The sequence below is a fragment of the Azospirillum humicireducens genome (genome assembly GCF_001639105.2).
In the GTDB taxonomy this organism is placed as follows: Bacteria; Pseudomonadota; Alphaproteobacteria; order Azospirillales; family Azospirillaceae; genus Azospirillum; species Azospirillum humicireducens.
In genome coordinates this window covers 1,767,828-1,825,114 of record NZ_CP015285.1, presented here as the reverse complement: position 1 = coordinate 1,825,114, position 57,287 = coordinate 1,767,828, and the positions used below count along the sequence as shown (strand labels likewise).

General features: G+C 68.3%; 49 protein-coding genes, 1 tRNA gene and 1 other RNA gene (1 of these 51 only partly in view). 10 read left to right on the top strand and 41 right to left on the bottom strand.

What is annotated here, in order from left to right; translation table 11 throughout:
- The first annotated feature begins 146 nt into the window (after positions 1–146).
- From A6A40_RS08385 to guaB, 4 genes are all read left to right on the top strand, one after another.
- On the top strand, positions 147–1,274 hold the full coding sequence (locus A6A40_RS08385) for an ISAs1 family transposase (RefSeq protein ID WP_063634705.1): 1,128 nt from the start codon (positions 147–149) through the stop codon (positions 1,272–1,274).
- Between the two features lie 95 nt (positions 1,275–1,369).
- Positions 1,370–2,380, top strand: coding sequence for a Ppx/GppA phosphatase family protein (locus A6A40_RS08380; protein WP_236783612.1), 1,011 nt, complete (start codon positions 1,370–1,372; stop codon positions 2,378–2,380).
- Positions 2,381–2,473: 93 nt separating this feature from the next.
- Positions 2,474–3,181 carry an RlmE family RNA methyltransferase gene (locus A6A40_RS08375; protein ID WP_063634998.1) on the top strand — a complete coding sequence of 236 codons (708 nt, stop codon included), beginning with the start codon at positions 2,474–2,476 and terminating at the stop codon, positions 3,179–3,181.
- A gap of 108 nt (positions 3,182–3,289) precedes the next feature.
- On the top strand, positions 3,290–4,768 hold the full coding sequence (guaB, locus tag A6A40_RS08370; protein WP_063634997.1) for an IMP dehydrogenase: 1,479 nt from the start codon (positions 3,290–3,292) through the stop codon (positions 4,766–4,768).
- A 172-nt stretch (positions 4,769–4,940) separates the two neighbouring features.
- On the opposite strand, the gene A6A40_RS08365 is transcribed toward guaB, so the two are convergent.
- Positions 4,941–5,477 (bottom strand): hypothetical protein, encoded by a 537-nt coding sequence (locus tag A6A40_RS08365; RefSeq protein ID WP_063634996.1) that lies wholly within the window; start codon positions 5,475–5,477, stop codon positions 4,941–4,943.
- 191 nt (positions 5,478–5,668) lie between these two features.
- Between A6A40_RS08365 and ligA the strand changes: the two genes are divergently transcribed.
- Positions 5,669–8,035, top strand: coding sequence for an NAD-dependent DNA ligase LigA (gene ligA, locus A6A40_RS08360; protein ID WP_063634995.1), 2,367 nt, complete (start codon positions 5,669–5,671; stop codon positions 8,033–8,035).
- 214 nt (positions 8,036–8,249) lie between these two features.
- A complete protein-coding gene (locus tag A6A40_RS08355; protein ID WP_063634994.1) occupies positions 8,250–8,669 on the top strand; it encodes a bacteriohemerythrin in 420 nt (139 codons plus the stop codon).
- 266 nt (positions 8,670–8,935) lie between these two features.
- Here the strand turns inward: A6A40_RS08355 and lpxC are convergent, their stop codons facing one another.
- From lpxC to A6A40_RS08235, 24 genes are all read right to left on the bottom strand, one after another.
- Positions 8,936–9,871 carry a UDP-3-O-acyl-N-acetylglucosamine deacetylase gene (gene lpxC / locus A6A40_RS08350; protein ID WP_063634993.1) on the bottom strand — a complete coding sequence of 312 codons (936 nt, stop codon included), beginning with the start codon at positions 9,869–9,871 and terminating at the stop codon, positions 8,936–8,938.
- A 389-nt stretch (positions 9,872–10,260) separates the two neighbouring features.
- Positions 10,261–12,177, bottom strand: a complete 1,917-nt coding sequence (ftsZ, locus tag A6A40_RS08345) for a cell division protein FtsZ (protein WP_063634992.1) — start codon at positions 12,175–12,177, stop codon at positions 10,261–10,263.
- Positions 12,178–12,299: 122 nt separating this feature from the next.
- Positions 12,300–13,574 (bottom strand): cell division protein FtsA, encoded by a 1,275-nt coding sequence (gene ftsA, locus A6A40_RS08340; RefSeq protein WP_063636178.1) that lies wholly within the window; start codon positions 13,572–13,574, stop codon positions 12,300–12,302.
- A gap of 84 nt (positions 13,575–13,658) precedes the next feature.
- On the bottom strand, positions 13,659–14,621 hold the full coding sequence (locus tag A6A40_RS08335) for a cell division protein FtsQ/DivIB (RefSeq protein WP_063634991.1): 963 nt from the start codon (positions 14,619–14,621) through the stop codon (positions 13,659–13,661).
- Entirely contained in the window at positions 14,606–15,565 is a 960-nt protein-coding gene (locus A6A40_RS08330; RefSeq protein ID WP_063634990.1) for a D-alanine--D-alanine ligase, read from the bottom strand. The genes A6A40_RS08335 and A6A40_RS08330 overlap by 16 nt, the downstream gene beginning before the upstream one ends.
- Positions 15,562–16,512: a UDP-N-acetylmuramate dehydrogenase gene (gene murB, locus A6A40_RS08325; protein ID WP_063634989.1), complete on the bottom strand. Its 951-nt coding sequence runs from the start codon at positions 16,510–16,512 to the stop codon at positions 15,562–15,564. Before murB ends, A6A40_RS08330 begins: the two co-directional genes overlap by 4 nt.
- Positions 16,509–17,927, bottom strand: a complete 1,419-nt coding sequence (murC, locus tag A6A40_RS08320; protein WP_063634988.1) for a UDP-N-acetylmuramate--L-alanine ligase — start codon at positions 17,925–17,927, stop codon at positions 16,509–16,511. The genes murB and murC overlap by 4 nt, the downstream gene beginning before the upstream one ends.
- Positions 17,928–17,934: 7 nt before the next feature.
- The gene (locus tag A6A40_RS08315; protein ID WP_236783611.1) at positions 17,935–18,120 is read right to left on the bottom strand and encodes a hypothetical protein; all 186 of its coding nucleotides are present in this window, start codon (positions 18,118–18,120) and stop codon (positions 17,935–17,937) included.
- Between the two features lie 62 nt (positions 18,121–18,182).
- Positions 18,183–19,424, bottom strand: a complete 1,242-nt coding sequence (gene murG, locus A6A40_RS08310; RefSeq protein WP_063634987.1) for an undecaprenyldiphospho-muramoylpentapeptide beta-N-acetylglucosaminyltransferase — start codon at positions 19,422–19,424, stop codon at positions 18,183–18,185.
- A complete protein-coding gene (locus A6A40_RS08305) occupies positions 19,421–20,542 on the bottom strand; it encodes an FtsW/RodA/SpoVE family cell cycle protein (RefSeq protein ID WP_063634986.1) in 1,122 nt (373 codons plus the stop codon). The genes murG and A6A40_RS08305 overlap by 4 nt, the downstream gene beginning before the upstream one ends.
- Entirely contained in the window at positions 20,539–21,948 is a 1,410-nt protein-coding gene (gene murD, locus A6A40_RS08300) for a UDP-N-acetylmuramoyl-L-alanine--D-glutamate ligase (RefSeq protein WP_063634985.1), read from the bottom strand. The genes A6A40_RS08305 and murD overlap by 4 nt, the downstream gene beginning before the upstream one ends.
- 14 nt (positions 21,949–21,962) lie before the next feature.
- Positions 21,963–23,048, bottom strand: a complete 1,086-nt coding sequence (gene mraY / locus A6A40_RS08295; RefSeq protein WP_063634984.1) for a phospho-N-acetylmuramoyl-pentapeptide-transferase — start codon at positions 23,046–23,048, stop codon at positions 21,963–21,965.
- Between the two features lie 9 nt (positions 23,049–23,057).
- Positions 23,058–24,566 (bottom strand): UDP-N-acetylmuramoylalanyl-D-glutamyl-2,6-diaminopimelate--D-alanyl-D-alanine ligase, encoded by a 1,509-nt coding sequence (locus A6A40_RS08290; RefSeq protein ID WP_063634983.1) that lies wholly within the window; start codon positions 24,564–24,566, stop codon positions 23,058–23,060.
- Positions 24,563–26,038: a UDP-N-acetylmuramoyl-L-alanyl-D-glutamate--2,6-diaminopimelate ligase gene (locus tag A6A40_RS08285; RefSeq protein WP_063634982.1), complete on the bottom strand. Its 1,476-nt coding sequence runs from the start codon at positions 26,036–26,038 to the stop codon at positions 24,563–24,565. The genes A6A40_RS08290 and A6A40_RS08285 overlap by 4 nt, the downstream gene beginning before the upstream one ends.
- A complete protein-coding gene (locus A6A40_RS08280) occupies positions 26,004–27,899 on the bottom strand; it encodes a peptidoglycan D,D-transpeptidase FtsI family protein (protein WP_063634981.1) in 1,896 nt (631 codons plus the stop codon). The genes A6A40_RS08285 and A6A40_RS08280 overlap by 35 nt, the downstream gene beginning before the upstream one ends.
- Positions 27,896–28,711: a cell division protein FtsL gene (gene ftsL / locus A6A40_RS08275; protein ID WP_063634980.1), complete on the bottom strand. Its 816-nt coding sequence runs from the start codon at positions 28,709–28,711 to the stop codon at positions 27,896–27,898. The genes A6A40_RS08280 and ftsL overlap by 4 nt, the downstream gene beginning before the upstream one ends.
- Positions 28,708–29,685, bottom strand: coding sequence for a 16S rRNA (cytosine(1402)-N(4))-methyltransferase RsmH (gene rsmH, locus A6A40_RS08270; protein ID WP_063634979.1), 978 nt, complete (start codon positions 29,683–29,685; stop codon positions 28,708–28,710). Before rsmH ends, ftsL begins: the two co-directional genes overlap by 4 nt.
- On the bottom strand, positions 29,685–30,182 hold the full coding sequence (locus A6A40_RS08265) for a division/cell wall cluster transcriptional repressor MraZ (RefSeq protein WP_063634978.1): 498 nt from the start codon (positions 30,180–30,182) through the stop codon (positions 29,685–29,687). The genes rsmH and A6A40_RS08265 overlap by 1 nt, the downstream gene beginning before the upstream one ends.
- Before the next feature lie 740 nt (positions 30,183–30,922).
- Positions 30,923–31,324: RNase P RNA component class A (gene rnpB / locus A6A40_RS08260), an RNA gene on the bottom strand.
- Positions 31,325–31,410: 86 nt separating this feature from the next.
- Positions 31,411–32,118: an N-acetylmuramoyl-L-alanine amidase gene (locus A6A40_RS08255; protein WP_063634977.1), complete on the bottom strand. Its 708-nt coding sequence runs from the start codon at positions 32,116–32,118 to the stop codon at positions 31,411–31,413.
- Positions 32,115–32,993 carry a DMT family transporter gene (locus A6A40_RS08250; protein WP_063634976.1) on the bottom strand — a complete coding sequence of 293 codons (879 nt, stop codon included), beginning with the start codon at positions 32,991–32,993 and terminating at the stop codon, positions 32,115–32,117. Before A6A40_RS08250 ends, A6A40_RS08255 begins: the two co-directional genes overlap by 4 nt.
- On the bottom strand, positions 32,990–34,816 hold the full coding sequence (locus tag A6A40_RS08245) for an ATP-binding cassette domain-containing protein (protein WP_063634975.1): 1,827 nt from the start codon (positions 34,814–34,816) through the stop codon (positions 32,990–32,992). The genes A6A40_RS08250 and A6A40_RS08245 overlap by 4 nt, the downstream gene beginning before the upstream one ends.
- Before the next feature lie 122 nt (positions 34,817–34,938).
- The gene (locus A6A40_RS08240; protein ID WP_063634974.1) at positions 34,939–36,075 is read right to left on the bottom strand and encodes a hypothetical protein; all 1,137 of its coding nucleotides are present in this window, start codon (positions 36,073–36,075) and stop codon (positions 34,939–34,941) included.
- 130 nt (positions 36,076–36,205) lie between these two features.
- Entirely contained in the window at positions 36,206–36,985 is a 780-nt protein-coding gene (locus tag A6A40_RS08235; protein ID WP_063634973.1) for a J domain-containing protein, read from the bottom strand.
- 294 nt (positions 36,986–37,279) lie between these two features.
- Between A6A40_RS08235 and A6A40_RS08230 the strand changes: the two genes are divergently transcribed.
- The gene (locus tag A6A40_RS08230; protein ID WP_236783610.1) at positions 37,280–37,873 is read left to right on the top strand and encodes a GNAT family N-acetyltransferase; all 594 of its coding nucleotides are present in this window, start codon (positions 37,280–37,282) and stop codon (positions 37,871–37,873) included.
- A 200-nt stretch (positions 37,874–38,073) separates the two neighbouring features.
- A complete protein-coding gene (locus A6A40_RS08225) occupies positions 38,074–41,742 on the top strand; it encodes a hydantoinase B/oxoprolinase family protein (RefSeq protein WP_063634971.1) in 3,669 nt (1,222 codons plus the stop codon).
- A 175-nt stretch (positions 41,743–41,917) separates the two neighbouring features.
- On the opposite strand, the gene A6A40_RS08220 is transcribed toward A6A40_RS08225, so the two are convergent.
- On the bottom strand, positions 41,918–43,858 hold the full coding sequence (locus A6A40_RS08220) for a sigma-54-dependent Fis family transcriptional regulator (protein ID WP_063634970.1): 1,941 nt from the start codon (positions 43,856–43,858) through the stop codon (positions 41,918–41,920).
- Positions 43,859–44,116: 258 nt separating this feature from the next.
- Between A6A40_RS08220 and A6A40_RS08215 the strand changes: the two genes are divergently transcribed.
- A complete protein-coding gene (locus A6A40_RS08215) occupies positions 44,117–45,031 on the top strand; it encodes a GGDEF domain-containing protein (protein WP_063634969.1) in 915 nt (304 codons plus the stop codon).
- Between the two features lie 7 nt (positions 45,032–45,038).
- Here the strand turns inward: A6A40_RS08215 and A6A40_RS08210 are convergent, their stop codons facing one another.
- The 8 genes from A6A40_RS08210 to epsC all read right to left on the bottom strand — a co-directional run bounded on the left by A6A40_RS08210 (position 45,039) and on the right by epsC (position 51,688).
- Positions 45,039–46,301, bottom strand: coding sequence for a tetratricopeptide repeat protein (locus A6A40_RS08210; RefSeq protein WP_063634968.1), 1,263 nt, complete (start codon positions 46,299–46,301; stop codon positions 45,039–45,041).
- A gap of 125 nt (positions 46,302–46,426) precedes the next feature.
- Positions 46,427–46,501 (bottom strand) — tRNA-Met (locus A6A40_RS08205).
- A gap of 168 nt (positions 46,502–46,669) precedes the next feature.
- Entirely contained in the window at positions 46,670–47,833 is a 1,164-nt protein-coding gene (gene mnmA, locus A6A40_RS08200) for a tRNA 2-thiouridine(34) synthase MnmA (protein WP_063634967.1), read from the bottom strand.
- Positions 47,834–47,962: 129 nt separating this feature from the next.
- A complete protein-coding gene (locus A6A40_RS08195) occupies positions 47,963–48,292 on the bottom strand; it encodes a ferredoxin family 2Fe-2S iron-sulfur cluster binding protein (RefSeq protein WP_014248228.1) in 330 nt (109 codons plus the stop codon).
- A 53-nt stretch (positions 48,293–48,345) separates the two neighbouring features.
- Complete coding sequence (locus tag A6A40_RS08190; protein ID WP_063634966.1) at positions 48,346–49,035, bottom strand: hypothetical protein; 690 nt, start codon at positions 49,033–49,035, stop codon at positions 48,346–48,348.
- A 201-nt stretch (positions 49,036–49,236) separates the two neighbouring features.
- Positions 49,237–50,376 (bottom strand): cysteine desulfurase family protein, encoded by a 1,140-nt coding sequence (locus A6A40_RS08185; RefSeq protein ID WP_063634965.1) that lies wholly within the window; start codon positions 50,374–50,376, stop codon positions 49,237–49,239.
- Between the two features lie 35 nt (positions 50,377–50,411).
- The gene (locus A6A40_RS08180; RefSeq protein WP_063634964.1) at positions 50,412–50,897 is read right to left on the bottom strand and encodes an Rrf2 family transcriptional regulator; all 486 of its coding nucleotides are present in this window, start codon (positions 50,895–50,897) and stop codon (positions 50,412–50,414) included.
- Complete coding sequence (epsC, locus tag A6A40_RS08175) at positions 50,894–51,688, bottom strand: serine O-acetyltransferase EpsC (RefSeq protein ID WP_063634963.1); 795 nt, start codon at positions 51,686–51,688, stop codon at positions 50,894–50,896. Before epsC ends, A6A40_RS08180 begins: the two co-directional genes overlap by 4 nt.
- Positions 51,689–52,032: 344 nt before the next feature.
- On the opposite strand from epsC, the gene A6A40_RS08170 reads away from it, so the two are divergent.
- Complete coding sequence (locus A6A40_RS08170) at positions 52,033–52,695, top strand: alpha/beta hydrolase (RefSeq protein WP_063634962.1); 663 nt, start codon at positions 52,033–52,035, stop codon at positions 52,693–52,695.
- Positions 52,696–52,925: 230 nt separating this feature from the next.
- On the opposite strand, the gene A6A40_RS08165 is transcribed toward A6A40_RS08170, so the two are convergent.
- The 7 genes from A6A40_RS08165 to A6A40_RS08135 form a co-directional block, all read right to left on the bottom strand.
- Positions 52,926–53,330, bottom strand: coding sequence for a DUF2155 domain-containing protein (locus A6A40_RS08165; protein ID WP_236783609.1), 405 nt, complete (start codon positions 53,328–53,330; stop codon positions 52,926–52,928).
- 153 nt (positions 53,331–53,483) lie between these two features.
- Positions 53,484–53,753: a hypothetical protein gene (locus tag A6A40_RS08160; protein WP_108546643.1), complete on the bottom strand. Its 270-nt coding sequence runs from the start codon at positions 53,751–53,753 to the stop codon at positions 53,484–53,486.
- Positions 53,754–53,865: 112 nt separating this feature from the next.
- A complete protein-coding gene (gene mlaD, locus A6A40_RS08155; RefSeq protein WP_063634960.1) occupies positions 53,866–54,387 on the bottom strand; it encodes an outer membrane lipid asymmetry maintenance protein MlaD in 522 nt (173 codons plus the stop codon).
- 92 nt (positions 54,388–54,479) lie between these two features.
- A complete protein-coding gene (locus tag A6A40_RS08150) occupies positions 54,480–54,872 on the bottom strand; it encodes an NADH:ubiquinone oxidoreductase subunit NDUFA12 (protein ID WP_063634959.1) in 393 nt (130 codons plus the stop codon).
- A 134-nt stretch (positions 54,873–55,006) separates the two neighbouring features.
- The gene (locus A6A40_RS08145; RefSeq protein ID WP_063634958.1) at positions 55,007–55,414 is read right to left on the bottom strand and encodes a hypothetical protein; all 408 of its coding nucleotides are present in this window, start codon (positions 55,412–55,414) and stop codon (positions 55,007–55,009) included.
- Positions 55,415–55,424: 10 nt separating this feature from the next.
- Positions 55,425–56,675 (bottom strand): MFS transporter, encoded by a 1,251-nt coding sequence (locus A6A40_RS08140; protein WP_063634957.1) that lies wholly within the window; start codon positions 56,673–56,675, stop codon positions 55,425–55,427.
- A 138-nt stretch (positions 56,676–56,813) separates the two neighbouring features.
- Positions 56,814–57,287, bottom strand: partial view of a LysR family transcriptional regulator gene (locus A6A40_RS08135; protein WP_063634956.1) — the 3' portion only. It continues 468 nt past the right edge of the window; the window shows 474 of its 942 coding nt (coding positions 469–942); its start codon lies beyond the right edge, outside the window — the gene reads right to left on this strand; its stop codon occupies positions 56,814–56,816.

The following is a 57,287-nucleotide window of genomic DNA, read 5'->3' as shown; positions in this document are numbered from 1 at the left end:
TGGCCCGGCAACCGGCGCAGATGTGACCTGCGGGGCGTCGGCGGCAGGATCGGGGCCAGGGGAATCGCATTTGAGAAAAGAGGGTAGCGCGGCGAGCTGAAATGGATTCAGTAGGGAGGCTCTGTTGGTCAGAGAAGGAGCCCCCGATGTCGTGGTACGCCAAGGTGTTTGCCGCTTTACCGGACCCTCGCACGGGGAATGCCAAGCGGCACGACCTCCTGGAGGTTCTCACGATCGCGCTGACGGCGTCGATCTGCGGGGCTGAGAGCTGTTCGGACTTTGCCGATTTTGCGGTGGACCGGGAGGCTTTGTTCCGGGACTTCCTGCGTCTGGAGAACGGGATTCCGAGCCACGACACATTCTCGCGGATCTTCCGGCTTCTCGATCCGGCCGCCTTTGCGGCGTGCTTCGGGCGGTTTCTGGACGAGTTGGGGACGGCAGGCGCGGGCGTGCTCGCCATCGACGGCAAGACGCTACGCCGCTCCTTCGACGACGCGGCGCGCGCCAACCCGCTGGCAGTGGTCACGGCGTTCGCCTCGGCCACGCGCGTGGTGGTGGGCCAGCAGAGCTTCCGGGTGGCCGAGGGCGACAGCGAGATCGTGGCGGCGCGGGCCTTGCTGGGATGCATGGACCTGACGGGATGGCTGGTGACCGCCGACGCCATCCATTGCCAAATGGACACCGCGCGCATCATTCGCGACCAAGGGGGCGACTACCTTCTGCGGCTCAAGGCCAACCACCCCGCCCTGCATGGCATGGTGGTGGACTATTTCGCCGATCCGCTGACGCTGGCCGAATTGAATACGTACGAAACCACCGATGCCGATCACGGCCGTATCGAGACCCGCCGGGCTTGGGTCAGCCATGACCTGAGTTGGCTGCGCGGTCCCAAGTCGGCTTGCTCGGAACCGGCTCTGCTCCCCGACATGGCCTGCCTGGGCATGATCGAGGCCGCCGTCGAACGCAATGGCAAAACCACCGTCACCCGCCACTATCACCTCGCCTCGCGACCGCTTGGCGCCGAAGAGTACCTCAACGCCGCTCGGGCACACTGGTCGGTGGAGAACGGCCTCCACTGGGTTCTCGACGTTACCTTCGACGAGGACCGCGCCAGAAACCGCAAGGATCACGGCCCGGAAAACCTCGCTACCCTGCGCAAACTCGCCCTCAACGTCCTCAACCGCGCCCGCCCCGACGTCTCCGTCCGCCGCAAGCGCAAACGCTCAGGATGGTCCGACGACTTCGCCAGATCCATCCTTGGGCAAATGCGATAACCCTGGGATCGGGGCCGAGAGGGGTTCCCGCGGGACCGCGATCCGGGTTACACTCCGCTCTTTAGGCGCAGCGGGGACGGTACGTGGATCTACAGGTGCAAAGCGAACGGCAGAACGACACCGGACGGTTGCGTTCGTCGGCGCTGGCGCGCCCGGTCTTCGCCGCTCTGGACCTTGGCACCAACAATTGCCGGCTGCTGATCGCCAAATCCGCACCGGGCGGTTTTCGCGTCATCGACGCCTTTTCCCGCATCGTCCGGCTGGGCGAGGGGTTGACCCGCAACGACCATCTGTCGGAGCCGGCGATGGAACGCACCATTGCGGCTCTGCGGGTCTGCGGCTCCAAGATCGAACGGCGCGGGGTGACATCCGTGCGCGCCGTGGGGACGGAGGCCTGCCGCCGCGCCGCCAACGGCACCGCCTTCGTCGAGGCGGTGGAGCGCGAGACCGGCATTGCGCTGGAGATCATCTCCAGCCAGGAGGAAGGGCGGCTGGCGCTTGCCGGCTGCGCCGCCCTGCTGGAGCCGACGCACCCCTATGCCATCGTGTTCGACATCGGCGGCGGCTCTACCGAGTTGATGTGGCTGGCGGTGGAGAAGGGGCGGGTGCCGCGCCTGCTGGACCAGACCTCCATCCGCTGCGGCGTGATCGGCCTGACCGAGGAATATGGCGGCCCCAACGTCACCCGCGCCAACTATGACCGGATGGTGGAGGCCGTGGCCGACGCCATCGCCCCGTTCGAGGCGCGCAACCGTATTCAGGAGAGCATCGCTGCCGGCAAGGTGCAGATGCTGGGCACCTCCGGCACGGTGACGACGCTGGCCGGCGTGCATCTTGGCCTCTGCCGCTACGACCGCCGGGCGGTGGACGGCAGCTATCTGCGCGTGGACCATGCCCGCACGGTGATCGACCATCTGGTCTCCCAGGATTTCGACGGCCGCGCCCGCCATCCCTGCATCGGGCAGGACCGCGCCGATCTGGTGGTCGCCGGCTGCGCCGTCCTGGACGCGCTGTGCGATGTCTGGCCGGTGGAACGGCTGCGGATCGCCGACCGCGGCCTGCGCGAAGGGATTCTGGTGGACCTGATGGGGGCCGCCGGCGAGTGACCGGATTTGGCCGGCGAGCGGCCGGACTTATATAGGCGGGGCAGGGGAGACGGTTCCCCGCCCGTGCCGGATGACCGAGGAACTGCAGCGATCATGACCGAAAAGACTCCGTCGACGCGCCCGGGCGGGCGCCGTGCCACGGTCCGTGTGAAGACCGCCGGCAAGCGCACGGAATCCTCCAAGCGCTGGCTGGAGCGCCACCTGAACGACCCCTATGTGGCCGAGGCGACCAAGCGCGGCTACCGTTCGCGCGCCGCCTTCAAGCTGCTGCAGCTGGACGAGAAGTTCCGCCTGCTCGGCCCCGGCAAGCGCGTGGTCGATCTCGGCGCCGCCCCCGGCGGCTGGACGCAGATCGCTGTGGAGAAGGTGCAGACCGCCAAGGACGGCTGGAAGGTCGTCGGGCTCGACATCCTTCCGATGGACCCGGTCCCCGGCGCCACCACCATGCAGGCCGACTTCCTTGAGGAGGGGGCCGCTGAGGCGTTGAAGGAAGCGCTGGGCGGCCCGGCCGATCTGGTGCTGAGCGATATGGCCGCGCCCACCACCGGCCACCAGCAGACCGACCATCTGCGCATCATGGGGCTGGCCGAGGCCGCCTACGACTTCGCCGAGGAGGTGCTCGCTCCCGGCGGCGCCTTCGTCGCCAAGCTGTTCCAGGGCGGGGCGGAGCGTTCGCTGCTCGACCGGCTGCGGCGCGACTTCGCCGTGGTCAAGCACGCCAAGCCGCCGGCCAGCCGTGCGGAGTCGTCGGAGACCTACGTCGTCGCCACCGGCTTCCGCGGCGGCAACGTGAACGACTGACTACGACTCTTTTCGCACTTGCATAACAGATGCTGTGTGCGCACGGGTTCACAAGCCCATGGTCTTGTGTATAAGTGCGCCACGTTTATCTTCCGGGAGATTAGACACATGGCGCGCGACACCAAAATCCGCGAGGCCCTGACATTCGACGACGTGCTGCTGGTTCCGGCCGAGAGCTCGGTCCTGCCGAACGACGTGGACACCCGGACAAGATTGACGAAGACCATCGAACTGGGCATCCCCCTGATGTCCTCAGCGATGGATACGGTGACCGAGAGTCGGCTTGCCATCGCCATGGCCCAGGCCGGCGGCATCGGCGTCGTCCACCGCAACCTGACCATCGAGCAGCAGGCCGAAGAGGTCCGCAAGGTCAAGCGGTTCGAATCGGGCATGGTCGTCAACCCGATCACCATCACGCCGAACGCCACCCTGGCCGACGCGCTGCAGCTGATGGCCGACTACCGCATCTCCGGCATCCCGGTGGTCGAGAGCCGCGACCAGCTCGGCAGCGGCAAGCTGGTCGGCATGCTGACCAACCGCGATGTCCGCTTCGCGACCGATCCCAAGCAGCCGGTCAGCGAACTGATGACCAAGGAGCTGGTGACCGTCCGCGAGGGCGTCAGCCAGGAGGAAGGCAAGCGCCTGCTCCACCAGCACCGCATCGAGAAGCTGCTGGTCGTCGACGAGGATTACCGCTGCATCGGCCTCGTCACCGTCAAGGACATCGAGAAGGCGCAGGCCTATCCGAACGCCTGCAAGGACAGCAAGGGCCGCCTGCGCGTCGCCGCCGCCACCGGCACCGGCAATGACGGTCTGGCCCGTGCCGAGGCCCTGTTCGATGCCGGCGTCGACGTGCTGGTGGTCGACACCGCGCACGGCCACTCCGCCAAGGTGCTGGAGCAGGTCCGCGCCGCCCGCGCCATGTCCGGCTATACCCAGGTGATCGCCGGCAACGTCGCCACTGCCGAGGCGGCCAGGGCGCTGATCGACGCCGGTGCGGACGCCGTCAAGGTCGGCATCGGTCCGGGCTCCATCTGCACCACCCGCATCATCGCCGGGGTTGGCGTGCCGCAGTTGACCGCGGTGATGGATGTGGTGGAGGAGTGCGAGAAGCACGGCATTCCGGTGATCGCCGACGGCGGCATCAAGTATTCGGGCGATCTGGCCAAGGCCATTGCCGGCGGTGCCAGCGTCGCCATGCTGGGCAGCCTGTTTGCCGGCACCGACGAGAGCCCGGGCGAGGTCATCCTGTTCCAGGGCCGTTCCTACAAGAGCTATCGCGGCATGGGCTCGGTCGGCGCCATGGCGCGCGGCTCGGCGGATCGTTACTTCCAGCAGGAGGTTTCCACCATGAAGCTGGTGCCGGAAGGCGTCGAGGGCCGCGTCCCCTACAAGGGGCCGGTGTCGGCGGTCATCCACCAGCTGGTCGGCGGCCTGCGCGCGGCCATGGGCTACACCGGCAGCGCCTCCATCGCCGAGATGCGCGAGAAGTGCCAGTTCGTCCGCATTACCAACGCGGGCTTGCGCGAAAGCCACGTCCACGACATCACCATCACCAACGAATCGCCGAACTACCGGCAGGGCTGAGGTGAGGTTGGGGGTAGGCGTCGGCTGACGAATGCCCCCCTCCCTGACCCTCCCCCACCTTCTGTAGGAGAGGGGACTGCCGCTGTCTTTTACATAAGTCTCGCCAAGCGTCCTACCCCCTCTCCCGCGGAACGCGGGGGAGGGATGGGGAGGGGGCACTCGAAGCAGAACTTCAGCCTACGGCGCCCGCCCCCTCAGCCACCTGCTTCCAGAACTGCCACCCGCCCAGCCGCACGCCGACAGCAAGGCTGGTGAAGGGAATGCGCAGTTCGATGTCCCGCGGTTGGAAGAAGGTCAGACGTTCCGGCTCGCCATGCGCGTCGAACTCCAACCGGGCACCCTTCGGCTCCGGCGCGTATTCGTCGCTCATCACCTGCCAGATTTCCAGGTCGCCGCCATGGTTGGTGATCTTGTACTGACCGCAGCGCCAAGCCGTCGATTCGCCGACGCTGCCCTCCACCACCTTCTTGTCGCCTTCCATCCGCACGTCGCCGACCCCGGCGGCCTCGCCCTTCATAGAGGGGCCCTGGGTCTCGGCCCGGAAGCCCAGCCGCAGCCAGCCGGAACGGCCGTAAGGGATCAGGCGGCGCACGGCACGGGCGTCCTCCGCCGCGAAATGGTCGGGATCGTCATAGAGGATGCGGTCCAGAGCAGCGGCGACGATCATGCGGTCGTCGATGCGCAGGTCCGGGAGATGGGCTTTGCTCATCAGGCAGGCGGACTCCGAAAAGATGTGCCCGTCAGTATATAGGCACTCCGGCCGGCCGTCGCCCCGATGCCGAAATGCGGCGGCATGGCACCCGGTCCTGAAGACTCCCGAAACCGCTCCCCAGGCGCTATCCTGCGCCGCCCTCCCCGGAAGCCTCCGCGGGACGCCCCCGATTCGTCATGAGACGCGCCATGCAGGACCTGTTCGACACGCCGCCCAATCCCCGCAGCATCGATGTCGAGGCGCTGACGCCGGATCAGGCGGCGGCGGACCTGGCGGCGCTGGCCGCCGAGATCGCTCATCACGACCGGCTCTATCACCAGCAGGACCAGCCGGAGATCTCCGACGCCGACTATGACGGGTTGGTCCGCCGCAACCTCGCCATCGAGACGCGCTTCCCCGAGCTGCGACGTGCCGATTCGCCCAGCCTGCGGATCGGCGCCGCCCCGGCCGCCGGCTTCGGCAAGGTGCGGCACGCGATCCCCATGCTGTCGCTGGGCAACGCCTTCGCGGCCGAGGATGTGGCCGAGTTCGATGCCCGCGTCCGTCGTTTCCTCGGCCTGTCCGACGACGCACCGCTGACCTTCGTGGCGGAGCCGAAGATCGACGGGCTGTCCTGCTCGCTGCGCTACGAGAAGGGCGAACTGGTGCTCGCCGCCACCCGCGGCGACGGGGCGGAGGGCGAGAACGTTACCGCCAACGTCCGCACCATCCGCGACGTGCCGCACCGCCTGCCGGCTCCCTTTCCCGCCGTGCTGGAGGTCCGCGGCGAGGTCTATATGAACCGCGAGGACTTCCTGGCGATGAACGCCGCCCGCGCCGAAAAGGGTGAGCAGCTGTTCGCCAATCCACGCAACGCGGCGGCCGGCAGCCTGCGCCAGCTCGACCCGTCGATCACCGCGTCCCGGCCGCTCTGCTTCTTCGGCTATGCCTTGGGCGAGGTGTCGGAGCCGATTGCCGAAACCCAATGGGGCATCCGCGAGCGGCTGAAAGGATGGGGCTTCCAGTTGAACCGGCCGGCGGAGCTGTGCGACGGCAAGGACAAGCTGCTGGCCTATTACGACGGCATCGGCCGCCGCCGCGCCGGCCTGCCCTTCGACATCGACGGCGTCGTCTACAAGGTCGACAGCCTGGAGCTTCAGCAGCGCCTCGGCTTTGTCAGCCGGGCGCCGCGCTGGGCCATCGCCCACAAGTTTCCGGCCGAACAGGCGCAGACGCGGCTGAAGGCGATCACCATCCAGGTCGGCCGCACCGGGGCGCTGACGCCTGTCGCGGAGCTGGAGGACATCACCGTCGGCGGCGTCGTGGTCAGCCGCGCCACCCTGCACAACGAGGACGAGATCGCCCGCAAGGACATCCGCGTCGGCGACCTCGTGGTCGTCCAGCGGGCGGGCGACGTCATCCCGCAGGTGGTGGAGGTGGTGCTGTCGCAACGCCCGGCCGACTCCGTGCCCTATGTCGCGCCGGAGACCTGCCCGGTCTGCGGCAGCCTCGCCATCCGCGAGGCGGGCGAAGTGGTGCGGCGCTGCACCGGCGGCCTGATCTGCGCGGCGCAGGCGAAGGAGCGGCTCCGCCACTTCGTCTCGCGCGACGCCTTCGACATCGAGGGGCTGGGCGAGAAGATCATCGAGGAGTTCTGGGACGAGGGCTTCATCAAGTCGCCGGCTGACATTTTCACCCTTGAAGGCCGGGTCGAACTGATCGGCCGGCCAGGCTGGAAGGAGAAGTCGGTCCAGAACCTGTTCAAGGCGATCAACGAACGTCGCGATGGCATCGACCTGCACCGGGTGATCTACGCCCTCGGCATCCGCCATGTCGGCGAGGTGACGGCCAAGTCTCTGGCCCGCCAATACCGGACGATGCAGGGGTGGGTCGATGGCATGCGGGCGGCGGAGCGGGCGATGCCCGGTCAGGAATGGCGCGATCTGCACGCGTTGAACGGAGTCGGCCCGGTCACCGCCGACACCATCCTGGCCTGGTTCGCCGATGCGGAGAGCGCCGCCAAGCTGGATTTCTATGCGGGCAGCGAAGCGCTGCGGCTGGAGACGATCATCGGCTCGCTCGGCATCAAGCGGCTGAACACGCGCGCCGCCCAGGCGCTGGCCACCCGGTACGGCACTCTCGCCGACTGGCGGGCGGCGATGGAGCGGGCGGTGGCGCAGGCGCCGGGGCGGCCCTGGCTCGACCTTGTCGCCACGCCGGACGTCGGCGAGGTGGCGGCGGAGGAACTGGCCGGTTTCTTCGCCGAGGACCGCAATCTCGTCATCGTCGGGGAGTTGGCCCAGCGGCTGACCGTGCTGGAGGCGGAGGTGCCGAAGGCCAGCAACTCCCCCATCGCCGGCAAGACGGTGGTCTTCACCGGCACGCTGGAGCGGATGACGCGGTCCGAGGCGAAGGCGCGGGCGGAATCGCTGGGTGCCAAGGTTGCCGGCTCGGTTTCCGGCAAGACCGATTATCTGGTCGCCGGGGCCGATGCCGGCAGCAAGGCGGCCAAGGCCAAGGAATTGGGCGTCGAGATCCTGACCGAGGAGGAATGGCTGGCCAAGATCGGCGGTTGACCCGGCAGTGCCGCCGCAGCTTGCCAAAATGTCGCATCCCCGTCCGCTCTGGTTGACGGGCGGGGATGGGAAGAGTGGAATCAGAAAAGGCTTATAGGCAGTAGCGAAACCATGCCGGACAGGCGGACCGACCCCGGACCGGGGCGGTATCGACGGGCGGTCAACGCCCGCATCCGTCTGCCGGCACCCAACGATGGGGGACGAAGGAAACGCCATGGAACCGATTCAATGGTCGCGCTGGATGAGCGTGGGCAATGACGCGCTCGACGAGGATCACCGAGTCCTGATCGCCATCGTCAACAAGCTGTATGACGAGGCCAGCCGCCAGGACCCCGCCCTGATCGAAGCGATCCTGGACGAGCTGATCGCCTACACCCGGCATCATTTCGCGGAGGAGGAGGCGCAGATGCAGCGCCTGAACTACCCGACCTTCGCCGCGCACAAGGCATTGCACGACCGGCTGACCCGGCAGGTCGAAAGCTATCGCGACGACTTTCGGGCCAATGGCGGGTCCATCAGCGGCGAGGAGGTCTTCCTCTTCTGCTCCGACTGGCTCGGCAAGCACATCCTGAAGGAAGACACCCGCTTCGGCGAGTACGCCGGCAGTGAGGCGGAACTGGCTGTGGCGGGGTAGGGGCGCTCCCTTTCCCATCGCGGCAAGGAGCACTCCCGAAGCGCCATCTAAAGAAAATTACTTAAAATACTGAAACAACTCGAAAATTCTAAAGTGCGATGAGACTGCAACCGGCGCCCACCCCAAGAGGGGAGGGCGCTTTCTTTTTTGCAGGTTTCTCCCCGCTGGCGGGGGAGGGGAGTCCGCACAAAGAAAAAGCCCTCCCCGAGAGGGGAGGGCAGGGGCAAACCCAATCGAAAACCGGGCTGATCGAAAACCCGCGGTGGTCAGGCGACCGCCAACTGCTCCAGGCCGCGGCGCGCGACCGGCAGCGACACGGCCGTCTCGTAGCGCCAGGCGCTGCGGTCGGCGAACAGGGCGCGCAGCAGCTGGTTGTTCAGGGCATGGCCGGAACGGACGCCGTGGAAATGGCCGACGATGGGCGCACCGGCCAGATACAGGTCGCCGACGGCGTCCAGGATCTTGTGACGCACGAACTCGTCGCTGAAGCGCAGGCCATCGGCATTCAGCACCGTGTCGCCGGAGATGACCACCGCGTTGTCGAGCGAGCCGCCGCGGGCGAGGCCCATCTTGCGCAGCCCCTCGACCTCGTGCAGGAAGCCGAAGGTGCGGGCGCGGCTGATCTCGTCCTTGAAGCTGTCCGTGTCGATCTCCAACGCATGCGCCTGACGGGAGATGGCGGCGCTGTCGAAATCGATCTCGAAGCTGTAGGTCGTGGCGTCGTCGGGGGTGAAGGACGCGCTCTTCACACCGTCACCGATGACGACCGGCTTCAGGATGCGGATGACGCGGCGCGGAGCCTTCTGCACGGCGATGCCGGCCTGCTCGATGGCGGCGACGAAGGGGGCGGCGCTGCCGTCCATGATCGGCACCTCGATGCCGTCCAGCGAAACGACGGCATTGTCGATGCCGCAGCCGGCCAGCGCGGACATTAGATGCTCGATCGTGCCGACGGTGGTGCCATGTTCGTTGCCGATCACGGTGCACAGGCGGGTGTCCACCACCGTGTCCCAACGCGCCGGAATGACGGCGGCGGCGCCACGGATGTCGGTGCGATGGAAGGTGATCCCGGAATTCGCATCGGCCGGCGAAATCGTCAGCGTGACGATGACGCCCGAATGCAGACCGACGCCGGCAATCGTCACCGACTTCTTCAGGGTCTGCTGGAACATGCCGTCCGCGTTGCTGCGATTGTTGGCCACGATGTCTTTTCCATCTTGGTCATGAAGGGGAGGTTCCCGGCGATGCAGCGCCACATGATCTTGTAAGATCATCGCGTCGGCTGCTTTCGCTTTCGACCATGCTCATAGGTAACACCCGGCCTCGGAAATCGGCAAATCACTCATTGTTACCGTTTGTTGCAGGGCAAAAGAGGCGAGAATTGCAAACAATCGGATATACGCACAATAGTGATGCAACAAAAAATCCCCGGAAACGCACGGGGGCGTTCCGGGGTCCGAGAGGTTCGGTCAGGTTGTGGAGCCGCCGGCGCCGCGATTGGGAGGCTGCGGCGACGGCGGTTATCTCCGGCTTTCGCCGGGATCGGCCGACCGCCGCGAAAAATGTCGCGGCGGTCCGGAACGGTGGGTGCTCAGTTCGCCTGACGGCGCAGGAAGGCCGGGATGTCCAGTTCCTCCTGATCGCCCGGCTTGGCATCGGCACGCGGGGCCGGGGCCATCTGCTGCGGAGCGGCCGGATAGCCAGGCGCCTGCGGGGCCTGCTGCGGAGCCGTCTGCTGCTGCGGATAGACCGGCGCCTGCTGTGGGGCCGGCGGGTAGGACGGGGCCGGCTGATAGGCCTGGGGTGCCTGCGGCTGCTGCGGGTAAGTCGGCTGCTGCTGCGGATAGCCCTGCGGGGCCGGTTGGTACTGCTGCGGAGCCGGCTGCGGCTGGTAGGCCTGGGGCGCAGGCTGCGGGGCCGGCGGGGGCACCGGCTCCGACTTGCGGCCGAGGCCGGTCACCAGGCCGAACAGAAAGTTGCCCTTGCGGGCCGGTGCCGGCTCCGGAGCGGGGGCCGGCGCCGGTGCCGGGCCGACCGAGAGGCCGCCCGGATGCGGCTGGTGGGCCTGCGGGGCGGGATGGTGGTGATGCTGCTGGGCCGCCGGGGCCTGCTGCGGTTGCGGCTGGAACTGCGGCTGCTGCTGGTGAGCCTGCGGCGCATGCTGCTGGGCGGCATGCTGCTGCGGCTGGGGGGCGGCCAGCGGCGCGGCGCCGACGGTCACCGGCTGGCGCGGACCGGCGTCGGCCGGCTTCGGCGCAAAGAAATGGCCGCCCTGGTTCTCGCCGTGCAGCGGACCGGCGGCGGGCTTCGGCGTCTCTCCCTGTTGAGGAGCGTGCTGCTGGGCCGGGTCATGCTGGATCGCGGCAGCGCCGGCCGTCACCGGCTGCGGGGTGCGCAGGCCGGCGGCGGCGCTCGGGATCGCCGAGGCCGGGGCAGCGACCGGCGCGCCGGTCAGGTTGCCGGGAGCGGCCGGCTTCTTGGCGCGGTCGCCGGGGACGAGCGACAGGTTGACCGGATGCAGGGTACGCGGGTTGCTCATCGCCGCGGCATCGATGCCGGTGGCGACGACCGATACGCGCATCACGCCGTCCAGCGAGCTGTCGAAGGTCGAACCGAAGATGATGTTGGCGTCGGGATCGACCTCGTCACGGACACGGTTGGCGGCCTCGTCGACCTCGAACAGGGTCATGTCGTAGCCGCCGGTGATGTTGATGAGGACGCCGCGGGCACCCTTCATCGACACGTCGTCCAGCAGCGGGTTGGAAATGGCGGCCTCGGCGGCTTCGATGGCGCGGCGCTCGCCGCTGGCCTCGCCGGTGCCCATCATCGCCTTGCCCATCTCGGTCATGACGGACCGGATGTCGGCGAAGTCCAGGTTGATCAGGCCGGGCATCACCATCAGATCGGTGACACCGCGCACGCCCGAATGCAGAACGTCGTCGGCCATCTTGAAGGCGTCCGCGAAGGTCGTCTTCTCGTTGGCGATGCGGAACAGGTTCTGGTTCGGAATGATGATCAGGGTGTCGACATACTGCTGCAGCTCGGCGATGCCGCCTTCGGCCAGCCGCATGCGATGGCCGCCCTCGAAATGGAAGGGCTTGGTGACGACGCCGACGGTCAGGATGCCGCGTTCGCGGGCCGCGCGCGCGATGACCGGTGCCGCACCGGTGCCGGTGCCGCCGCCCATGCCGGCGGTGATGAACACCATGTTGGAGCCTTCGAGATACTGGACGATCTCGTCGATTTGCTCCTCGGCCGAGGCGCGTCCGACATCCGGCTTGGAGCCGGCGCCGAGGCCGCGGGTGGTGCCGGTGCCCAGCTGGATGCGCTTTTCGCACAGCGAACCCTTCAGAGCCTGCGCGTCGGTGTTGCCGACGACGAAGTCCACGCCCTCCAGGTTCGACTTGATCATGTTGTTGACGGCGTTGCCGCCGGCACCGCCGACGCCGAAGACGGTGATGCGCGGCTTCAGTTCGGGCTCGATCTGGGGAATGGTCACGTTGATCATTGTGTTCAGGCCTCCACAACCTGTTTTCGTTCGGTTTGATGTTCGATATGCCGCGACCGGCGCCCGGTTGTGTCCGGTGTCTGTCCGTTCGGGAATCGGTGGATGGCGACGGGAAGGATCATCTACAGATTCTCCCGCAGCCACAGGCCGACGCGGCCGATGAGCCCGGTGGACGCGACCGCCTCGTGGCCGGTCACCATCAGCTCCGTCGGGTTGCGGACGGCGTGTAGCAGAAGGCCCGCGACCGTCGCGAAGGCCGGCCCGCCATGCGCCTCGTTGAGGCCGGCGATCCGGGTCGGGCGGGCGATGCGGACCTGTTTGTCCAGGATCGGGGCGGCCATGTCGCGCGTGTTCGGCAGCTGGCTGGCGCCGCCGGTCAGCACGACGCGCCGGCCGACCAGCCGGGCATGGCCCGACTGCTCGATGGCGCTGCGCACCTCCTCGAAGATTTCCTCCATCCGCGCCTGGATGATGCTGACCAGGAAGGAGCGCGGGTGGCTGGCGGTGCCGCTGCCGCTGCGCTCGTCCTCACCGATCTGCGGCACCTCGATCATCTCGCGCTCGTCGGCCGGGTTCACCCTGGCGCTGCCGTAGAGCACCTTCAGCCGTTCGGCATGGACCAGCGGCGTGGCCAGCCCGTGGGCGATGTCGTTGGTGACATGCCGGCCGCCCAATGGCACGAAGCCGGTCCAGACCAGATTGCCCTCGGCGAAGATCGAGATGGTGGTGCCGCCGCCGCCGATGTCGACGCAGGCCGCTCCCATCTCCATCTCGTCCTCCACCAGACAGGCGAGGCCGGAGGCGAAGGGGCTGACCACGATGGACTCGATGTTCAGGTGGCAGCGTGCGATGCAGGCGTGCAGTGTGCGGATGGCGCCGGCCGCCGCGGTGACGACATGCAGCTGGGCGCCCAGCGAATGGCCGCTCATCCCCTTGGGATCGCGGATGCCGCGGCTGCCGTCCAGGCTGAAGCCCAGCGGGATGGTGTGGATCAGCGCCTGATCGGGGCCGGCCTGCAGGGTGCGGGCATGGGCCATGGCGCGGCGGATGTCGCCTTCCGTCACCTCCTGGCCGGAGACGGGGACCGTGGCGGTGAAGGCGTGGGAGCGCGGCTGGCCCATCGACAGGTTGACGACGACGTCGTGCACCGTCTCGCCGGCCATCTGCTCGGCGGCATGCACGGCGGCGCCGATCGAGGTTTCCGCCGCCTCCATGTCGATGATGGTCCCGGCGCGGATGCCCGTGGCGATCTGGTGGCCGACGCCGATCACGCGGAGGGAGCCGGGCTCCTCCATCCGCGCGATGACGCAGCACACCTTCGTCGAGCCGACGTCGAGCGCCGTGACGATTCCGCCACGGGCCGGCCGCTTCGGCTTCTTGGCGCCGTTGAATCCCATCCCGAACATGCCCCCCAAACGTCCTCTCTACTCCTGTCTGCCGGCGACGGGCTTTCCCCGGAAAGGCCCGCCGCCGGTCCGTCCTTACGATTTCTTGCCGTTCTTCTTCTTCGACTCATCCTCCCAGCCCGGAAGCTGGGCGGTGGCGGAGGTCTGGATCGCGGCGCGGCCGGGCAGCCGCAGGTCGATGGCAACGATGTCGCGGTCCAGCACATGGCTGGCCGTCTGCATCTGCTCCAGCTGCAAAAGGGCGCGGCGCATCTCCGCGGTGCCCTCCGGCAGCTTGACCGTCACGCCATTGCTGAGCTGCAGGTTCCAGCGCCGGTCGCTGATCCAGCTGGCCGAGGACAGCATCGGGGCGATCGTGGGCGCGCTGTCCAGCGCCGACAGCAGGGTGTGGACCTGCTGCGGGGCGTTGGCCCCGATCACCTGGGGCAGCGTATCGATGCGCTGGTTGCCACGGCGGGCCAGCTCCGCCGCGTCGGCCAGCGGACGGCCGGCGCGGTCGATGACGGTGAACTGCCGCTCATGCTGCCAGATCGCCATCGGCTGGCGTTCCGACAGGCGGATGTAGAGGAAACCGGGCAGCCGGCGCTCGATGGAGGCCGACGACACCCAGGGAAGCTCTTCCAGCCGCTGCTTGGCCTCGGCGAGGTCGATGGACAGGATCGGCTCGCCCCGCCGCACGCCCAGCGCGTCCAGCACGGCGTCGCGCTCGGTCTCGCTGCGGCCGACCACCAGGATCTCCGACAGGCGGAAGCCCAGGTCGCCGGTGGTCTGGATGACGCTGTCCCGCGCCGCGTCCAGCGTGTCGGCCAGGGTGCCGCGCTTCCATGTCGTGCCGGCGGCGGCGGTCAACCCCAGCACAGGCACCAGGATCAACGCCGCCTTGACGGCCGAACGGGTCCAGCGCGGCCAGGCGCGCCGCCGCTTTCCCTTCTGCGCCGACGCGGCCATGGCGCGCGGCGGAGTCGGCATCTCGTCGCGGGCACGCGCGCCGGCGGCGGCGGCGCGGAAGTCCGGGTCGGCCATCAGGCGAGCTGACATGCGGCATTCTCCACCAGCCAGCCGACCAGTGCGCCGTAGGAAATCCCCACATGCGCAGCCTGCTCGGGCACCAGCGACAGGGGCGTCATGCCTGGCTGGTTGTTGATCTCCAGGAAGTACAGCCCGTCGGTTCCCGGCCGGCTGTCATCCCAGCGGAAGTCGCTGCGCGAGACACCCCGGCAGCCCAGGGTGTGGTGCGCCAGCACCGCCAGTCGCTTCGCCTCCTCCGCCACGGCCTCGGGGATCGCGGCGGGGATGGTGTGGACGGCATGGCCGGCGCTGTATTTCGCGGTGTAGTCGTAGACCTGAGCCTGGAAGACGATCTCGGTCACCGCCAAGGCGCGGTCACCCATGACGCCCACGGTCAGTTCGCGACCGGGGATGAACTCCTCGACCAGCACGCGCTCCCCAAAGGTCCCCCCGAAGGAGCCATCGTCGCCGACCGGGCTGTTCTGCCCCTCGCGGACCAGGGTTACGCCAACGGTCGAGCCCTCGTCCACAGGCTTGACGATATAGGGCGCCGGCATGGGGTGGGCGCCGCCGGCGATCTCCCCACGGGACAGCACCATTCCTTTGGGGGAGCGGATGCCGACGGTGTCCAGCACGCGCTTGGTCATCGCCTTGTCCATGGAGATGGCCGCGGCCTGGACGCCGGAATGGGTGTAGGGCAGACCCAGGAACTCCAGCACGCCCTGGATCGTCCCATCCTCGCCGCCGCGGCCGTGCAGGGCGTTGAACACCACGTCGGGGCGCGGGTTGGTCAGGGCGTGCATCAGCCCGCCCAGGTCGCGCTGCACGTCGATGGCGGTGACGCGGTAGCCTTCCTCTTCCAGCGCCTTGGCGACGCCGGCACCGCTGACCAGCGACACCTCGCGCTCGGCCGACCAGCCGCCCATCAGGACGGCGACATGCTTCTTGTGGGCGTGGAGAAGGGCTTCGGTCATTGGGCGGTGCTTCCTTCGGCGGCAGGGATGCCGATGCGCTTGATTTCCCAGTCCAGCGTCACGCCGCTGGTCTCGAACACGCGGCGGCGGACCTCCTCGCCCAGCGCTTCCAGCTGCGCGGCGGTGGCCATGCCGTTGTTGATCAGGAAGTTGCAGTGCTTTTCCGAGACCTGGGCGTCGCCGATGGACAGGCCGCGGCAGCCGGCCCGGTCGATCAGCTCCCACGCCTTGTGGCCATCAGGATTCTTGAAGGTCGAACCGCCGGTGCGCGAGCGGACCGGCTGGCTGTCGGCGCGCTTGTCGGAGATCTCGGCCATGCGGCGCGCGATTTCCAGCGGGTTGCCGGGTTCGCCGCGCAGGATGGCGCCGGTGAAGATGCAATCCTCCGGCGCTGCGCTGTGGCGGTAGGTGAAGCCCATGCCGGCATGGCTGAACTCCAGCCGCCGGCCGTCGCGCGCGACGGCGGTGGCGGAGACCAGCACATCGGCCAGCTCGCGGCCATAGGCGCCGCCGTTCATGCGCAAGGCACCGCCGATGGTGCCGGGAATGCCCGACAGGAACTCCAGCCCGGCGATGCCGGCATCTCGGGCGACCATGGCGACGTTGAGGTCGAGCGCCGCCGCCCCGGCGTTCAGCGTCATGCCGTCGGCAGCGATATCGGTGAAGCCGCGGCCGAGGCGGATGGTGACGCCCGGCACACCGCCGTCCCGCACCAGCAGGTTGGAGGCGACGCCGATCACCGTCACCGGCACCTCGGCGGGCAGGGCCGCCAGGAAGTCGGCGAGGTCGTCGGCGTCGGCCGGGCGGAACATCACCTCCGCCGGGCCGCCGACGCGGAACCACGTCACCGGCGCCAGCGGGGCGTCGGCGGTCAACCGGCCGCGCACGACGGGCATCCGTTGGATCAGATGGCCGTCGGGGGCGTTCATCCGGGGCGCCGCCGTCATCGACCGGCGCCGTAGAGGGCCGACAGCTCGCCCGGCAGGGCATTCGCCCATTGGGTGATGTTGCCGGCGCCCAGGCAGACCACGAAGTCGCCGGGCTTGGCCATCTCGCGCACGACCTGCGCCAGCTCCTGCGCGTTCTGCAGAGCCACGACATGGCGGTGGCCGTGCATGCGCAGACCTTCCACCAGACTGTCGCGGCTGACGCCCTCGATCGGCGTCTCACCGGCGGCATAGACGTCGGCGACGATCACGGCGTCGGCGTCGTTGAAGCAGGTGCAGAACTCTTCGAACAGGGCGGCCAGGCGGGAGTAGCGGTGCGGCTGGACAACGGCGATGGTGCGGCCGGTGCCTGCGGTGCGCGCGGCCTTCAGCACCGCGGCGATCTCCACCGGGTGGTGGCCGTAATCGTCGATGACGGTGATGCCGTTGGCCTCGCCGGTCTTGGTGAAGCGGCGCTTCACGCCCTGGAACTTGGCCATGCTGTCGCGCATCACCACGTCGGGCAGGCCCATCTCGTTGCCGACCGCGAAGCAGGCCAGAGAGTTCTGGACATTGTGCGGCCCGTACATCGGCAGGCGCACGCCGGCGATGGCGCGGCTCTCGCCGGTGTGGCGGTCATAGATCAGCACGTCGTACTTGGCGCCGTCGGGCCCCAGCTCCACGTTCACCGCGCGGATGTCGGCCTGCGGCGAGAAGCCGTAGGTGACGATGCGGCGGTCCGACACGCGCGGGATCATCGCCTGCACCTCGGGATGGTCGATGCAGAGCGCGGCAAAGCCGTAGAAGGGGATGTTCTGGACGAAGCTGTCGAAGGCGGCCCGCGCGTTGTCGAAGGTGCCGTAGAAGTCCAGATGCTCCGGATCCATGTTGGTGACCACGGCGATGCAGGCCGGCAGCTTCACGAAGGTGCCGTCGCTCTCGTCCGCCTCGACCACCATCCAGTCACCGGTGCCGAGCCGGGTGTTGGAGCCGTAGGCGTTGATGATGCCGCCGTTGATGACGGTCGGGTCGAGGTTGGCATGCTCCAGCATGTGGCCGACCATCGAGGTCGTCGTGGTCTTGCCATGGGTGCCGCCGATGGCGATGGCCCATTTCAGCCGCATCAGCTCGCCGAGCATCTCGGCGCGGCGGACCACCGGCACCAGGGCGGCGCGGGCGGCGACCACTTCCGGATTGTCGCGCTTGACCGCGGAGGAGACGACGACCACGGCGGCGCCGGCGATGTTCTCGCCGCGATGGCCGACGAACACCTTGATTCCCAGTTCGCGCAGGCGCTTGACGTTGGCGTTCTCGGCGAGGTCGGAACCCTGGACGGTATAGCCCAGGTTCCGCAGAACCTCGGCGATGCCGCTCATGCCGATGCCGCCGATGCCGACGAAGTGGATGGTGCCGATCGAGAGGGGGAGGGCGCGCATGTCAGGCTTACTTTCCGCGGCGAAGCATCAGGCGAAGGGTGGCGTCGACCGCCCCGTCGGACAGGTCGTTGGGAAGGGGTTGCGATCCGTGGATCATCGACAGGCGGTCGCGCAGAAACCCGCCTTCGGCGAGGAAGCGCGGCACCAGCGGGCAGCCCGGACGGTTGTACCAGCCGCCTTCGGTCCTGGTCATGTCCGCAGGCCAGTCCTGCAGCGGGCGCGGCGTCGGTCGGGTCAGAGACCTGGTTTTGTTGATCATTCCGCGGCCCCCTTGGCGCTGGCGCCGGCGGATGAGCGCCGGGCGTTGTGGGATCGGTCGTGGTCGGTCGTGGTCGGGTCGGACCCGGCGTCGGCGCCGTGTAGCTTCGGCAAGCCGTCGTCCAGCATCGCCAGAACGGCGTCGGCCAGGGCGCTGGCGGCGTCGGCGGTGCCCCAGCCATGGGCGGCCCGAGCCGCGGCGGACAATGGCTGCGGGTCGGCCAACAGGGCGGACAGCCGTTCGGCCAGTGCGCCCGCGGTGAAGGCGGGCTGCGGCACCAGCCAGGCGGCGCCGACCTCGGCAAGATGGCGGGCGTTGGCGGTCTGGTGGTCGTCGGTGGCGTGCGGGTAGGGCACCAGGATCGCCGGGCGTCCGACGCAGGTCAGCTCGGCGATGGTGGAAGCGCCGGCGCGGGTGACGGCGAGGTGGCAGGCGGCCAGCCGTTCCGGCACGTCGCGGAAGAAGGTCTGCAGCTCCAGCCGGGCGAGGCCCAGCGGCTCCAGCGCATCGCGGGCGGCTTCCAGGTCTTCGGGCCGGCATTGCTGCGCCAGATGGATGCGGGCGCGGAGGTTCTCCGGCAGCAGGGCCAGCGCGGCGGGGATCACCTCGGAAAAGACGCGGGCGCCCTGGCTGCCGCCCATCACCAGCAGGCGGACGGGACCGCCGGGCTGCGGCGCCTCGTAGGGGGAGAGGCGGCGGGCGGCGACGGCGGGACGGACCGGGTTGCCGGTGCGGACGATCTTGGCGCGCTGCGCCTCGCCCAGCTTCTCGATGCCGGGGAAGGCGACGGCGATGCGGCGGGCGCCCGCGATCAGCATCCGGTTGGCGCGGCCGAGGACGGCGTTCTGCTCGTGCAGCAGGGCCGGCAGCTTGGATTGGATGGCGGCATAGACGGTTGGAACGGACGGGTAGCCGCCGAAGCCGACCACCGCGGCGGGCTCGAGCTGCCGCATCAGCGCGCGCGCTTCCAGCAACCCCAGCCCCATCTGCAGGGCGGCCTTCAGCTTGCCGGCGATTCCGGCGCCGGGGGAGGCGGCGCGGATGCGATGGACCGGCACTTCCGGCAGGTTGTCGCCAAAGGCATGGCCGCGCTTGTCGGTCACCAGCGTCACGGCGCGGCCGCGGGCCAGCAGCTCGCGCGCCAGCGCCTCGGCCGGGAACATATGCCCGCCGGTGCCGCCCGCGGCCAGCACGATCGCCTTGTGCGCGATGGGGTCCAAATCCGTCGCTCTCCTCATTCCGCAGGGCCGAAGCGTTTGCGTGTCAAAGCCAGAACCATGCCCATGCCGAACCCGAGTGCCAGCAGCGAGGAGCCGCCATAGGAAATGAACGGCAGGGTCATGCCCTTCGTCGGCATAAGATGCAAGGACGATCCCATGTTGATCGCCGCCTGAAGCCCGAACTGGATCAGAAGACCGGCGGTCGCCAGCAAAACGAAATAATTGTTGTCGTTGAAGACACGAGCGAACCCACGCAGCACAACGAATGCGAACAAAACCACCAGCCCAAGGCAGAAGATCAACCCGAGCTCCTCCCCGGCTACGGCGAAGATGAAGTCGGCATGGCTGTCGGGAAGATAGAACTTCACCGTGCCCTGGCCGGGGCCGGTGCCCATCAGACCGCCGTTGGCGAAAGCCTCCAGCGACCGGTTGACCTGATAATTGTCACCTGCATGGGGGTCGAGGAAGCGGTCGATGCGGCTGGTGACGTGCGGCAGCGTATAGTAGGCGCCGATCAGCCCGACCACGCCCAGCCCGCCGAGACCCATCACCAGCACCAGGTTCAGCCCGGCCAGGAAGAATTGGGTGAACCACACGGCTGAGACGACGAAGGTCATGCCCAGGTCGGGCTGCAGGATCAGTCCGGCCACGGTGATGCCGTAGAGCACGATCGACACCAGCGCGCCGGGGAAGCCGGGGTTGGTGCGCGACAGCGAGAACAGCCATGCCGCCACCACCGCGAAGGCGGGCTTGACGAACTCCGACGGCTGGATCGACAGGCCGGGGATGTGGATCCAGCGCCGAGCCCCCTTGATCTCCATGCCCACCACCAGGGTGGCGAAGACAAGCAGGACGGAGGACAGGAAGACGCCCAGCGCCACCCGCCGAACCCCGCGCGGACTGAGCAGCGAGACGCCGACCATGATGATGATCGCCGGGATCAGCATCATCAGGTGGCGTTCGACGAAATAGAAGGTGTCCTGGATGCCGATGCGCTCGGCGACCGGCGGGCTTGCCGCGGTGATCAGGACCGTGCCGAGGAACATCAGCAGGGCGATGGCGCCCAACTGCCAGCGGTCGACGGTCCACCACCAGCGGCCGAAGATCGATTGGTCGGTACGGTCGAAGGTGATCATTCAGCGCCCCCGCTCGTCGCGGCGCGCGCGCCGAGTATGTCCGCGACATAGGCTGCGAACGCCTCGCCGCGCTGCTCGAAATTGGCAAACTGATCCCACGATGCGCAAGCTGGGGACAACAGCACGCAAGAGCCCTCCAGCCGTTCCGCCAGAGCCAGACCGGCCGCCTTCGCGGTTGCGATATCCAGCGTTCCGCACCGTGTATAAGCAACGGCTTGCGCGTCAAGCCATGCGGCGAATTGTTCCTGTGCCTCGCCGATCAGGAAAGCGTGGCGGACACGGCCCATATATCCCTCCAGCCCGTTCAGCCCGGTGTCCTTGGCCTGTCCGCCGAGGATCCAGTAGATCGGATCGAAGGTCGCCAGAGCCTTCTCCGTCGCGTCGGCGTTGGTCGCCTTGCTGTCGTTGACGAAGCGCACGCCGTCCGCCTCGCCGACCAGCTGCTGCCGGTGGGCGAGGCCGGGGAAGGTCGTCATCGCCGCGGCGATGGCCGGCACCGGCAGGCCGGCGGCCTTGCAGGCGGCGAAGGCGGCGGCGGCGTTCTGCCGGTTGTGGGTGCCCAGCAGGGTGGGCAGGGTGGAGAGGTCCACCACGCGGGCGGCCTCGCCGTCGGTGTCGTCGATCAGCCAGCCGTCGGCGGCATAGACGCCGCCAGCAATCGGCCCCAGGGCGGAGACCGGCCAGATGCGCTGGTCGCCGGCCGCCACGAGGTCGGCGTGGATCTTCCGGCAATGCTCGTCGTCCACGCCGATCACCGCGGTGCGCGGCCAGGTCTGACGGTGGAAAACCAGTTTCTTGGCGGCGATGTAGCCGTCCATCCCGCCATGGCGGGCGAGGTGGTCGGGCGTGATGTTCAGCAGGACGGCGATGTCGAAGGTGATGGAGTGGGTCAGTTCCAGCTGATAGCTCGACATCTCCAGGACGCAAGTGTTGCCGGCCCCGATCGGATCGAAGGTCAGCACCGGCGTGCCAAGATTGCCGCCGACCACGGCCCTGCGCCCGGCGGCGGCCATGATGTGGCCGATGAGGGTGGTGGTGGTCGATTTCCCGTTGGTGCCGGTGATGCCGATGAAGGCGCAGTCGCGTTCCGCCCGGCCCAGCAGTTCGATGTCGCAGACCAGTTCGATCCCCATGGCCTTGGCACGCTCGGCGACCGGGTGCGGCTTGGGGAAGCTGTGGGGGATGCCGGGCGACCAGACGATGGTGGTCAGGTCCGACAGGTCGGCGGTGGCGAGATCGACCACGGCGAAGCCCTCGGCCTCGGCGGCGGCGCGCGAGGCGGGGTTGTCGTCCCACACCCGCACCTCCGCCCCGCTGTCGCGCAGCGCGCGGGCGGTGGCGAGGCCGGACTTGCCCAGCCCCATCACCGCGACGGGCAGCTCCTGCATATAGAACAGGTCGATCATCGCCGTGGCCTCCCTCAGCGCAGCTTCAGGGTGGACAGGCCGACCAGCGCCAGGATTGAGGCGATGATCCAGAAGCGGATCACCACCGTCGGTTCGGCCCAGCCCTTCTTCTCGAAATGATGGTGCAGCGGCGCCATGCGGAACACCCGCTTGCCGGTCAGCTTGAAGGAGGCCACCTGCACGATCACCGACACGGTTTCCAGCACGAACAGGCCGCCGATGATGGCCAGCACGATCTCGTGCTTGGTCACCACGCTGACGGCGCCGAGCGCACCGCCCAGCGACAGCGACCCGGTGTCGCCCATGAAGACCATGGCCGGCGGGGCATTGTACCAGAGGAAGCCCAACCCGGCGCCGACCAGGGCGCCGCAGAACACCGCGAGTTCGCCGGAGCCCGGCACATGATGGATTTGCAGGTAGTTGGCGAAGATGGCGTTGCCCGACAGGTAGGAGATCAGGCCGAAACAGCCGGCTGCGATCATCGTCGGCACGATGGCCAACCCGTCCAGCCCGTCGGTCAGGTTCACCGAGTTCGAGGCGCCGACCATGATGAAGGCGCCGAAGGGCACGAAGAACCAGGACAGCTGGATCAGGAAATCCTTCACGAAGGGTACGGCGACGCCGCCTGACAGCGGTGGGGCCGACACCCACATGATGAGTGCCGATGCCACCAGCCCGATGGCGATCTCCCATCCCAGGCGGAAGCGGCCGGACAGTCCCTTGGTGTTGCGCTTGGTCAGCTTCAGGTAATCGTCGCCGAATCCGATCAGGCCGTAGCCGATGGTCACCAGCAGGACGATCCAGATATAGGCGTTGGTCAGGTCGGCCCACAGCAGGGTGCTGACCGTCATGGCGATCAGGATCATCAGGCCGCCCATGGTGGGCGTGCCCTTCTTCTTGAAATGGCTCTCCGGCCCGTCGGCGCGGATGGGCTGTCCTTCGCCCTGCTTGCGCTTCAGCCAGGCGATCAGGCGCGGAAAGAACACGAAGCTGATGACCAGCGACGTGATCACGGCGCCGCCGGTGCGGAAGGTCAGGTAGCGGAACAGGTTGAACGGCGTGAAGACGTCGGCCAGTCCGAAGAGGAGGTTGTAGAGCATTTGGGTCCGTCAGCCTCGCGGGCCTTGCGCGGCCGCCTGCGGCTGGTTGGTGGGTTGGGAGGCGGCTTTGTCCTCGCTTTCGCGTCCGCTGTCGAGTGCTGCGAGCGCATCGACGACCAGACCTGTACGACTGCCCAATGACCCCTTGACCATGATAACGTCGCCGCCTTTTACGGCCGCGGTCACGATGGGTGCCAACTCCACGCTGGTTTCGGCCCAGGCGCCGCGCATGGTTTCCGGCAACCGGTCGAACAGCGCCTTCATGTGCGGGCCGCAGGCGAAGACGGTATCGACCTGCGCGGCGCGCAAAGGATCGGCCAATGCGATGTGCAGCGTATCGGCACGCTCGCCAAGCTCGCGCATGTCGCCCAACACGGCGATGCGGCGTCCACCGGCGCCGGGATCGATCTTGCCCAGCACCTCCAGGGTCGCGGCCACGGCGGCGGGGCTGGCATTGTAGCTCTCGTCGATCAGGGTGAAGGCGCCCTGGGGCAGCTTGATGCGCTTGCGGGTGCCGCGGCCCTTGACCGGCTGCAGGCTGGACAGGGAGCGCGCCGCCGCGGCGACGTCGCCGCCCAGCGCCTTCACCCCCAGAAGCACCGCGAGGCTGTTCATCACCCAGTGCCGGCCGGGCTGCGACAGGCAATATTGCAGCCGCTCGCCGCGGATGACCGCGGTCACCGCGCTGCAGGTGGCGTGCAGCGAGCAGTCGATCAGGCGGGCGTCCGCCTCCTCATGCGCGCCGAAGCTCCAGATATTGGTCAGACCGTGGCGGCCTGCGGCGGCGGCCAGCCGGGCATACTGCTCGTTGTCGCGGTTCAGCACGGCAACGCCGTCGGCATCCAGCCCTTCGAAGATCTCGGCCTTGGCATCCGCGATGGCCTCGACACCGGAGAAGAACTCCAGATGCGCCGCTTCCACCGTGGTGATGATGGCGACATGCGGTTTGACCTGCCGCGACAGCGGACCGATCTCCCCGGCATGGTTCATCCCCAGTTCGAACACACCGAAGGTGCTGGATGCCGGCAGGCGGGCGAGCGACAGCGGCACGCCCCAATGGTTGTTCAGGCTGCCTTCGGTGGCATAGGTGGGCCCTTGGGCCGACAGGACATGGCGCAGCGTTTCCTTTGTGCCGGTCTTGCCGACGGATCCGGTGACGCCGACGACCCGCGCGCCGCAGCGGGCACGCCCGGCGGCACCCAGCGCCGCCATCGCCTCCAGCGTATCGACCGGCGTGATCAGAAGCGGCGCGGCTTCAATCGAATTGGCCGGCAACCCGTCCGGGAGATGGTCGACCAGCGCCGCGGCGGCCCCGGCGGCCAGCGCGGCGGCGACGAAGGCATGGCCGTCGAAATTCGGTCCGCGGATGGCGACGAACAGGTCGCCGGGCGCAACCTTGCGGCTGTCGATGGTCACGCCGGTGGCGGTCCAGGCGGATGAGCCGGCCAGACGCCCGCCGGTGGCGGCTGCCGCTTCCGCCGCAGTCCAGAGGATCGCCTTATCCGTCTCGTCGCTCATGCTCCAACCTCCGCTACGGCTTTCCGGGCCTCGTCCGCATCGTCGAACGGACGCACCTCGGTGCCGATCGTCTGTCCCTGCTCGTGCCCCTTGCCGGCGATGACCAGGACGTCGCCGGGCTGAAGCTGCCGCACCGCGGTGCGGATCGCCTCGGCCCGGTCGCCGATCTCCTCCAGCCTGCCGGCCAGCTCCCCGGCGGCACCGGCCAGCACCTGACCCCGCACGAAGGCGGGATCCTCGGTCCGCGGGTTGTCGTCGGTGACGATGGCGCGGTCGGCCAGCCTGGCCGCCAGCGCCCCCATCAGCGGCCGCTTGCTGCGGTCACGGTCGCCGCCGCAGCCGAACACCGTCACCAGATGGCGCGAGGCATGCGACCGCAGCGCCAGAAGCACCGTTTCCAGCGCGTCGGGCGTGTGGGCGAAATCGACGTAGACCGTCGCCCCGTTGGGGTGGGTCGCGACATGCTGCAGCCGGCCCGGCACGCCTTCCAGCAGGGGAAGGGTGGCGAGCGCCCGCTCGGCGTCGCCGCCGGATCCGATGACCAGACCCAGTGCGCAGAGCACGTTCCAGGCCTGGAAGCGACCCGCCAGCGGCAGGTCCACCGTCACGTCGCGGCCGAACACCGACAGGGAGAGGCGTTGGCCATGGGCCCGCGGTTCAACCCCGATCACCCGAAGCTCGGTTCCGTCGAGACCATAGGACAGGATCCGGTGGCCACGTTCGTTACAAATTGCGGCAAAAAAACGGAAGTCGTCACTGTCCGCATTCAGAACGGCCGTGCATCCTGAGGGTAGTATACGCTGGAACAGCATCGCCTTCGCGTCGCGATAGGCGTCCATCGTGACATGATAGTCCAGATGGTCCAGCGTCAGGTTGGTGAAGCCGGCTGCCCGGATCGCCACACCGTCCAACCGGAACTGGTCCAGCCCATGGCTCGACGCCTCCATCGCCAGATGATCGATCCCGGCATCCTTGGTGGCGGCGAGGTCGCGATGAAGCGACACCGGATCGGGCGTCGTCATTCCGCCATACCCGTGCAGGCCGGGGCCGAGCAGACCCAGGGTGCCGAGGCTGCCGGCTGGCAGCCCCATGCGGGTCCAGATCTGGGCGGCGAACTGGACGGTGGAGGTCTTGCCGTTGGTGCCCGTCACCGCCACAACCGTCTCTGGCTGGCGCCCGCCATGGAAGGCGGCGGCCATGCGCGCGAAGGCGAGGCGGGGCTGGGGATCGGTCAGCAGGATGGCGGTCGAGCCGGCGGGCAGCTCCGTGCCCTCGGGGGCCAGCACCGCAACGGCACCCTTGTCGAGCGCGTTGGCGATGAAGGCGCGACCGTCGGCCTTGACGCCGGGCAGGGCGGCAAAGACGAAGCCGGGCCTGACCGCACGGCTGTCGGCGGTCAGCCCGGCGATGTCGGGGTCGGCCGCGCCGGAAGCGGCGTCAGCGTGGCTTGGTCTGAGTTGGGAAAGACGCAACGGTGCTTCCCTTCGATGGGGGTGGTGCGGAAACCGGTGGCAGGGATTGCTGCCAATTTGTGGAGCCGGCGGCGTTCAGGAAGGTGGAGTTCAGGATCTCGGGCGAACTCTCGTCCACCGTCGGCACGTTCAGCAACGGGCCGATCTGCTTGATGATGCGGCCGGCGGCCGGAGCGGCGACCCAGCCGCCGGTGGCGTAGCCGTAAGTCTTGGCCGTGGCCTTCGGCTCGTCGACCAGCACATAGACGACATAGCGCGGGTCATGCATGGGGAAGGCGCCCAGGAACGACGACATGCGCGAGTTCTTCTGGTAATGCCGTCCCTTCTGCTTGTCGGCGGTTCCGGTCTTGCCGCCGACGACATAGCCCTTTACATCGGCTGACTTGCCGGTTCCTTCGGTGACGACGAAGCGGAACATGCGCCGCATCAAATCGGAGGTCTGTCGCGACACGACCTGTTCAGTCGGAATTTCGGCGTCCGAATTGCGCTTCAACAGGGTCGGCTTGTGGAAGAGGCCGCCATTGATGACGGATGCGGCGGCGGCAACCGTGTGCATCGGACTGACCGAAATGCCGTGGCCGAAGGAGATGGTGTAGCTGTTGACCTCGCGCCATGGGTTGGGCACCAGCGGCCAGCCGCTTTCCGGCAACTCCAGACCGGTGGGCTTGGTGAAGCCCATCCTGGTCATGAAAGCCTTCTGTGCCGCGATGCCCACCTGCTGCACCATGCGCACGGAGCCGAGGTTGGAGGAGTGCTGGAACACTTCCGCCACGGTCAGGGCGCGATGCAGGCTGTGGTAGTCGTTGATGGTGAATCGGCCGACCTTGACCGGATTCTTGGCGTCGAACAGGTCGGACGGACGGATCCTACCGGTGTCGAACGCCAATGCAGAATTGAATATCTTGAAAGTTGAACCCATTTCGTACACGCCGAGCGTCGCCCGGTTGAACAGCGTGTCGGGGTTGAGGCCGGTCGGATCTTGCGGGTCGAAGTCGGGCAGCGAGACCATCGCCAGCACTTCGCCTGTGCGCACGTCGAAGACGATGCCGGCGGCGCCGATGGCGCTGAACTCCTGAACCGTCGCGGCCAGTTCCTTCTTCAGGACATGCTGCAGCCGCAGGTCGAGGGACAGCTGCAGGGGCGTGCCGGGATCTTCGGTCAGGCGCTTGTTGAAGCCCTGCTCCATGCCGGCGAGGCCGTTGTTGTCGATGCCGGTGAAGCCGACCACATGCGAGGTCAGCGGGCCGGCCGGATAGAAGCGCCGCTCCTCCCGCTCGAAGGCGATGCCGGGAATGCCGAGCCGGTGGACGGCGGCCTGCTGCTTCGGCGTCAGGTTGCGCTTCAGCCAGACGAACCGTCGGTCGCCGCTGAGCTTGCCAACCAAATCCTTGTAGTCCAGTTCCGGCAGGACGCTGACCAGCTTCTGCGCGGCCTCTTCCGGGCGCGAGACCAGCTTGGGATCGGCGAAAAGCGACTGGGTGACCAGCGAAGTCGCCAGCAGATTGCCGTTGCGGTCGACGATGTCGGCCCGGTTGGTGGTGGTGTTGTCCACCTCCAGCGCCACATGCTGGCGCGGCTCGCCGCCGCCGGCGAACAGCGTCGCCATCGCCAGCTTGACGCTGATCGCGGTGAAGACCGTCGTGACCACGGCAGCCGTCACCAGCAGGCGGTAGCGGCTCTGCTCCAGTGCGACCGCCAGGGACGTCCGCGGCTTGGCGGAGGGCTGCTGGGGCTGCTGCTGGTAGGGCGAGGGCGCAGGCGGCGGGACATAGGTGCTGCCCGGGCTGCCGGGCACGCCGCCACCTGATCCGCCGCCGGGCTGGCCGTAACCGGCCGGGCCGCCGTGGTCGTAACCGTTCATCGATTGACCCCCAGCCGGGCGACGAGCAGGCCCAGGCTGTCGGTCGGCTTGGGCTGGTAGGGCTGCTGCTGGGCCGCCGCCGCGGCCTTGGGAGCCGCTGCCGCGGCGGGCGGAATCGGCCGGGTCGCCACCTCGGTCGCCCGATTGGGCGCGGTCGGGGCGTTCGGAGCGAGTTTGCCGGCGGCGCGGTCGGGCGCCGCCTTCTCAGGAGTCTTCTCCACCGGCGCGCGGGCCGCACCCGGCACCAGGGCGGAGGGCTTGACGCGGGGAGCCGGGTCGGCAAGGCCGCCGCCCGACGGCAGCGAGGCGGGTACGACGACCGCCGCGCGTTCAAGCGCCTTGTCCATCGGCAGCGGCTTCGCAGCCGCCGGCACGCTGACCGGAATGATTCCGGCGGCACTGTTGTTGGGAACGGCGGGCGCGCGGGCGGAAGCGACCTGGGAGGTTCCGGCGCCGGGTGCGCGCACCATCGGCGGCAGCGGAGCGGCACCGGGCTGGCCGGGCAGGGCAGGGGCGGGCGGCGGAACGGCGTCGGCCGGACGCATGGGAATCCGGTCCATCGCCAGATACTGGCGCGGCTCCGTCGGCTGCAGCGCCAGATAGGACTGGGCCATCTGTTCCAGCTTGGTCGGATCGTTCAGGTAGCTCCACTCGGCCTTCAGGACCTGGATGGACTCCTGCTCATGGATGATCTTGCGGTTCAGCCCGGCGAGCTTCTCCTCCAGATCCTGGACGTCGTAGCTGGTCTGGAACAGCACGCCACCGGCGGCCGCGATCAGGCCGCCCCAGAACAGCCAGGTCTTGCCTTTCATGCTGCCTCCTTGCCGGGCGCCGCGAATGCGGGCGCCTCGGTACGCTCTGCCGCGCGCAACCGGGCGGACCGGGCGCGGGGATTGTTACGGGCTTCGGCCTCGCTCGGGTCCACGGGTTTCCGGGAGAGCAGGCGGAAGGATGGGTGATGCGCCGCGACCGCGGTCACGGGCGTGTGGCGGGACGGGGAGGAGGGCGGCGAGGAGCGTTCCCGCAGGAATGCCTTGACCTCGCGGTCCTCCAGCGAATGGAAGGAGACGACGGCGAGACGCCCGCCGGGCGCCAGCAGCGACTCGGCGGCGGACAGGCCGCGCCGCAGTTCGCCCAGCTCGTCGTTCACATGGATGCGCAGGGCCTGGAAGCTGCGGGTGGCCGGGTCGATCCCATCGCCCTTCCCCTTCGGCACCACGGAGCGGATGATGTCGGCAAGCCGCGCCGTGCGCTCGATCGGCGCCTCGCGGCGGGCGGCGACGATGGCGCGGGCGACGCGGCGCGCCATCCGTTCCTCGCCCAGGTGATAGAAGATGTCGGCCAGCTCCGCCTCGTCGGCGCCGTTGACCACGTCGGCGGCCGTCGGCCCATCCCGTCCCATCCGCATGTCGAGCGGGCCGTCGAAGCGGAAGGAGAATCCGCGTTCGGGCTCGTCGATCTGGGGGGAGGAGACGCCGACGTCGAGCGCCACGCCGTCGACCGTCCCGACGCCATGGTCGGCCAGCAGCCGGTCCATATCGCCGAACCGGCCCTCGATCACCTCCAGCCGTCCGGGGAACTCCAGGGCCAGTGCGCGGCCGCGCTCGATCGCGGCGGGATCGCGGTCGATGCCGATCACGCGGCAGGAGGCGGACCGCAGAAGGGCGCGGCTGTAGCCGCCGGCGCCGAAGGTGCCGTCGACATAGAGGCCGCCGTCGCGCGGGGCCAATGCCGCGATCACCTCGTCCAGCAGGACGGGAATGTGGATGGGGGTGTTTCCGGTCATCAGGCGCCCTCCCCGCTTCGGTTGGCGGCGCCGCGGGAGGCCTTGGCGACGATCTGGCTGAGGGAGATGTCCTTGCGCACGACCTGCTCACGGAGCGCGGCCTCGTGGGCCTTCAGCGCGTCGGGTTCCCAGATCTGGAAGGTCTTGCGGCGGCCGATGAAGGCGGCCTCCTCGGTGATGCCGGCGAATTCCGCCAGCTCCTTGGGCAGGACGATGCGGCCTTCGGCGTCGGAAGAGACGGGGATCAGCTTTCCGAAGATGAAGGTCTCGATCATGTCGCGCTCGTCGGCATCGAGGTCAGGGGATTCGAGGCTTTCGGAGAGGACGTCGAGATAGTCCTGGTCGGCGCCTTCCAGCGCCTGGTGGTTCAGCGATGGCCAGAGATAGACGGTGCTGGGTGCCGACGTCTTGGCAAGCGACTGCCTGAACTGCGCCGGGATCGACACACGCCCTTTCCTGTCAACCTTGTTGACGTATGTGGACAGGAAAACGGCCATAGGCCCGGCGATCCCCCCTGCTATCCCCCGTGCGCGGTCGGGTGCTCCGCGCTAGCCCCGCTTGGCCCATTCAGCTCCCGCCCCCGGTGTTAACCAGAATGGGTAAGAGCCCCCCTTAAATGGGCATTCTTGGGATAGCATGGGACGGCATGGGCGTCAACGCTCCCCCGAGTATTCAGACGGGGGTGTCAAGACTTTCGAGTCATGCTGTGACATTGGAGCAAGTTGGTGTACGAAATTTCTGAATCATCGCAGTATTATGCTGGACTCGAGCAATGTGGATAAAGTTATCCACACACGTTCCTCGAACGTTCCAAAATTTTAAGAAAATGTCTCCGATCCATAGTTTCGCGTTCCCTCGAATCGACCCCCTCCGACGGCATAGGACCTTGGGTGGGAAAGGCCGGTCGGGCATGGGACGGCATGGGAAATCACCCCACAGTTATCCACCGGCTGTGGATTAGTCTGGGGAAAATGTGGATGGGCCCGTGCACATCCTGGGGATGGCCGCGAGAAAGCCCGGCGAACCGAGGGATGCGGGGGATGACGGATGACGCCCACCCTGTGTCAGGCCTGTGGATGAGGTTGGAAAGCGCCCATGCCGTCCCATGCGGGATCAACCGACCGGGCGGGCGACCGGGCGGTGCGGGGGCAAAAGGGTCCCGCCATGGGGCGCCATGGGATTCATGCGCCCAGGACGGCGGCCCGAACCGGGATGGACCGGGAAATGCGATGGGAAAAGCGCCAGATGGCCTGTAAGCCGGGTTTTGTATCCCGCCCCGAGGGGCAGGCGATGGCCATTCGTCTGGGACGCCGGTTGCCCGGACGCCTCGCGCGACCAACCCGAGCGGCGGCGCGGAAACGCGCTTGACCCACGCCCGTCCCGTTGCGGGGACGGTGGTCGGGCCGCTCCTATTCGGTCTTGCTCCCGGTGGGGTTTACCGTGCCGTCCCCGTTGCCGGGTCCGCGGTGCGCTCTTACCGCACCCTTTCACCCTTACCTGCGTCGAAACGCCGGCGGTTTGCTTTCTGTGGCACTTTCCCTAGGGTCGCCCCCGCCGGCCGTTAGCCGGCACCGTGTTTCCGTGGAGCCCGGACTTTCCTCCCCCGGTCGAAACCGAAGGCGGCCATCCGGCCATCTGGCGCGACCGTTCATATAGAGAAGCGGCGGTGGGGGCAAATCCCAAATCAAGCGGCGGTTCAATCGATCGGAGGAACCGCGGGTGCCATCACCGCCCCGTCAGCCGCAGCAGCGCGCGCAGGCGCCGCACCGTCTCGGCATCCGGGGTGCCGGTCAGACAGTCGGGATGGAAATGGCGCTGGAAGGCCAGCAGCGCCCGCGGTTCGGCCGGGTCGTACCCATAGCGTCCCAGCAGGGCGCCGATTTCGGCGTTGGTGACGGGGGCATCGCTGAAGGGACCGTCGTCGGCTTGGGACGGCGTGGGCCAGAGCCCGATCCCCTGGGTGGCAAGGCCCGGCCAGTCGAACAGTTCGCCCGGATCCTCCTTGCGGGCGGGCGCCACGTCGCTGTGGCCCAGCACATCGGCAGGGGCGATCCCGTGGCGCTCCAGGATGCCTCGGCACAGCTCCGCCACCGCCGCCATCTGCGCGGGCGGGAAGGGGCGGTAGCCGAACTCGTGGCCGGGGTTGACGATCTCGACGCCGATGGAGCGGCTGTTGACGTCCTCCGCCCCGCGCCAGCTCGACCGGCCGGCATGCCAGGCGCGCCGATCCTCCGGCACATGGGCGTAGACGGTGCCGTCCTCGTCCACCGTGTAATGGGCGCTGACCTGGGCCGCCGGGTCGCACAGCCGGTTCAGCGCGTCGGCCGCGGTCGGCATGCCGGTGTAGTGCAGGATCAGCAGCTCCGCCCGTGCGCCATCGGCCCGCGGGCCGTGGTTGGGAGAGGGGAGGTCGATCCGGCGGAAGGCGCTCATGTCGGATTCGTCACGGTCTCGTTGACAGCCTTCGGCCCGCGCCGGACGATCACCGCGACTCCGCCGATGGTCAGCAGTCCGCCGATGGCGAGATTGATCGTCAGCGGATCCCCCATCAGCAGCGCGCCCGACGCGACGCCGAAGACCGGCACGGTGAGCAGGTATGGCATGGTCTGGTTGACGGAGTAGCGGCCGAGCAGCGGATACCACAGCCCATAGGCGATGATGGTGACGGCGACGGCCATGTAGAGGATCGACGCCCACCCCACCCAGGTGGAATTGGCGAGCGCCTCCATCTGCCCATGCTCCAGCAGCAGCGACAGGACCAGCAGCTGCGGCATGGCGAAGAGAGCCATCCAGCCGTTGACGGCGAATCCGTTCACCGCGCCGATCAGCTTCATCTGCACGCTCGCCACCGCGAAGGCGAAGCTCGCCGCCAGGATCAGCAGCAGCGAATAGAGCGACTCGCCCAGCCTCGGCTCGCCCGCGATCACCGCCACACCGGCGAAGGCGGCGGCCATGCCGATGCCGCGGCGCCAGCCCAGCTTGTCCTTGAACACCACCGCTGCCAGCAGCGAGGAGAAAGGCACTTGCGCCTGCGCCGCCAGCGAGGCGGTGGCGGCGTCGATCCCCTGCAGCCCGGTGAACATCATCGGGAAATGGATGCTGCCGAGCGTCACCGACAAGAGCGCGATCTTCCACAGCTTGTCGCGCGGCATGCGGAAGAAGGGGATGATCAGCACCGCCACCAGGGCAAAGCGCAGGACCATGACGAACAGCGGCGGAAATTCCGCCAGTGCCCATTTCGCCACGACGAAGTTCAGCCCCCACAGCGCCATCACCACCAGCGCCTGGAGCGTGTGGGCGAAACTCATGCCCGGCCGCCTTCCAACTCCTCGCGCATCGCTTCCAACTCCAGCCAGCGCTCCTCCGCCGCGGCGAGGTCGGCCTGCCTGGCATGCAGCTGCTCGCTGGTCTTCTGGAATTTGGCGGGATCGCGGGTGAACAGATCGGGGTCGGCCAGCGCCTTCTCCAGCTTGGCGATCTCCGCCCCCAGCCCATCCATGCGGGCCGGCAGCTCGTCCAGTTCGCGCTGGTCCTTGTAGCTCAGCTTGCCGCGCGGCTTGGCGACGGCGGTCGGCGTGGCGGCAGGCTTCGGCTTGGCTACGGCGACGGGGGCCGCCTTGGCCGGGCGCTGCACCAGATAGTCCGAATAGCCGCCGGCATATTCGGTGGCGGTGCCGTCGCCTTCCAGCGCGATGGTGGCGGTCACCAGCCGGTCGAGGAAATCGCGGTCGTGGCTGACCAGCAGCAGCGTGCCCTGATAGTCGCCCAGCACGTCCTCGAGCAGGTCCAGCGTGTCCATGTCGAGGTCGTTGGTCGGCTCGTCGAGGATCATCATGTTGCTGGGCTTGGCGAACAGCCGGGCCAGCAGCAACCGGTTGCGCTCGCCGCCCGACAGCGCCTTCACCGGGCTGTCCAGCTGCCGGGTGTCGAACAGGAAGTCCTTGATGTAGCCGGCGACATGGCGCGACACGCCGTTGACCATCACCGCGTCGCCGCCGAAGGGGCACAGCACCTTGCGGATGGTGTCCTCCGGGTCCAGCCCCTCGCGCCGCTGGTCGAAATAGGCGGTGTCGAGGTTGGTGCCGAGCCTCACCGTGCCCTCGTCGGGGTCGAGCTGCCCGGTCAGCATCTTCAGCAGTGTGGACTTGCCGGCGCCGTTCGGCCCGATCAGACCCACCCGGTCGCCGCGCAGGATGCGGGTGGAGAAGTTCTTCACGATGGTCTTGCGGCCGTCGGGCGTGTCGAAGCCCTTGGCGATTCCGGTCGCCTCGATCACCAGCCGGCCGCCGCGCTCCGCCTCGGCGATGGCGAGCTTGGCCTGCTGGCCGCCCTTGATCTGCTCCGCCCGCCCGGCGCGCAGGTCCAGCAGGTTGCGCACGCGCCCCATGTTGCGGGTGCGCCGGGCGGAAATGCCCTCGCGCAGCCACTTCATCTCGCTTTCGATCTTGCGGTCCAGCTTGTGGGCCGCGGCCTCCTCCGCCTCGAACACCTCCGCCTGCCAGCTCTCGAACTCGGCGAAGCCGCGGTCGGTGGCGCGCACCGTGCCGCGGTCCAGCCACAGCGTGCGCTTGGCCAGCCGGTTCAGGAAGGCGCGGTCGTGGCTGATCAGCAGCAGCCCGCCGCGGAAGGACAGCAGTTCCTCCTCCAGCCACTCGATGGTGGGGAGGTCGAGGTGGTTGGTCGGCTCGTCCAGCAGCATGACGTCGGGGTTGCCGACCAGCGTTCGGGCCAGCGCCGTGCGGCGCGATTCGCCGCCCGACAGGGTGCGGGGGTCGAGGCTGCCGTCCACCTGCAGCCGGTCCAGCACCGCGTCGACCCGGTGCGCCTCGTCCTGCTCGTCGGCGGGCAGGCCCTGCACGACATAGTCGTGGACGGTGGCGCAGCCGGTGAAGTCCGGCTCCTGCGGCAGATAGGCGATGCGGGCGCCCGGCTGGACGAAGACGGTGCCGCCGTCGGGGTGGATCATCCCGGCCAGCACCTTCATCAGCGTCGACTTGCCCGACCCGTTGCGGCCGACCAGACAGGCGCGGTCGCCGCGGGCGATGGACAGGTCGATGCCGTCGAACAGCGGACGGCCGCCGAAGGTGACGGAGACGCCCTGGAGCGCCGTGATGGGTGCGGGAGGAGCCATGGACCGTTCGTGCGCCGGAAAATCGAGGGAAGGGGAGGGTTATAGCGCGCAGTCCCCCTTCACCGCGACCCGGAAAAACGGGTGGGCGGGTTGCGTCCGGCAGAGCCGGGCGCGACCATTCCTCAGCCGGCCGCCGGAACCGGCGCCGTCGGCGTCGCGACCTGCTGCTCCTGCATCTTGAAGCCGAAGTAGGTGCCGTTGCTGATGCCGGTCAGGGCCAGCAGGTTGGCCGACAGCTCCGGCATGCCCAGCGTGCGGGTGACCTCGTAGAGGAAGGTGATGCCCAGCACCATGGTCCAGGCCAGCAGTTGCAGCCGGTGGATGTTGTAGCCGGCGGCGTCGCTCAGCAGGTCGGCCAGCCATCCCTGCGTTGGCGGATAGACCTCGTTCAGGCTGGCGGCCATCGTCGCCTGATCGGGCGGGGTGGCCGCTGCAGCGGCGCGATAGGCGGCGGCATGTTGCTGGCGCCGGGTCTCGTCGTCACCCGGCCGGCGGTCCTGGAAGGCGGCCAGCACGGAGGTGCCGCCGACGATTCCCATCAGTGCCATGGTGCCGGTGGTGACGGTGTCCATCGATCCGGTGATGGTCAGGATGGCGACGTAGGAGGCGGTGACGATCCCGCTCCACCACAGAAGCTGGAAGCGGGCGAGGCTGTAGGGCGGCCGGTAGTTGACCGGCATCGGTACGCCCTCCACCGGGGTGATCGAGTCCATGCGGCCGAAATGGCGGAAGAAGGCGAACAGGAACCCCGCCGCCACCAGGGCGAACCACAGGCCGGCCAGCCCGAGGTCGCGGTCGCTGGCTCCCTTGATGGCGACCAGCTTCGGTGCGGTGCTGATGCCGCCGGTGGCCGGACCGAAGGCGACCGGCAGGGTCTTGGTTCCGGCGAGGCTGAAGAAGCCGCTGAAGGCGGTTTGCCATGCCGCCCGCCGCTGGGCTGCGTCGTCACCGTTGCCGGCGATGGAGGTGGAAGCGGTGCCGACCAGTTCGCCCTTGGCCGAGCAGCCGAAGCTGGCGCGGGCGCCGGGGATGGTCTGGCCGTTGACGACCAGGACCAGCGCTTGCGCGTTCAATGCCGCGGCCTGGGTCGGGCAGTCGGTGCCGGACGGCGGCGCTCCCATGTTCAGCGCCAGCGGCTGGCCCAGAACCACCGGGCTGTCGATGGATGTGGTCTGCGCCTGAGCGACGCTGAGCGTTCCTGCCGCCAGTGTGGTTCCCAAAGCTGCAGCGAAGATCGTTCGGATGATCGTGCGTTGCATGTCGCGTCGTTCCCAAAGCATGCGGGCAACCGGTCACCCGCCCCAACCGGGAACGATAGGTCAAGAAACGGGACGAAGACCACGGAAAAGCAATTTAAAATATGGTCATCTGGTGACGAATCGCGACATGCTAGAGCAGGGCGGCGCTACCTTCCCGTTGGCGGCGGATGCGGTCATAGGCGGCGTTGACCAGCGCGAGCTTCTGTGTGGCCAGATTCACGAATTCCTGCGGCATGCCCTGGGCGATCAGCCGGTCGGGATGGTGTTCGCGCACCAGCGCACGGTGGGCGGCCTTGATCGCCTCGTCACCGGCCGTGCGCGGCACGCCCAGCACCGCATAGGGGTCCGAGTCCATCGGGCCGCCGGCGATGTGGTGTCCGGCGACGATGCGGCGGAATTCCGCCTCGTCGAATCCGAAGATCACGGCGATGGCGCGCAGATACTCCACCTCCGTCTCATGCAGCTCGTCGTCGGCTTCGGCGATCAGCAGCAGGCTGTCGAGCAGCTCTTCCAGCACCGCGTGCCTGTCCTCGAACAGGTTGGCGATCTGGCGGGCATACTCCTCGAAGCCATGGGTGTCGCGGCGGGCAAGGTCGAAGACGCGGCCCACATTGGCGAGTTCGTCGGCCGGGACGCGGAACAGCCGCTTGAAGGTGTCGACCTCCACCCGCTTCACCACGCCGTCGGCCCGCGCCATCTTGGCGGCAAGCGCGATCACGCCGATGGTGAAGGCGACGGTCTGCTTGGCCTCCTCGGCCTCCGTATCGGTCATGGCCTTGCGCTGGTCGCCGGGGCCGCAGGGAGACCACAGGTCCACCGCCTGCCCGGCAAGCCCGCCGAGAAGGCTGCCCAGCGGCCCGCCGCTGAACAGGCCGGCCGCGCTGCTCAGGATCCTGCCCCAGATGCTCATGCTTCGCCTTCCGCGTTCCGCTCGCCCGTCATCCCATCGGCCGGCAGCATAGCCGCCGTATGGTTATCGTCCAACTGTGGCGCGCCCGCAACATACCAGCATTGTTCGCATTGCGAATTTCTAATAAGCGCTTGCGAATTCCGCCGAGAACGCCATGTTGCACTGCAATATAGGGCGCCGCAGAGAGCGCCGGTTTGGATAACAACGGCGACCGCCAAACGCTTGTCACGGGGTGCGGCGCCGGGTTCTGGGGAAAAACGTTCTGCGCGAATGCGTTTTCGGATTTCGAGAACCGTGAGCAGAGCCATGCCTGTCATCCGCAAGATCATGCCGACCGAGTTGCCGCAGTACCGGGCGCATCTCCTCCGTCTGGACCGTGGCGACCGCCATGCCCGCTTCACCGGCACGCTGTCGGACGAGGCGGTGGAGCGCCATTGCGCGGCCATCGACTGGGGCCGGACGGTGCTGCTGGGGGCGTTCGAGGACGGCGTCCTGCGCGGAGCCGTGGAGCTGTGCGGCGACCGTATCCTCTGGCCCGATCAGGCCGAGTTCGGCATCAGCGTCGAATCGGGACTGCAGGGCAAGGGCGTCGGCAGCACGCTGGTCCGCCGCATCCTGACCGTCGCCCGCAACCGCGGCATCCGCCATGTCCACATGATGTGTCTGGCGGGGAATGTCCGCATGCGTGCCCTGGCCCGCCGGTTCGGTGGGCGGCTGGCGTTGGACAGCGGTGAGGTCGCGGCACTGTTCGAGCTGCCGCCGCCCAACCAGTTCTCCCTCGCTCTGGAAGCGCTGGAGGACGGCAGCGGAGCCTTCAACAGCATCCTGTCCGGCAACGCCATCCTGAGCCGCCTGCCCGGCGTCCGGCCGGAGCGGCTCGCCGCCTGACCGAAAGGACAGCGGCTCGCCGCTCGACCGCCGAGCCGCTTCACCGATGATCCTGTGTTCTTTCCGCCGCGTCCGCCTGTCTTGTTGGTTCGCCGGAAGGGCGCGGGGCACGCTGGCGGTTGAAATTCGCTGCCGGATCGCGAAACTCCGGCCCACGCGCGGTGCGGTTGCCGCGCGGGGATTGGGCGGGTGCGACGACGATGGCTGAGACTCAAGGCGCGGCGGTGGGCGGGGCGGCGGAGGTCAAACCCGCCCGATGGCAGTTCTGGATCGATCGCGGCGGCACCTTCACCGACATCGTCGGCCGGCGGCCGGACGGGTCGGTCGTCACACACAAGCTGCTGTCGGAAAATCCGGAGCGCTATGCCGACGCAGCCGTCCAGGGCATCCGCGAGCTGCTGGGCCTGAAGCCCGGCCAGCCGATTCCGCCTGACACGGTGGAGGTGGTGAAGATGGGCACCACCGTTGCCACCAACGCCCTGCTGGAACGCAAGGGCGAGCCGACCGTCCTGCTGATCACCGAAGGGCTGGGCGATCAGCTGCGCATCGGCCACCAGGCCCGCCCGAAGATCTTCGCCCGCCAGATTCATCTTCCCGACCAGCTCTATTCCCATGTGGTGGAGGTGCCGGAACGGGTGATGGCCGATGGCCGCGTGTTGAAGCCGGTCGATCTGCATGCCGTCCGCCGCGGTCTGGAAGAGGCCTACCGCAAGGGTTTCCGCGCCGCCGCCATCGTGTTGATGCACGGTTACCGCTATCCGGAGCATGAGCGGCAGGTCGCCTCGCTGGCCCGTGCCGTCGGCTTCACCCAGGTCTCGGTCAGCCATCTGGTCAGCCCGCTGATGAAGCTGGTCGGCCGCGGCGACACCACGGTGGCCGACGCCTATCTGTCACCGGTGCTGCGCCGCTATGTCGACCGGGTCGCCAACGACCTCAGTGTCGACGGCACGCCGGTGCCGCTGATGTTCATGCAGTCCAACGGCGGTCTGACCGACGCCCGTCGCTTCCAGGGCAAGGACGCCATCCTCTCCGGCCCGGCCGGCGGCGTGGTGGGGGCTGTGCGCACCGCCGGCATGGCCGGCTTCGACCGGGTCATCGGCTTCGACATGGGCGGCACCTCGACCGACGTGTCGCACTATGCCGGCGAGTATGAGCGCGCCTTCGACGCGGTGGTGGCCGGCGTGCGGGTGCGGGCGCCGATGATGCACATCCACACGGTGGCGGCCGGCGGCGGTTCGCTCTGCGTCTTCGACGGCACCCGCTTCCGCGTCGGGCCGGACAGCGCCGGCGCCAATCCCGGTCCGGCCTGCTACCGCCGCGGCGGGCCGCTGACCGTCACCGACTGCAACGTGATGGTCGGCAAGATCCAGCCGCGCTTCTTCCCCCATGTCTTCGGCCCCAACGGCGACCAGCCGCTGGATGCCGAGGTGGTGAAGGCCCGCTTCACCGAACTCGCGGCCACCGTCAACGCCAAGCTCGGCACGACGATGACCCCGCAGGAGGTCGCCGAAGGCTTCCTGCGCATCGCCGTCGATAATATGGCCAATGCGATCAAGAAGATTTCGGTCGAGCGCGGCTATGACGTCACCGGCTACACGCTGAACGGCTTCGGCGGGGCAGCGGGCCAGCATGTCTGCGCCGTCGCCGATGCGCTCGGCATGACGCGGGTGTTCCTGCACCCGCAGGCCGGCGTGCTGTCCGCCTATGGCATCGGTCTGGCCGATACCGTCGCCATCCGCGAGCGCGCGGTGGAAGGCCCCTTGAGCGATGCCGTGGTCGACCGGCTGACCATGCTGTTCACCGACCTGGAGACCGAGGGACGGGCGGAGCTGGCCCGCCAGGGCGTCGAGGCCGGCCGGCAGGCGATCAACCGCCGCGTCCATCTGAAGGCCGCCGGGTCCGACACCACCCTGACCGTCGCCTTCGGGTCGAAGGTGGCGATGACCAAGGCGTTCGAGGAGGCGCACCGCCGCCGCTACGGCTTCCTCACCCCCGGCACCGCGCTGGAGGTCGAATCCGTGACGCTGGAAGCGGTCGGCCTGACCGACGTGCTGGAGGATCCGGAGCGTCCCGCCACCACCGCGGTGCTGCCGCGCCGGCTCGCCACCGTCGCCATCCACAGCGCTGGTCAGCGCCGCGAGGCGCCGCTCTACGACCGCCGGCAGCTTCAGCCCGGCAACCGTGTGGTCGGTCCGGCGATCCTGGCCGAAGCGGTCTCCACCACCGTGGTCGAGCCCGGCTGGATGGCGGAAGTCACCCGCAAGAACCATCTGGTGCTGACCCGGCTGGAGCCGGCGGCCCAGCGTCAGGCGGCCGGCATCAAGGGCGGAGCGAAGGTCGATCCGGTGATGCTGGAGGTCTTCAACAACCTGTTCATGTCCATTGCCGAACGGATGGGCGTGACATTGGAGAAGACCGCCCGCTCGGTGAACATCAAGGAGCGGCTCGACTTTTCCTGCGCCCTGTTCGACCGCGAGGGCGGGCTGATCGCCAACGCTCCCCACATGCCCGTCCATCTGGGTTCGATGGGCGAGAGCGTGCGCGCGGTCATCCAGCGCCGTGACGGCAAATTCACCGCTGGCGAGAGCTTCGCGCTGAACGATCCCTATCACGGCGGCACGCATCTGCCGGACATCACCGTCGTCTCGCCGGTGTTCGACGAGGCCGGCAAGGACCTGCTGTTCTTCGTCGCTTCGCGCGGCCATCATGCCGACGTCGGCGGCATCACCCCCGGCTCCATGCCGCCGGACAGCAAGATCATCGCCGACGAGGGCGTGCTGCTGGACTGCGTGCCGCTGGTCGAGAACGGCCAGTTCCGCGAAGAGGCCATGCTTGAACTGCTGCGTTCCGGCCCGCATCCGGCGCGCAACCCGGCGCAGAACATCGGCGACCTGAAGGCGCAGGTCGCGGCGAACGAGCAGGGGACCCGCGAGCTGCACCGCGTCGTCCGCCTGCACGGCCTGTCCACCGTCGCCGCCTATATGCGTCACGTCCAGGACAATGCCGAGGAGCAGGTCCGCCGCGCCATCGGCGTGCTGAGCGACGGCGATTTCGCAGTGACCTTGGACAACGGCGCGGTCATCAAGCTGCGGGTGTCGATCGACCATGCCGCCCGCTCGGCGATGGTCGATTTCTCCGGGACCAGCACACAGCTGACCAACAACTTCAATGCCCCCTCGGCGGTCTGCCGGGCTGCGGTGCTGTATGTCTTCCGCTGCCTGGTGGATGACGAGATCCCGATGAACGAGGGCTGCCTGCGCCCCATCGAGATCGTCATTCCGCCGGGCTCCATGCTGTCGCCCAACCCGCCCGCCGCGGTCGTGGCCGGCAATGTGGAGACCAGCCAGTGCATCGTCGATGCGCTGTTCGGCGCATTGGGGGTGATGGCCTCTGCCCAGGGGACGATGAACAACACCACCTTCGGCAACGAGTGGCACCAGTATTACGAGACGGTCTGCGGCGGGTCGGGAGCCGGCAGCGGCTTCAGCGGCACCGATGCGGTGCAGACCCACATGACCAACTCGCGCCTGACCGATCCGGAAGTGCTGGAATGGCGCTTCCCGGTGCTGGTGGAGAGCTTCCGCATCCGCCGCGGCTCGGGAGGGGCAGGGCGCTGGCGCGGCGGCGACGGCGTGATCCGCCGCCTGCGCTTCCTGGAGCCGATGACCGCCGCCATCCTGGCCAACCACCGCAAGATCGCTCCCTTCGGCTTGAAGGGCGGTGCCGATGGTGCCGTCGGCCGGACCTGGGTCCAGCGCACCGACGGCAGCGTGCAGGAGCTGGCCTCCCAGGACAGCACCGCGATGCGGCCGGGCGACGCCCTGGTGGTGGAGACGCCGGGCGGCGGCGGATATGGGGCGGTGGGATAGTAGGGTGATTGGGAGCGTTAGGAGCGTTATGCCCCCTCCCTAACCCTCCCCCGCTATGGCGGGAGAGGGGACTGCCGCCGTCCTTTGCTGAAGCTCTACAAGCGTCCAACCCCCTCTCCCGCGAAGCGGGGGAGGGATGGGGAGGGATGGGGAGGGGGCAACCGCTACCGCCCCCTCACTCCGCCCGATGCGGCGCCACGATGCCGAAGCGGTGCATCTGCCGGTGGACGGTCGACCGGTCGACTCCCAGTGCCCGCGCCGTCGCCGACACGTTCCAATGGTGCCGCCGCAGCGTCTCGCGCAGCCGCGCGGCGGGATCCTCTTTTGCCACCGCCATTTCCGCTGCCTCCGCCTCCTCCTCCGGCCAGGCCCGGAACAGGCCGTTGTGCTGCACGGGCTCCGGAAGGTCGGCGAGGTCGATCAACCCGCCGTCGCTGACCGCGCAGGCATAGTCCAGCGCGTTCACCAGTTCGCGCACATTGCCGGGCCAACCGTGGCCGCGCAGAGCCGCGAGCGCCGCCGGAGTCAGGCGATAGCCGACGCCGTCACGCTCCGCCCGCTCGGCCAGCAGCCGTTCGATCAGCCAGTCGAGGTCGCCGCGCTGGCGGAGCGGCGGCACGGTGAACACCGCGCCATTGAGACGAAAGTACAGGTCGTCGCGGAATTTGCCGGCCTTGACCAGATCGACCAGATCGCGGTGGGTGGCGCCGATGACGCGGACATCAACCGAGACCGCCTTGGTCCTGCCGATCGGTGTCACCTCCCGCTCGGCCAGGACGCGCAGCAGGCGGGTCTGTGACGACAGCGGCATGTCGCCGATCTCGTCCAGGAACAGGGTGCCGCCATCGGCCTCCAGGATCAGCCCTTTCTTGCCGCGGGCCGTCGCCCCGGTGAAGGAGCCGGGCTCGTAGCCGAACAGCTCGCTCTCGATCAGGTTTTCCGGCAAGGCGGCACAGTTGACGGCGACGAAGGGCTTGTTGCGGCGGATGCTGGACTTGTGCAGGGCCTTGGCCAGATGTTCCTTGCCGGTGCCGGTCTCGCCATGGATCAGCAGGCTCATCCGGGTGTTGACCAGCTTGGCCGCCCGCGTCAGCACCGCCTTAAGCGCCGGGTCGCCGCCGGATACCACGCGCAGCGGCTCCGGCAGCGGATCGTTCCCGTGGTCGTGGGGGTGGTTGCGGGGCAGGGAGATGGCAGGCGGCGGCATCGCCTGGGCGAACAGCGGCAGGCCCGTGCGGCGCAGGCGCAGCGTGCGCTGTTCGGTCGGCAGGGCGCGGACGAAGCGGACCAGATCGTCAACCTCGCAGTCGAACAGATCGGCGAAGGAGCGGCCGAGCGGCGACACGCCGTCCTCCGCCAGCAGATCATGGGCCTTGTGGTTGAAGCCGACCACCCGGCCGCCGCCGTCCAGCGCAAGGACGAAGTCGGGATCGACCTCCGCGAACTCCTGCGATGCCGACAGCTTCACCACCCAGTCGCGGCGGAAGTTGTTGTAAAGGTTGGCAGTTTCGATCTTGTGGACATAGGCCTTCACCATCTGCAGCGCCAGATATTGGCTGATCTTCGGTTCCGGCGAATGCAGGGCGGAGATGTCCAGCACGGCCGCCAGTTCTCCCCCGCTGTCGAACACGGGCGCGGCGGTGCAGGTCAGCGGGATGTGGGTGGCGTCGAAATGGTCGGTCTGGTGCACGGTCAGTGCCTGGGCCGTCGCGATGCAGGTGCCGACCGCGCATGTGCCGGCATGCCCCTCGTTCCAGTCGGACCCGAGATACAGCCCGGCCCGGCGCAGATGGTTGTCGAAGGTCGGATCGCCGATGAAGTCGACCGTGACGCCGTTGCTGTCGGTCAGCAGCAGGACATAGCCCATGCCGGCCACCTGCCGGTACAGCGCCTCCAGCCCGAAGCGGGCCATGCGCAGGAATTCGTCCATCGCGTCGCGATGCTCGCGCAGCCGCTCCTGCGGCAGGATGTGCGCCTCGCGCCCGATGGTGGGGTCCAGCTTGTGGTCGATGACGCAGCGGCGCCAGGAGCTTTCGATGATCGCGTCGCGGACTGACGGCACGCCTGCGGAGACACGGACGAGTTCATCGATGTGGGCCGCGCGTGCGCTGTCCATGGTCGTGCCTCCCGCAGAATTCGTCCGCTTGTCCTGCGAACATAATTGGAAGGGACAGTACCAACCGGGCGCCTCCATAAGCAACATGTGCAAAAGCATGACGCCGGGCCCGCGGCGCATGGATCGGTCCGGAGGCCGGCATATTTGCGTATGACGCATTGGAGTTTCGTTATCGGCCGGCGACATGATGTTAAGGAGATTTGCACACGTCCGGCTTCATGCTCCATAAACGGGATGTGATCGCCGGGAGCACCCGACTTGCGGATTCTGATAGTCGACGATTCGCCGCGCCACCTGACCATGATGGTGTATGAGCTGAACAAGCTCGGCTATGCCACCAGCGTGGTCCACAGTGGGGCTGCCGCCATCGAAGCGATGGCGAGTGAGCGGTTCGACGTGGTGATGGCCGACATCCGTCTGGCCGACATGACGGGAATTGAACTGTGCTGGCATCTGCGCACCGCCCAGGGCCTTCGCCATCTCTACCTGATCCTGATGATTCCCGGCAGCATGACCGACCAGTTCCATGAGTTGGTGGAGGCCGGCGCCGACGAGTTCCTGCGCAAGCCCCTGGACTGGAAATGGACGGCGGCCCGCCTGCTGGCAGCCTCGCGTGTGGTGGCGATGCAGCGCGACCTGGAGCGGCTGGCGACCACCGACGCCCTGACCGGTGCCATGAACCGCCGCCGCTTTCTGGAGAGGGGGGCCGAAGAGGTTGTCCGCTCGCGACGATACGAGCGCCCGCTGTCGGTGGTGATGCTGGACATCGACCATTTCAAGCGGGTCAACGACACCCATGGCCACGCCACCGGCGACGAGGCGATCCGCAGCACCGTGCGCGCCTGCAAGGACACCCTGCGGTCCTGTGACCTCATCGGCCGCCTGGGTGGCGAGGAATTCGCCGTGGTGATGCCCGAAACCCCGCCGGTCAACGCCTTCGCTGCTGCCCAGCGCCTGCGTCAGGCGATCGCCGCCCAACCGGTTCAGCGAGAGGACGGCGGTGAACTGCACCTGACCGTCAGTCTTGGACTAAGCTGGCTGAACGCGACCGACACCGGCATCGAATCCCTGCTGGCCCGCGCCGACACCGCGCTCTACCGCGCCAAGAACGCCGGCCGCAACCGGGTTGAGGTCGAACCGCAGATCGCACTGCCGAAGTCGATGGCTGGGTAGGGGAGCGTCAAAGCCGGTCAGCGATGGTCTGGAACTGTTTCGCGTATTGGGGCCATCCCGCAGCCCGGAATATGGTGACCGCCTGATACCAGGTGTTCTCCCGGCCGGGAGGCCAACGCCAGTCCAATTGGGGGCCGTGCGACAGGATCAGTGGCGTGCCCACGGCGCCTGCAATATGTGCATGGACCGTATCGATACTGATCACGCCGGTAAGGCCGGCGGTCACGGTCGCCACATCGAGAAGATCGGAGCCCGGCGGCAGGCGATGTATCCCCATCTCCTCCAACTCCGCAGCCTCGGCCGGATCCGTGAGTTGAAGCGCGACCAGCGTGATTCCCGCCGCGACAAGTGGTCTGAGCGAGGAGATCGGGAGCGAGCGAAGTGCCGATGTCGTGGTGGACGAGCGCGTGGACCACGCCACGCCGAACACCGGGTTGGCGGCGCCCAGCTTCAGGCTGCCGAGTCCTTCGGCCACGTCTTCGGCGGTGAATGTGAGGTAGGGGGCGGAAACGGGCTTCGCCTGTCCCAGAAGATGGGGGAGGCTGCCGCTGCGGGCATAAAGCCCACCTCCGACGAGCGCGTCGTCGAAGGTGATCGTGCGCGCCGAAGGCAGAGCCTTCCTGACAAGCCGGTGCAGGGCGGGCCGCGCGATCACCGTCACGTCGTCGGCGCGTCCGGCGACATCGGCAAGATAGCGCAGGAACAGAACCCCATCTCCCAGACCCTGCTCCATTTCGATCACCAGGGGCTGGGTGGTGCGCTGCCCCGTCCAGCTGCTGAACCCCTCGGGCATGGGCCGGGCGTGCGGACCGTCCGGTCTGTTTTCAAGGTCACGCCATGCCGCCACCCACTTGCCGAGATAAAGGCGGGCGGTTCCCCTGTCGTGCAACAGTCCGCGCGCGGCCGGAAAACGCGCCAGGACGCGCGTGCAGAAGGCCTCAGCCTCCTCGAAGGCGCCAAGGGTCAGGAGATTGGAGGCGTGCGTGAGCGCAAGATCCGCCCGCTGGGCGAAGTGGCGCGCACTCTTGCGCGCCAGGGTCAATCCCTCGTTGCGGCGACCGATCATCCCCAGCAGCCCGGTGTAGTTGAGCAGAACCATGGGATGGTCGGGATGACGGCGTGCGACGGCGTCGAAGAGCGGCTCGGCCTCGGTGAAGCGGCCTTGGTAGAACAAGGCATTGCCCAGATTCAGCCGGGCTTCGTCATTCCCGGGATCGGCTGCCAGCGCGGCGCGGAAAGACGCTTCCTCTTCGCTGAAATCTGGGATCATGGCCGTTCTCGCTCATCGCCTGTCGATAGCTCATGCCGAGCAGTCATTTTCGCCGCCAACAGCGGACGAAGTACCGAAATTGAAAAAGCCCACCAAGCGAGTGGCTTGGTGGGCTTTTTGAATGATGGTAGCAGCGGAGGGATTTGAACCCCCGACCAAGGGATTATGATTCCCCTGCTCTACCACTGAGCTACGCTGCCATCGTGTTCGCCGTTGTTGGCGTTTCCGCCGCCGTGGCTACCATCGTGTCCCGTCGTTGCCGCCGGGAGCCGCTATATAGGATAGGGCGACTTGGCCTGTCAACGCGGAATTTTCGGGGGGTGCGTTTTTTTTCGACCGGTCGGCAGAAAACCGCATAACCCCCTGATTCAAGCCACCGTTTCACCCACCTCAGTGCCCTCGGCCACACCTCCGGCGGTACCAGAAATCCAGCCGCCGCCCAGCACGCGGTCGCCCTGGTAGACGACGCAGGCCTGACCGGGGGCGATGCCATGCTGGGGCGCCTGCAACTCGACCCGCGCGGTGCCGTCGGGACCGGCGCGCCATACAGCGGGGGCCGCCGGCTGGGCAGACCGCAGCTTCACCGCCACCTCGATCCCAGCCCCGTCGGCGAGATCGGGACCGAGCCAGTTCACGTCGCGCACCATCACCAGCGAGCGGGCGAGGTCGCGGCGCGGGCCGACGACGACGCGGCGGCGGGCGGGCTCCAGGCGGACGACGTAGAGCGCCTCCTCCTCCTGGCCGCGGATGCCGCCGATGCCCAGCCCCTTGCGCTGGCCGACCGTGTAGTGGACGACGCCCTTGTGGCGGCCCAGGACGCGGCCGTCGACATGGACGATGTCGCCGGGCTCGACGGAGCCGGGGCGCAGCTTCGCCACAACCTCGGCATAATTGCCGTTGGGGACGAAACAGATGTCCTGGCTGTCGGGTTTGGCCGCCACCTCCAACCCGTGGCGCTCGGCCAAGGCGCGGGTCTCCGGCTTGGTCAGGCCGCCCAGCGGGAAGCGCAGGAACTCCAGCTGTTCGCGCGTGGTGGCGAACAGGAAATAGCTCTGGTCCTTGGCTGGATCGACGGCGCGGTGCAATTCGGCGCCCTGCGGTCCGGCGATGCGGCGGACGTAGTGGCCGGTGGCGAGTGCGTCGGCGCCCAGGTCGCGGGCGGTGTTCAGCAGGTCGCGGAACTTGACACGCTGGTTGCAGCGAACGCAGGGGATCGGCGTCTCGCCGCGCAGATAGCTGTCGGCGAAATCGTCCATCACGTCCTGGCTGAAGCGGCCCTCGTAATCCAGGACGTAATGCGGGATGCCGATGCGGTCGGCGACCTGACGGGCGTCGTAGATGTCCTGGCCGGCGCAGCAGGCGCCCGGCTTTTGCAAGGCGAGGCCGTGGTCGTAAAGCTGCAGCGTGATGCCGACGACGTCATAGCCCTCCTCCCGCAGCACGGCGGCGGTGACGGAGGAATCAACCCCGCCGGACATCGCGACGACGACGCGGGTGTCCTGGGGGCGCTTCGATAGACCGAGGGAGTTCATGGCGCCCTATATGGTACGGGCAGGCGCCCGGGAAAGTAGGAAATCGAAACAGGGGCGGGGAAAGGGGCCGCCGGGTCTTGCGTCGTCTGACGCCGTCCCCGGCGGCCGGAACAGGGTTTCCCCGTGCCGTTACTTCATCGCGTTGTTGCTGCCGCCCGGCAGGCGGACGACCAGGCCGTCCAACTCTTCGGTCATGATGATCTGGCAGCCGAGCCGCGAGGTCTTGGTCAGGCCGAAGGCGAGGTCCAGCATGTCCTCCTCGTCCTCCTGCGCTTCCGGCAGGACATCGAACCATTCCGGCTCGATGACGACATGGCAGGTGGAGCAGGCCAGCGAGCCCTCGCAGGCGCCTTCCAGGTCCAGGCTGTTCTTGTGCGCGATCTCCAGCACGGACAGGCCGAGCGGGGCGTCCACCTCGCGGCGGCTGCCATCGGGCTCGATGAAGGTCATCTTGGGCATGGGGTCCTCGTTCTTCTAAGGTTGCCTAGCGGGTGTTGGTTGAGTGGGCTGGGTCAGGGGCGCGGTGGCGTCCGGGCGGCGCGGCGGCTGCGGACGTCGGCGGCCAGCGCCTCCAGCCGCTCCAGCCGGGCCAGGATGCGGGCGGCGCCGTCGGTGGCCGGCGGGCTGTCCGGGCCGGAGGCCGTCTGGGCCTTGCGGAAGGCGGGGGCGAGATACTTGATGCAGGCTTCGATCCGCTGGCCGAGATCCAGACCGATGCGGTCCAACTCCAGCGCGTCTTCCGCGCGGCTCAGGCGGACGGCGAGGTCCGCGATCTCCTCATCGCCATTCCCGGCTTCATCGCTCGCGGCCGGCGTGCCACCCAACAGCGACAGCAGCGCATGGGCGCGGCGGATGGGATCGCGCAGCACCTCGTAGGCCTCGCGCAGGGCATCGACCTGGGCCTTGGCGTTGGCCTGCTGGCGCGGGCCGCGGGCCGCGAAGCGCTCGGGATCCATGGCGCGGGTGAAGCCGGCGTGCTGCTTCGACAGCTGTTCCAGATCGATGTCGAAACGCCGCTCCATCCCCAGCCGGGTGAAGGGGTCGAGAGGCCGCGGCGGCTGTGCCGCACCGCAGGCGTGGCAGAACAGGGCGCGCGGCGCCACCGAGCGGCCGCAGGTGCCGCAGGGCTCCAGATCGCCGGCGATGGCGCCGGAAATTCCGCCGCTGCTGTTGCCGGGCGGGCCGGATTTGGAACGGGTCATGCGCGCTGTCCGTCAAAACGCCGAAAGGCTCGGCCGATAGGATGGTGTACCCGACATCATGCCCCCGCCGCCATCCGGCCCGACATCATAGAGGCCTTCCGCGGCGTCATACCCAGAAGCCGCATCCGGCGCAATGCGCGAATGCAGGCTTTCCGGATGGGAGACAGATGGTCGCGCAGCCATGCTGCGGTCGGGGGACTGTCAGTCATCTGCGGGAGCGCTTCGTCGTGCCATTGCAGTCCAGGCCGTCAGGAAGCGGTCGACCGCCTCGTCGTCGGTGGTCCAGCCCAGACTGACGCGGATTGCGCTGGCGGCGGACCGGTCATCCTCGCCCATCGCGGCCAGCACATGGGACGGCCTCACCTTGCCGCTGGAGCAGGCCGAGCCGGCGCTGACCGCCACTCCGGCGAGGTCGAGCGTCATCACCTGGGTTTCTCCGGGCAGGCCGGGCAGCATCAGGCAGCTGGTGTTGGCGACGCGCGCCGCACCGGCGCCCATCACGCGGGCGCGCGGCATGGCGGCCAGCGCTTCCCGCTCAAGCCTGTCGCGCAGAACCGCGAGATCGGCGGCATCCGCCAGCCCGTCGAGCGCAAGACGGGCAGCGGCGCCGAAGCCGACGATGCCCAAGAGGTTCTCGGTGCCGGCCCGCTTGCGCCGCTCCTGCCCGCCGCCGCGGATCAGCGCGTCGGGCTCCAACCCTTCGGCGAGGATCAGGGCGCCGACGCCGGTCGGGCCGCCCAGCTTGTGGGCCGACAGCGTCATCAGGTCCACGCCGAGGCCGGACAGCGACAAGGGCAACCGGCCTGCCGCCTGCACCGCGTCGCAATGGACCAGTGCGCCATGGGCATGGGCGATCCGGGCGGCATCCGCCACCGGCTGGATCACCCCGGTCTCGTTGTTGACGAGCATCAGCGAGACCAGCGCGGGTCCGGTCGCGCCGGCCAGCCTGTGCTCCAACTCCTCCAGGTCGGCCACGCCGTCGCGGGTTGCGCCGAAACGCTCCGCGTCGGGGCGGGCGGCCAACACCGATTCATGCTCGATGACCGAGGTCACCACCCGGCGGCCGGCGAAGCCGCGCAGCGCGAAGTTGCTGGCCTCCGTTCCGCTGCCGGTGAACAGCACCTGTGCCGGCTTGACTCCGGCGAGCGCGGCAACGGCGGTGCGCGCCTCCTCCACCGCGCGCCGGGCGCTGCGACCGAAGGCATGCACGGACGACGGGTTGCCGACCAGATCCATTGCCTGACCCATCGCCGCCTTCACCTCCGGCTTCAGCGGGGCGGTGGCGTTGTGGTCGAGATAGACTCCGGTCCGCCGGAACGGGGTGACGGGCAGAATGGTCACTTTTCAGGCGTGCTCGCGTCCGGAAAGGGTCGTCTTCACTCGGCTGCCGCCGCCGCGGCGCTGTCGGCGGCCGGGGCCGGACGCAGCAGGGTCAGTCCGCTGGTGCCGATGATGCGCCGTTCCACCACGTCGGCTACGGTGACGGAGCTGAGATACATATGGATCTGGTTGCCCAGCTCCTCCCACAGGTCGTGGGTCAGGCACCGCGAGCGGTTGGTGCGGCAGCCCTGCGGCGTGCCATTGGCGCAGCGGGTGGTGCGGATCGGCTCGTCCACCGCCAGGATGATGTCGGACACCCGCGTGGCATCGGCCGGATGGGCCAGCAGATAGCCGCCGCCGGGACCGCGCACGCTCTTGACCAGCCCGCCCTTGCGCAGCTTGGCGAACAGCTGCTCCAGGTAGGACAGCGAGATCTCCTGCCGTTCCGCGATGTCCGCCAGCGCGACCGGGCTGCCCTGGCTGGTGGCGGCCAGATCGACCATCGCCATCACGGCATAGCGTCCCTTGGTGCTGAGTCTCATCGCGGATCTCCTTGGGCATCTTGCATCCCGACGGGGTGGGACGCCACCGCTTCCAGCGGTGTGGGTGTTGAACGGGAAAGTACGGCGGCGGTCGATGGCGGGTTCGCCGCCTCCAGTTCGCCGATACGGCTTTGCAGCGCCGTCACCTGATCGAGCAGGCCGGACAGCGCGCGGGCAACCGGATCGGGGATCTCGCCGCAGGGGGTGCCGTAAGGCATGAATTTGCGCGTTTCCGCCCGGTCACGCGGAGCGACGGGCTTGGCCGGGATGCCGACGACCGCGGTGTCGGCCGGCACGTCGGCCACCACAACGGCATTGGCGCCGATGCGCGCGCCGCGCCCGATGGTGATGGCGCCCAGGATCTTGGCGCCGGCGCCGACGATCACGCCGTCGCCCAGTGTCGGATGGCGCTTGCCCTGATTGAGCGAGGTGCCGCCCAGCGTCACCCCATGATAGAGCATGACATCGTCGCCGATTTCCGCCGTTTCGCCGATCACGACGCCCATGCCATGGTCGATGAAGAAGCGGCGGCCGATGGTGGCGCCGGGATGGATTTCGATGCCCGTCAGCGAGCGGGCGATCTGCGAGACGAGGCGGGCGGTCAGGTGCCAGCCGGCGTCGCGGGCACGCCGGGCAATGCGGTGGAGCACGATCGCATGAAATCCAGGGTAGCAGAGCGCGACCTCGATCCGGGACCGCGCCGCGGGGTCGCGCGCCATGATCCCGTCGATCTCTTCGCGAAGATGCTTGAACACGCCATCACCCGCCGTGGTATAGTCCGCCGCTCTCATCGGCCGCCCGCGCCCGGCTTCGGCCTGTCGGAACCTGGCGGTTCGGGACCTTCGGGTCCGGAACCCTGCGGATCCGGCCGGCATGGACCCGGTTTTCCGGCCGGTCCTGCTGGCGCTGGGCCGATCGGGTGGGTCAGGCGGGTTGCCCCGGAGGACGTTACGACGCATATATGATGACCAAGCAAAACGGTCAAGAATTGTGTGCGAAAAACCCCACTCCAATGCGGGAAAATCCGTGACGGGCTCGTAAGGCCCCCTGCGTCGGGGCGGCAGGCCGGTTCATCTCCGGTTGGTCGCCGCGGCGGTTCCAATAACCCTTTGTCTGCGTCAGGAACGTCGTTCCCATGCCTGAAGTGCTCTTCAACGGTCCCGCCGGTCGCCTGGAAGGCCGTTACACCCATGGCAAGCAGCCGAACGCCCCGGTCGCGCTGCTGTTGCACCCGCACCCGCAGCACAATGGGACGATGAACAACAAGGTGGTCTTCACCCTGTTCCAGTCCTTCACCAAGCGCGGTTATTCGGCGCTCCGCTTCAATTTCCGCGGTGTCGGGCGCAGCCAGGGCACCTACGACAAGGGGGAGGGGGAACTGGCCGACGCCGCGGCGGCGCTGGACTGGCTGCAGACCCACAATCCCAACGCGCCGGTCTGCTGGATCGGAGGCGTGTCGTTCGGCGCCTGGATCGGCATGCAGCTGCTGATGCGCCGTCCGGAGATCGACGGCTTCGTCTCGGTCTCGCCGCCGGCCAACCTGTTCGACTTCTCCTTCCTGGCGCCGTGCCCGTCCTCCGGCCTGATCATCCATGGCGACAAGGACGAGGTGGTGCCCCAGGCTGCAGTGACCAAGCTGGTGACCAAGCTGTCGCACCAGAAGGACATCCGCATCGACCACCGCGTGGTCCCCGGTGCCAGCCACTTCTTCGTCAATCGAACCGACGATCTTGCGACGCAGGTCGACGACTATCTGGACAAGGCGCTGGGCAACCCGATCGCGGCGGTGGCGGAGTAAAGGGGAGGTTCCGCGGCGGATGCCCCCTCCCTAACCCTCCCCCGCTCTCAGCGGACCTATGGTCCGCCTGTCGCGTCAGCACAAAGCTAGCTTTGTGCGAGAGCTTCGAGGGAGAGGGAACTGCCGCCGCATGGTGACAGCGTCACACTCTCGCAAAGTTCCTGCCCCCTCCACCGCAAAGCGGGGGAGGGATGGGGAGGGGGCAATAAGCCCGACCCTCCCCCCACACCTCACTGCTCGCAGCCCAGAACCCACACGTCGTAGATCGGGTTTTCCATCGCCGACAGGGCGGGGCTGGAGGCGAACATCCAGCCACTGAAGACCTGTTCCGCCTGCTCGCCGGGCTTGATCTCCGTTACCTCCAGGAAGGCGGCGGACTCCGGCGTTTCGATCGGCGGGTTCTCGCGGCAGGCGCGCAGCGTGATGCGAAGGCTGCTCATCGCCTTCGTCTCCCCCACCTTCATGGTGAAGGTGGAAGTTCGCGCGGTCACCTTGTCCAGCCATTGCAGTTTTGCCGCCGGCCGCTCCAGCATCTGGTTCGGGATCGGGGCGGCCTGAACCGCCAGCGGGACCAGGACCGCAGCGGCACCCATCAGCCGGGCGGCTGGCCGCAAACATCTCGAGAGTCGCGTCACGTCGGATCGCTTCCGTTGTTGCGGACGGCGCCCTCGCGGCCGGGACCTGCCTATCGGTGTTGGTTCTGCCGGGGGCGCACCGCGTTCTAGCCCGGAAGCAGGGGCAGCGTCCAGTGGTGGGGACGCCGGGATGGGTTGTGCGTGGGTGATGGTTCAGCGCGTGGTAACGCTGCTGCGCGACGCAGGGGCGCTGTGGGTGGAGCCGCTGCCGCTCTGCGCATCGTTACGGTCTTGGATCTTCTGGGTCGCCGCCCCGGCCCCGGCCCCAGCCGCGGCACCGACGACCGCGCCCACCGGCCCGCCGACAACGGCTCCCGCGGCAGCGCCGCCGAGCCCGCCGCTGGCGGATTTCTCTTCCATGTCGGCGCCACAGGCGGCGGTCGCCAGGGCCAGACCGAACACGGCCATGTGGGGGAGACGCATCTCAGTTCCTCCTGCTTGGTGATCCGGGGGCGCCCGCTTGGCGGCCGCCATCCGGATACCGGGAGGAACGCTCGAGCGCGGCCGCTGGTTCCGGCCACGCCACTGCTTCTTGTCAGAGCTTCGGCGGTTGGGCGGGTGCCTGGCCCGGCGCCTGGGAAGCCTGGCCGTTCGACGAGTCGCCCGGCTTGCTCATGCTCTGCAGCGAGAAGATGACCTGACCCAGCAGCTGTTCCAGGCCCGGCGTGCTCTGCGTGAACTCGATCTTGCCGTTGGGCTTGATCATGTCGGAATCGCCGCCCGGCTCCAGCGACAGGAACTTGCCGCCCAGCAGGCTTTCAGACGCGATGACCGCCGCGGTGTCCTTCGGCAGCTTCACCGAATTGTCGACAGACAGATGAACCACAGCCTGATAGCTGGTGGGGTCGAGCGACAGTCCGGTGACGGTGCCGACCTTCACGCCGCTGATGCGGACGTCGGCACCGCCCTGCAGGCCTGTGATGCTGGTGAAGTTGGCGGTGATGTCATAGCCCTGCACCTTGCGCAGATCGGCGCTTTTGTAGGCGAAGGCAAGGAACACGGCGGCCACGGCGAGCACGACGCCGCCCAGCACGGTTTCGATCACATTCCGGCGCATAGAGCTTTCCTGCTGCGAATTCCAGAAACGAAACCCGGCCCGAAAGGGGCCGGGCTTTCCGCTCTGACGTGAGGGTCAGTCCTTGGCAGGGATCAGCTCGGCGTCCAGGGCTCGTAATCCCCGGTGGCAGGCACGCGCTTGCCGCCGGCCAGAACGTGGCCGGGCGGGCGATAGGCCTGGACCGAGCCCGACATGTTGGGCAGATGTTCCTTCTGCCAGGGCTTGTGGAAGGCGCTCGACCCCTCGGGCAGCGGTTCCTTGGTGGTGTGGTGCAGCCAGCCGTGCCATTCCGGCGGGATCTTGGAGGCGTCGGGCTCACCGGCATACAGGACCCAGCGGCGCTCACGCGTGCCGGGCTGGGTGTCCTTGCTGCGGTAATAGACGTTGCCGAAGCGGTCGCTGCCGACCTTGGCGCCCCGACGCCACGTGACGTAACGGATGTGGATGTTCGCCAGTTTGGTGAACAGGGAGATCGGCTCGCTCATCGTCGCTCACGAATTCCGGAGTCTGGCCCCGCGGACACGGGGCTGGTCGAATGCGGGCCGCACTATGACACCGCAAGGGACGCGCGTCCACCGTTGGTACGGCCCAAGCTGCTCCACAGGGTGGAAAGCGGGGCCTATTGCAGGCGGGTCGCGGCGATCTTCGCAGTATCGACCGGGGTCGCGGTACAGCCGCCCAGCGTTGGGCCGACCGGAAGCTCGCCGAACGCCGCGATAGCGCCCTCCGCCTTCAGCCGGCCGACGAATCCAGGCCCCGTCCCGCGGGCGACCCAGGCGAATCCGAGCCAGGTGGAGCGCACCGGCTCTCCCCCCGCCCGCACCATCGCCGTCATTGCCTCGGCGTCGCTGGTGCCGGGGGAGAAGACCGCCAGCATCATGCCGTCGGTCGCATCCGGCAGGGCGGCGCGCTGCAGCGACAGTCCCATCAGCCCCGCCCACACCAGCAGAATGCCACCGAACAGTGCCGCGGCAAGGCCGTGGCCGATGGGGAGACCGGAAGAGGAGGGGGCGGGACCGTCGCTCATGGGGTTTACTTTACGCCTTCGCCTCGGCCGCCGCCAGCGACGGGGCGGGCTTCTCGGAGATCGGCCAGTGGACGATGGTCGCGAACATGGCCAGCGCCACACCCAGCCACCAGACGACGTCGTAGGAGCCCGTACGCTCATAGAGAACGCCGCCCAGCCAGACGCCCAGGAAGCCGCCGACCTGATGGCTGAAGAAGGCGAAGCCGTAGAGCGTGCCCATGTAGCGGGTGCCGAACATCAACGCAACGAGGCCGGAGGTCGGCGGCACGGTGGACAGCCACAGCAGGCCCATCACCGCGGCGTAGACGATCACCGTCACCGACGAGATCGGCAGCAGGATGAAGATCGCCGTGGCGACGCCGCGCGAGAAATAGTTGGCGCACAGCAGGTAGCGCTTGCTGACCTTGCCGGCCAGCACGCCGGACGCATAGGAGCCGATGACGTTGAACAGTCCGATCAGCGCCAGCGCCCAGGCGGCGAGCGACGCGCTGATGCCGGCCTCGGTCAGGTAGGGCGGCAGATGGGTTGTGATGAAGGCCAGCTGGAAGCCGCAGACGAAGAAGCCGGCGACCAGCAGCACATAGCTGCGGTGCTGGAAGGCCTGCCGCACCGCAGCGATGTAGCCGATGTTGGCGCCTGTCACCGCCGGGGTGCCGCTCGCCGTCATGCCCTTCGGTCCGGGGAAGACGCCGGCCAGCAGCGGCACCGCGATCATCGACGCGGCCAGCAGGAGCAGGGCGGTCTGCCAGCCGAACCCGGCGATGAAGGCCTGACCCATCGGCGCGAACAGGAACTGGCCCATCGACCCGGCCGCCGTGGCGATGCCGACCGACCAGCTGCGCTGTTCCGGCGGAAGCAGCCGGGTGAAGCCGGCGATGATGATGCCGAAGGAGGCGCCGGACAGCCCAAGCCCGATCAGCACGCCGGCCGTCAGGTACAGCTCGACGCTGGTCGTCGCATAGGGCATCAGCGCCAGCCCGGCGGCATAGAGCAGGCCGCCGCCGGCCAGCACCGGGGCCGGGCCGAAGCGGTCGGTCAGCGCCCCGGCGAAGGGGCCGCCGGCCCCCCACAGGATGTTCTGGATCGCCATCGCCAGCGCGAAGACATCGCGGCCCCAGCCGCGGGTTTCCGAAAGCGGGCCGATGAACAGGCCCATGCTCGACCGCGGCCCGAAGGCCAGCATCGAGATCAGGCAGCCGCAGACGATGACGAGGGCTGGCGTCCTCCAGGAGGGCGCCGGTGCGGGCGGGGCGGTGGTCAAGGCGTCCTCCGGGGTCGGGTGCCGATGCGTGCCTATCCGGCACAGCAGCGCGGAAGGGCAATGCGCATCGTGGCGTTGTGTCGCCTCCGACGATAGGCAGGCATCAACAGTTCGGCAAATTCATAATCGGTAACCGGGTCATTCCGCAGCGGAATGCAGGAAGGCGATCCGTTCCATCGCCTGGTTCACCGTCTGGCCGGCGGCCAACTCGCGTCGCAGCGCCTCCTCCAGCCGGTCGAACACCGGGGCGATGCGTCCGGTCGTCCGCGATTGGATCAGCCAGATGGTCACCGACATCCGGAAGCCGGGCAGATCGACCGGCCGCACCAGGGCGGCACCGGGGATCGGCGCGATCAGACCCATCGGTGCCAGCCCGAACCCGACTCCGCGCGCGACCAGCGACACCAGCAGGCTCTGGTCGTAGGCCTCCACCGTCACGTTCGGCTGCAGCCCGAGCGGGGCCAGCGCCTGGTGGAGCGCCTCGCGATACCGGCAGCCGTTGGGCTGCAGCACCCAACCATGCTCGTTCATCGAGGCCAGATCGGCGCCGGCCGACCGGTCGGGGGAGGCGACGATGCTGACATCCTCGGTCCCGATCCGGCGGGCGGGCAG

What these genes read in the sequence shown, in the direction of transcription:
- A6A40_RS08245 (WP_063634975.1), bottom strand. Translation starts at nt 34,816, where the DNA reads ATGGCTCCTCCCGCACCCATCACGGCGCTCCAGGGCGTCTCCGTCACC.
- A6A40_RS08255 (WP_063634977.1), bottom strand. Translation starts at nt 32,118, where the DNA reads ATGAGCGCCTTCCGCCGGATCGACCTCCCCTCTCCCAACCACGGCCCG.
- A6A40_RS08240 (WP_063634974.1), bottom strand. Translation starts at nt 36,075, where the DNA reads ATGCAACGCACGATCATCCGAACGATCTTCGCTGCAGCTTTGGGAACC.
- A6A40_RS08180 (WP_063634964.1), bottom strand. Translation starts at nt 50,897, where the DNA reads ATGAGACTCAGCACCAAGGGACGCTATGCCGTGATGGCGATGGTCGAT.
- A6A40_RS08150 (WP_063634959.1), bottom strand. Translation starts at nt 54,872, where the DNA reads ATGAGCGAGCCGATCTCCCTGTTCACCAAACTGGCGAACATCCACATC.
- A6A40_RS08160 (WP_108546643.1), bottom strand. Translation starts at nt 53,753, where the DNA reads ATGCGTCTCCCCCACATGGCCGTGTTCGGTCTGGCCCTGGCGACCGCC.
- ligA (WP_063634995.1), top strand. Translation starts at nt 5,669, where the DNA reads ATGCAGGACCTGTTCGACACGCCGCCCAATCCCCGCAGCATCGATGTC.
- mlaD (WP_063634960.1), bottom strand. Translation starts at nt 54,387, where the DNA reads ATGCGCCGGAATGTGATCGAAACCGTGCTGGGCGGCGTCGTGCTCGCC.
- A6A40_RS08375 (WP_063634998.1), top strand. Translation starts at nt 2,474, where the DNA reads ATGACCGAAAAGACTCCGTCGACGCGCCCGGGCGGGCGCCGTGCCACG.
- murD (WP_063634985.1), bottom strand. Translation starts at nt 21,948, where the DNA reads ATGATCGACCTGTTCTATATGCAGGAGCTGCCCGTCGCGGTGATGGGG.
- murG (WP_063634987.1), bottom strand. Translation starts at nt 19,424, where the DNA reads ATGAGGAGAGCGACGGATTTGGACCCCATCGCGCACAAGGCGATCGTG.
- A6A40_RS08210 (WP_063634968.1), bottom strand. Translation starts at nt 46,301, where the DNA reads ATGATCCCAGATTTCAGCGAAGAGGAAGCGTCTTTCCGCGCCGCGCTG.
- A6A40_RS08290 (WP_063634983.1), bottom strand. Translation starts at nt 24,566, where the DNA reads ATGAGCGACGAGACGGATAAGGCGATCCTCTGGACTGCGGCGGAAGCG.
- A6A40_RS08220 (WP_063634970.1), bottom strand. Translation starts at nt 43,858, where the DNA reads ATGGACAGCGCACGCGCGGCCCACATCGATGAACTCGTCCGTGTCTCC.
- A6A40_RS08195 (WP_014248228.1), bottom strand. Translation starts at nt 48,292, where the DNA reads ATGCCCAAGATGACCTTCATCGAGCCCGATGGCAGCCGCCGCGAGGTG.
- epsC (WP_063634963.1), bottom strand. Translation starts at nt 51,688, where the DNA reads ATGAGAGCGGCGGACTATACCACGGCGGGTGATGGCGTGTTCAAGCAT.
- A6A40_RS08145 (WP_063634958.1), bottom strand. Translation starts at nt 55,414, where the DNA reads ATGAGCGACGGTCCCGCCCCCTCCTCTTCCGGTCTCCCCATCGGCCAC.
- A6A40_RS08170 (WP_063634962.1), top strand. Translation starts at nt 52,033, where the DNA reads ATGCCTGAAGTGCTCTTCAACGGTCCCGCCGGTCGCCTGGAAGGCCGT.
- mraY (WP_063634984.1), bottom strand. Translation starts at nt 23,048, where the DNA reads ATGCTCTACAACCTCCTCTTCGGACTGGCCGACGTCTTCACGCCGTTC.
- ftsZ (WP_063634992.1), bottom strand. Translation starts at nt 12,177, where the DNA reads ATGATCAACGTGACCATTCCCCAGATCGAGCCCGAACTGAAGCCGCGC.
- mnmA (WP_063634967.1), bottom strand. Translation starts at nt 47,833, where the DNA reads ATGAACTCCCTCGGTCTATCGAAGCGCCCCCAGGACACCCGCGTCGTC.
- A6A40_RS08280 (WP_063634981.1), bottom strand. Translation starts at nt 27,899, where the DNA reads ATGAACGGTTACGACCACGGCGGCCCGGCCGGTTACGGCCAGCCCGGC.
- murB (WP_063634989.1), bottom strand. Translation starts at nt 16,512, where the DNA reads ATGACGGCGGCGCCCCGGATGAACGCCCCCGACGGCCATCTGATCCAA.
- A6A40_RS08225 (WP_063634971.1), top strand. Translation starts at nt 38,074, where the DNA reads ATGGCTGAGACTCAAGGCGCGGCGGTGGGCGGGGCGGCGGAGGTCAAA.
- murC (WP_063634988.1), bottom strand. Translation starts at nt 17,927, where the DNA reads ATGCGCGCCCTCCCCCTCTCGATCGGCACCATCCACTTCGTCGGCATC.
- rsmH (WP_063634979.1), bottom strand. Translation starts at nt 29,685, where the DNA reads ATGACCGGAAACACCCCCATCCACATTCCCGTCCTGCTGGACGAGGTG.
- ftsL (WP_063634980.1), bottom strand. Translation starts at nt 28,711, where the DNA reads ATGAAAGGCAAGACCTGGCTGTTCTGGGGCGGCCTGATCGCGGCCGCC.
- A6A40_RS08335 (WP_063634991.1), bottom strand. Translation starts at nt 14,621, where the DNA reads ATGTCAGCTCGCCTGATGGCCGACCCGGACTTCCGCGCCGCCGCCGCC.
- A6A40_RS08365 (WP_063634996.1), bottom strand. Translation starts at nt 5,477, where the DNA reads ATGAGCAAAGCCCATCTCCCGGACCTGCGCATCGACGACCGCATGATC.
- A6A40_RS08235 (WP_063634973.1), bottom strand. Translation starts at nt 36,985, where the DNA reads ATGAGCATCTGGGGCAGGATCCTGAGCAGCGCGGCCGGCCTGTTCAGC.
- A6A40_RS08355 (WP_063634994.1), top strand. Translation starts at nt 8,250, where the DNA reads ATGGAACCGATTCAATGGTCGCGCTGGATGAGCGTGGGCAATGACGCG.
- A6A40_RS08385 (WP_063634705.1), top strand. Translation starts at nt 147, where the DNA reads ATGTCGTGGTACGCCAAGGTGTTTGCCGCTTTACCGGACCCTCGCACG.
- A6A40_RS08250 (WP_063634976.1), bottom strand. Translation starts at nt 32,993, where the DNA reads ATGAGTTTCGCCCACACGCTCCAGGCGCTGGTGGTGATGGCGCTGTGG.
- A6A40_RS08190 (WP_063634966.1), bottom strand. Translation starts at nt 49,035, where the DNA reads ATGACCCGTTCCAAATCCGGCCCGCCCGGCAACAGCAGCGGCGGAATT.
- A6A40_RS08315 (WP_236783611.1), bottom strand. Translation starts at nt 18,120, where the DNA reads ATGACCAGGACCGAAGGCGGCTGGTACAACCGTCCGGGCTGCCCGCTG.
- guaB (WP_063634997.1), top strand. Translation starts at nt 3,290, where the DNA reads ATGGCGCGCGACACCAAAATCCGCGAGGCCCTGACATTCGACGACGTG.
- A6A40_RS08330 (WP_063634990.1), bottom strand. Translation starts at nt 15,565, where the DNA reads ATGACCGAAGCCCTTCTCCACGCCCACAAGAAGCATGTCGCCGTCCTG.
- ftsA (WP_063636178.1), bottom strand. Translation starts at nt 13,574, where the DNA reads ATGGGATTCAACGGCGCCAAGAAGCCGAAGCGGCCGGCCCGTGGCGGA.
- A6A40_RS08305 (WP_063634986.1), bottom strand. Translation starts at nt 20,542, where the DNA reads ATGATCACCTTCGACCGTACCGACCAATCGATCTTCGGCCGCTGGTGG.
- A6A40_RS08265 (WP_063634978.1), bottom strand. Translation starts at nt 30,182, where the DNA reads ATGGCCGTTTTCCTGTCCACATACGTCAACAAGGTTGACAGGAAAGGG.